This window comes from Phaeobacter sp. HS011, from assembly GCF_018101215.1.
In the GTDB taxonomy this organism is placed as follows: Bacteria; Pseudomonadota; Alphaproteobacteria; order Rhodobacterales; family Rhodobacteraceae; genus Phaeobacter; species Phaeobacter inhibens.
The window spans coordinates 287,365-342,441 of the sequence record NZ_JAGEUF010000006.1; the positions used below are offsets into that span (position 1 = coordinate 287,365).

58 protein-coding genes (2 of these 58 cut by a window edge) are annotated in these 55,077 nt (G+C 60.8%); 19 read left to right on the forward strand and 39 right to left on the reverse strand.

The annotated features are described in order from the left end of the window. A protein-coding gene (gene soxR / locus J4721_RS13880) for a redox-sensitive transcriptional activator SoxR (RefSeq protein WP_027248107.1) crosses the window boundary here: on the reverse strand, window positions 1-75 show its 5' portion. 420 nt of this gene lie to the left of the window's left edge; the window shows 75 of its 495 coding nt (coding positions 1-75); the start codon lies at window positions 73-75; its stop codon lies off the left edge, out of view. Between the two features lie 165 nt (window positions 76-240). Here soxR and J4721_RS13885 point away from each other — a divergent pair, with 165 nt between their 5' ends. The 3 genes from J4721_RS13885 to J4721_RS13895 all read left to right on the forward strand — a co-directional run bounded on the left by J4721_RS13885 (window position 241) and on the right by J4721_RS13895 (window position 2,751). Then, the gene (locus J4721_RS13885) at window positions 241-624 is read left to right on the forward strand and encodes a VOC family protein (protein WP_211002802.1); all 384 of its coding nucleotides are present in this window, start codon (window positions 241-243) and stop codon (window positions 622-624) included. Between the two features lie 531 nt (window positions 625-1,155). Then, window positions 1,156-1,626, forward strand: coding sequence for a transcription elongation factor GreA (gene greA / locus J4721_RS13890; protein ID WP_014873433.1), 471 nt, complete (start codon window positions 1,156-1,158; stop codon window positions 1,624-1,626). A gap of 108 nt (window positions 1,627-1,734) precedes the next feature. Next, window positions 1,735-2,751, forward strand: a complete 1,017-nt coding sequence (locus J4721_RS13895) for a hypothetical protein (protein WP_014873432.1) — start codon at window positions 1,735-1,737, stop codon at window positions 2,749-2,751. Window positions 2,752-2,762: 11 nt separating this feature from the next. On the opposite strand, the gene glp is transcribed toward J4721_RS13895, so the two are convergent. From glp to J4721_RS13915, 4 genes are all read right to left on the reverse strand, one after another. Continuing rightward, window positions 2,763-4,901: a gephyrin-like molybdotransferase Glp gene (gene glp, locus J4721_RS19760; protein ID WP_247656116.1), complete on the reverse strand. Its 2,139-nt coding sequence runs from the start codon at window positions 4,899-4,901 to the stop codon at window positions 2,763-2,765. Between the two features lie 2 nt (window positions 4,902-4,903). Next, the gene (gene mobB / locus J4721_RS13905) at window positions 4,904-5,395 is read right to left on the reverse strand and encodes a molybdopterin-guanine dinucleotide biosynthesis protein B (protein WP_076618799.1); all 492 of its coding nucleotides are present in this window, start codon (window positions 5,393-5,395) and stop codon (window positions 4,904-4,906) included. Further along, entirely contained in the window at window positions 5,392-6,033 is a 642-nt protein-coding gene (gene mobA / locus J4721_RS13910; RefSeq protein ID WP_211002801.1) for a molybdenum cofactor guanylyltransferase MobA, read from the reverse strand. The genes mobB and mobA overlap by 4 nt, the downstream gene beginning before the upstream one ends. A 62-nt stretch (window positions 6,034-6,095) precedes the next feature. After that, a complete protein-coding gene (locus tag J4721_RS13915) occupies window positions 6,096-6,998 on the reverse strand; it encodes a formate dehydrogenase accessory sulfurtransferase FdhD (RefSeq protein ID WP_014879020.1) in 903 nt (300 codons plus the stop codon). A gap of 59 nt (window positions 6,999-7,057) precedes the next feature. Here J4721_RS13915 and J4721_RS13920 point away from each other — a divergent pair, with 59 nt between their 5' ends. Together J4721_RS13920 and J4721_RS13925 are read left to right on the forward strand one after the other, a co-directional pair. Beyond that, complete coding sequence (locus J4721_RS13920; protein ID WP_014873426.1) at window positions 7,058-7,783, forward strand: AzlC family ABC transporter permease; 726 nt, start codon at window positions 7,058-7,060, stop codon at window positions 7,781-7,783. Beyond that, window positions 7,780-8,115, forward strand: coding sequence for an AzlD domain-containing protein (locus J4721_RS13925; RefSeq protein ID WP_014879019.1), 336 nt, complete (start codon window positions 7,780-7,782; stop codon window positions 8,113-8,115). Before J4721_RS13920 ends, J4721_RS13925 begins: the two co-directional genes overlap by 4 nt. Before the next feature lie 79 nt (window positions 8,116-8,194). Here the strand turns inward: J4721_RS13925 and J4721_RS13930 are convergent, their stop codons facing one another. The 6 genes from J4721_RS13930 to J4721_RS13955 form a co-directional block, all read right to left on the reverse strand. Then, entirely contained in the window at window positions 8,195-8,863 is a 669-nt protein-coding gene (locus J4721_RS13930; RefSeq protein ID WP_371816071.1) for a hypothetical protein, read from the reverse strand. A gap of 8 nt (window positions 8,864-8,871) precedes the next feature. Next, window positions 8,872-9,006: an aa3-type cytochrome c oxidase subunit IV gene (locus J4721_RS13935; protein WP_014873423.1), complete on the reverse strand. Its 135-nt coding sequence runs from the start codon at window positions 9,004-9,006 to the stop codon at window positions 8,872-8,874. Between the two features lie 88 nt (window positions 9,007-9,094). Beyond that, window positions 9,095-9,688, reverse strand: coding sequence for a hypothetical protein (locus J4721_RS13940; protein ID WP_247656117.1), 594 nt, complete (start codon window positions 9,686-9,688; stop codon window positions 9,095-9,097). Next, window positions 9,663-10,127 carry a DUF6173 family protein gene (locus J4721_RS13945; RefSeq protein ID WP_102887797.1) on the reverse strand — a complete coding sequence of 155 codons (465 nt, stop codon included), beginning with the start codon at window positions 10,125-10,127 and terminating at the stop codon, window positions 9,663-9,665. The genes J4721_RS13940 and J4721_RS13945 overlap by 26 nt, the downstream gene beginning before the upstream one ends. A gap of 24 nt (window positions 10,128-10,151) precedes the next feature. Beyond that, on the reverse strand, window positions 10,152-11,189 hold the full coding sequence (locus J4721_RS13950; protein ID WP_211002800.1) for an MBL fold metallo-hydrolase: 1,038 nt from the start codon (window positions 11,187-11,189) through the stop codon (window positions 10,152-10,154). Further along, window positions 11,186-12,892 carry an acyl-CoA dehydrogenase gene (locus J4721_RS13955; RefSeq protein ID WP_211002799.1) on the reverse strand — a complete coding sequence of 569 codons (1,707 nt, stop codon included), beginning with the start codon at window positions 12,890-12,892 and terminating at the stop codon, window positions 11,186-11,188. The genes J4721_RS13950 and J4721_RS13955 overlap by 4 nt, the downstream gene beginning before the upstream one ends. A 132-nt stretch (window positions 12,893-13,024) precedes the next feature. On the opposite strand from J4721_RS13955, the gene J4721_RS13960 reads away from it, so the two are divergent. Further along, window positions 13,025-13,972 carry an L-threonylcarbamoyladenylate synthase gene (locus tag J4721_RS13960; RefSeq protein ID WP_211002798.1) on the forward strand — a complete coding sequence of 316 codons (948 nt, stop codon included), beginning with the start codon at window positions 13,025-13,027 and terminating at the stop codon, window positions 13,970-13,972. 35 nt (window positions 13,973-14,007) lie between these two features. On the opposite strand, the gene J4721_RS13965 is transcribed toward J4721_RS13960, so the two are convergent. After that, window positions 14,008-14,565, reverse strand: a complete 558-nt coding sequence (locus J4721_RS13965) for a YqgE/AlgH family protein (protein WP_014879012.1) — start codon at window positions 14,563-14,565, stop codon at window positions 14,008-14,010. 178 nt (window positions 14,566-14,743) lie between these two features. On the opposite strand from J4721_RS13965, the gene J4721_RS13970 reads away from it, so the two are divergent. Together J4721_RS13970 and J4721_RS13975 are read left to right on the forward strand one after the other, a co-directional pair. Further along, a complete protein-coding gene (locus J4721_RS13970; RefSeq protein ID WP_102915607.1) occupies window positions 14,744-15,598 on the forward strand; it encodes a protein-disulfide reductase DsbD domain-containing protein in 855 nt (284 codons plus the stop codon). A 32-nt stretch (window positions 15,599-15,630) separates the two neighbouring features. Further along, window positions 15,631-16,140: an NUDIX hydrolase gene (locus J4721_RS13975; protein WP_211002797.1), complete on the forward strand. Its 510-nt coding sequence runs from the start codon at window positions 15,631-15,633 to the stop codon at window positions 16,138-16,140. Window positions 16,141-16,173: 33 nt separating this feature from the next. Here J4721_RS13975 and J4721_RS13980 read toward each other — a convergent pair whose 3' ends face one another. The 4 genes from J4721_RS13980 to J4721_RS13995 all read right to left on the reverse strand — a co-directional run bounded on the left by J4721_RS13980 (window position 16,174) and on the right by J4721_RS13995 (window position 22,584). Then, window positions 16,174-19,569: an efflux RND transporter permease subunit gene (locus J4721_RS13980; RefSeq protein WP_211002796.1), complete on the reverse strand. Its 3,396-nt coding sequence runs from the start codon at window positions 19,567-19,569 to the stop codon at window positions 16,174-16,176. A 5-nt stretch (window positions 19,570-19,574) separates the two neighbouring features. Then, window positions 19,575-21,065: an efflux RND transporter periplasmic adaptor subunit gene (locus J4721_RS13985; protein WP_102884282.1), complete on the reverse strand. Its 1,491-nt coding sequence runs from the start codon at window positions 21,063-21,065 to the stop codon at window positions 19,575-19,577. Between the two features lie 137 nt (window positions 21,066-21,202). After that, window positions 21,203-21,745, reverse strand: a complete 543-nt coding sequence (gene moaB / locus J4721_RS13990) for a molybdenum cofactor biosynthesis protein B (RefSeq protein WP_061049691.1) — start codon at window positions 21,743-21,745, stop codon at window positions 21,203-21,205. Window positions 21,746-21,822: 77 nt separating this feature from the next. Further along, a complete protein-coding gene (locus J4721_RS13995) occupies window positions 21,823-22,584 on the reverse strand; it encodes a uracil-DNA glycosylase family protein (RefSeq protein WP_102882939.1) in 762 nt (253 codons plus the stop codon). 106 nt (window positions 22,585-22,690) lie between these two features. Between J4721_RS13995 and J4721_RS14000 the strand changes: the two genes are divergently transcribed. The 6 genes from J4721_RS14000 to J4721_RS14025 all read left to right on the forward strand — a co-directional run bounded on the left by J4721_RS14000 (window position 22,691) and on the right by J4721_RS14025 (window position 27,319). After that, on the forward strand, window positions 22,691-23,686 hold the full coding sequence (locus J4721_RS14000) for an aspartate carbamoyltransferase catalytic subunit (protein WP_102874906.1): 996 nt from the start codon (window positions 22,691-22,693) through the stop codon (window positions 23,684-23,686). A gap of 3 nt (window positions 23,687-23,689) precedes the next feature. After that, complete coding sequence (locus J4721_RS14005; RefSeq protein WP_044040409.1) at window positions 23,690-24,247, forward strand: hypothetical protein; 558 nt, start codon at window positions 23,690-23,692, stop codon at window positions 24,245-24,247. A gap of 1 nt (window position 24,248) precedes the next feature. Continuing rightward, entirely contained in the window at window positions 24,249-24,656 is a 408-nt protein-coding gene (locus J4721_RS14010; RefSeq protein WP_102853941.1) for a hypothetical protein, read from the forward strand. Further along, window positions 24,653-25,963, forward strand: a complete 1,311-nt coding sequence (gene pyrC, locus J4721_RS14015; protein ID WP_102874907.1) for a dihydroorotase — start codon at window positions 24,653-24,655, stop codon at window positions 25,961-25,963. The genes J4721_RS14010 and pyrC overlap by 4 nt, the downstream gene beginning before the upstream one ends. Beyond that, entirely contained in the window at window positions 25,963-26,568 is a 606-nt protein-coding gene (gene plsY, locus J4721_RS14020) for a glycerol-3-phosphate 1-O-acyltransferase PlsY (RefSeq protein ID WP_014873406.1), read from the forward strand. Before pyrC ends, plsY begins: the two co-directional genes overlap by 1 nt. Before the next feature lie 277 nt (window positions 26,569-26,845). After that, window positions 26,846-27,319 (forward strand): YHS domain-containing (seleno)protein, encoded by a 474-nt coding sequence (locus J4721_RS14025; RefSeq protein WP_102876067.1) that lies wholly within the window; start codon window positions 26,846-26,848, stop codon window positions 27,317-27,319. Window positions 27,320-27,416: 97 nt separating this feature from the next. Here J4721_RS14025 and J4721_RS14030 read toward each other — a convergent pair whose 3' ends face one another. From J4721_RS14030 to J4721_RS14050, 5 genes are all read right to left on the reverse strand, one after another. Continuing rightward, window positions 27,417-27,671 (reverse strand): hypothetical protein, encoded by a 255-nt coding sequence (locus J4721_RS14030; protein ID WP_014873404.1) that lies wholly within the window; start codon window positions 27,669-27,671, stop codon window positions 27,417-27,419. A 217-nt stretch (window positions 27,672-27,888) separates the two neighbouring features. Then, complete coding sequence (locus tag J4721_RS14035; RefSeq protein ID WP_211002795.1) at window positions 27,889-29,259, reverse strand: glutamate--cysteine ligase; 1,371 nt, start codon at window positions 29,257-29,259, stop codon at window positions 27,889-27,891. Window positions 29,260-29,323: 64 nt separating this feature from the next. Beyond that, a complete protein-coding gene (locus tag J4721_RS14040) occupies window positions 29,324-29,851 on the reverse strand; it encodes a hypothetical protein (RefSeq protein ID WP_102853937.1) in 528 nt (175 codons plus the stop codon). Then, a complete protein-coding gene (locus tag J4721_RS14045; RefSeq protein ID WP_211002794.1) occupies window positions 29,848-30,756 on the reverse strand; it encodes a GNAT family N-acetyltransferase in 909 nt (302 codons plus the stop codon). The genes J4721_RS14040 and J4721_RS14045 overlap by 4 nt, the downstream gene beginning before the upstream one ends. After that, on the reverse strand, window positions 30,753-31,481 hold the full coding sequence (locus J4721_RS14050; protein ID WP_014879000.1) for a 16S rRNA (uracil(1498)-N(3))-methyltransferase: 729 nt from the start codon (window positions 31,479-31,481) through the stop codon (window positions 30,753-30,755). The genes J4721_RS14045 and J4721_RS14050 overlap by 4 nt, the downstream gene beginning before the upstream one ends. Before the next feature lie 11 nt (window positions 31,482-31,492). Between J4721_RS14050 and ubiA the strand changes: the two genes are divergently transcribed. The 3 genes from ubiA to J4721_RS14065 all read left to right on the forward strand — a co-directional run bounded on the left by ubiA (window position 31,493) and on the right by J4721_RS14065 (window position 34,754). Then, entirely contained in the window at window positions 31,493-32,455 is a 963-nt protein-coding gene (gene ubiA, locus J4721_RS14055) for a 4-hydroxybenzoate octaprenyltransferase (RefSeq protein WP_211002793.1), read from the forward strand. A 77-nt stretch (window positions 32,456-32,532) separates the two neighbouring features. Beyond that, window positions 32,533-34,443, forward strand: coding sequence for an OmpA family protein (locus J4721_RS14060; RefSeq protein WP_014873398.1), 1,911 nt, complete (start codon window positions 32,533-32,535; stop codon window positions 34,441-34,443). After that, window positions 34,440-34,754 (forward strand): hypothetical protein, encoded by a 315-nt coding sequence (locus J4721_RS14065; protein ID WP_014878998.1) that lies wholly within the window; start codon window positions 34,440-34,442, stop codon window positions 34,752-34,754. Before J4721_RS14060 ends, J4721_RS14065 begins: the two co-directional genes overlap by 4 nt. Window positions 34,755-34,771: 17 nt before the next feature. Here J4721_RS14065 and J4721_RS14070 read toward each other — a convergent pair whose 3' ends face one another. The 9 genes from J4721_RS14070 to J4721_RS14110 form a co-directional block, all read right to left on the reverse strand. Further along, window positions 34,772-35,233 carry a molybdenum cofactor biosynthesis protein MoaE gene (locus tag J4721_RS14070; RefSeq protein ID WP_102853933.1) on the reverse strand — a complete coding sequence of 154 codons (462 nt, stop codon included), beginning with the start codon at window positions 35,231-35,233 and terminating at the stop codon, window positions 34,772-34,774. Between the two features lie 3 nt (window positions 35,234-35,236). Continuing rightward, window positions 35,237-35,482 (reverse strand): molybdopterin converting factor subunit 1, encoded by a 246-nt coding sequence (gene moaD / locus J4721_RS14075; protein WP_211002792.1) that lies wholly within the window; start codon window positions 35,480-35,482, stop codon window positions 35,237-35,239. After that, complete coding sequence (gene pgsA, locus J4721_RS14080; RefSeq protein ID WP_014873394.1) at window positions 35,482-36,153, reverse strand: CDP-diacylglycerol--glycerol-3-phosphate 3-phosphatidyltransferase; 672 nt, start codon at window positions 36,151-36,153, stop codon at window positions 35,482-35,484. The genes moaD and pgsA overlap by 1 nt, the downstream gene beginning before the upstream one ends. A 196-nt stretch (window positions 36,154-36,349) precedes the next feature. Further along, window positions 36,350-38,239 (reverse strand): excinuclease ABC subunit UvrC, encoded by a 1,890-nt coding sequence (uvrC, locus tag J4721_RS14085; protein ID WP_014873393.1) that lies wholly within the window; start codon window positions 38,237-38,239, stop codon window positions 36,350-36,352. Between the two features lie 314 nt (window positions 38,240-38,553). Then, entirely contained in the window at window positions 38,554-39,330 is a 777-nt protein-coding gene (locus J4721_RS14090; RefSeq protein WP_211002791.1) for an SDR family oxidoreductase, read from the reverse strand. A 34-nt stretch (window positions 39,331-39,364) separates the two neighbouring features. After that, entirely contained in the window at window positions 39,365-40,309 is a 945-nt protein-coding gene (locus J4721_RS14095) for a calcium/sodium antiporter (protein WP_014873391.1), read from the reverse strand. A 174-nt stretch (window positions 40,310-40,483) separates the two neighbouring features. Next, a complete protein-coding gene (locus tag J4721_RS14100) occupies window positions 40,484-41,281 on the reverse strand; it encodes a S49 family peptidase (RefSeq protein ID WP_027248133.1) in 798 nt (265 codons plus the stop codon). A gap of 236 nt (window positions 41,282-41,517) precedes the next feature. Further along, complete coding sequence (locus tag J4721_RS14105; protein ID WP_014873389.1) at window positions 41,518-42,279, reverse strand: ABC transporter permease; 762 nt, start codon at window positions 42,277-42,279, stop codon at window positions 41,518-41,520. Then, on the reverse strand, window positions 42,276-43,205 hold the full coding sequence (locus J4721_RS14110) for an ABC transporter ATP-binding protein (RefSeq protein ID WP_211002790.1): 930 nt from the start codon (window positions 43,203-43,205) through the stop codon (window positions 42,276-42,278). Before J4721_RS14110 ends, J4721_RS14105 begins: the two co-directional genes overlap by 4 nt. Window positions 43,206-43,400: 195 nt before the next feature. On the opposite strand from J4721_RS14110, the gene J4721_RS14115 reads away from it, so the two are divergent. Continuing rightward, window positions 43,401-44,057, forward strand: a complete 657-nt coding sequence (locus J4721_RS14115; protein WP_102882929.1) for an NAD(P)-dependent oxidoreductase — start codon at window positions 43,401-43,403, stop codon at window positions 44,055-44,057. A 9-nt stretch (window positions 44,058-44,066) separates the two neighbouring features. On the opposite strand, the gene pobA is transcribed toward J4721_RS14115, so the two are convergent. After that, window positions 44,067-45,248, reverse strand: coding sequence for a 4-hydroxybenzoate 3-monooxygenase (pobA, locus tag J4721_RS14120; protein WP_247656118.1), 1,182 nt, complete (start codon window positions 45,246-45,248; stop codon window positions 44,067-44,069). A gap of 88 nt (window positions 45,249-45,336) precedes the next feature. On the opposite strand from pobA, the gene J4721_RS14125 reads away from it, so the two are divergent. Then, a complete protein-coding gene (locus tag J4721_RS14125; RefSeq protein ID WP_211002788.1) occupies window positions 45,337-46,209 on the forward strand; it encodes a helix-turn-helix domain-containing protein in 873 nt (290 codons plus the stop codon). A gap of 81 nt (window positions 46,210-46,290) precedes the next feature. Here J4721_RS14125 and J4721_RS14130 read toward each other — a convergent pair whose 3' ends face one another. The 8 genes from J4721_RS14130 to J4721_RS14165 all read right to left on the reverse strand — a co-directional run. Beyond that, window positions 46,291-47,634, reverse strand: a complete 1,344-nt coding sequence (locus J4721_RS14130) for a S41 family peptidase (RefSeq protein WP_014873384.1) — start codon at window positions 47,632-47,634, stop codon at window positions 46,291-46,293. Between the two features lie 3 nt (window positions 47,635-47,637). Further along, window positions 47,638-48,822, reverse strand: a complete 1,185-nt coding sequence (locus J4721_RS14135) for a murein hydrolase activator EnvC (RefSeq protein ID WP_102848518.1) — start codon at window positions 48,820-48,822, stop codon at window positions 47,638-47,640. Continuing rightward, window positions 48,819-50,339: a 2,3-bisphosphoglycerate-independent phosphoglycerate mutase gene (gene gpmI / locus J4721_RS14140; protein WP_211002787.1), complete on the reverse strand. Its 1,521-nt coding sequence runs from the start codon at window positions 50,337-50,339 to the stop codon at window positions 48,819-48,821. The genes J4721_RS14135 and gpmI overlap by 4 nt, the downstream gene beginning before the upstream one ends. Window positions 50,340-50,458: 119 nt before the next feature. Further along, window positions 50,459-51,529, reverse strand: coding sequence for a bifunctional transcriptional activator/DNA repair enzyme AdaA (locus J4721_RS14145; RefSeq protein WP_102874920.1), 1,071 nt, complete (start codon window positions 51,527-51,529; stop codon window positions 50,459-50,461). 102 nt (window positions 51,530-51,631) lie between these two features. Then, a complete protein-coding gene (locus J4721_RS14150) occupies window positions 51,632-52,633 on the reverse strand; it encodes an endonuclease/exonuclease/phosphatase family protein (RefSeq protein ID WP_014873380.1) in 1,002 nt (333 codons plus the stop codon). Continuing rightward, on the reverse strand, window positions 52,630-53,676 hold the full coding sequence (locus tag J4721_RS14155; RefSeq protein WP_014873379.1) for an ABC transporter ATP-binding protein: 1,047 nt from the start codon (window positions 53,674-53,676) through the stop codon (window positions 52,630-52,632). Before J4721_RS14155 ends, J4721_RS14150 begins: the two co-directional genes overlap by 4 nt. Window positions 53,677-53,688: 12 nt before the next feature. Beyond that, the gene (locus J4721_RS14160; RefSeq protein ID WP_014873378.1) at window positions 53,689-54,570 is read right to left on the reverse strand and encodes an ABC transporter permease subunit; all 882 of its coding nucleotides are present in this window, start codon (window positions 54,568-54,570) and stop codon (window positions 53,689-53,691) included. A gap of 10 nt (window positions 54,571-54,580) precedes the next feature. Beyond that, window positions 54,581-55,077, reverse strand: partial view of an ABC transporter permease subunit gene (locus J4721_RS14165; RefSeq protein WP_014878985.1) — the 3' portion only. 385 nt of this gene lie beyond the right edge of the window; the window shows 497 of its 882 coding nt (coding positions 386-882); the start codon falls outside the window, past its right edge; its stop codon occupies window positions 54,581-54,583.

A 55,077-nucleotide genomic window follows, 5' to 3' on the forward strand; every position in this document is an offset into this window, starting at 1 on the left:
GTAGCGAATGGCCGACACTGCGAGGCCCGTGCGCTCCGCCAGATAGCCGATGGTCAACCCGTGAGATGCAGCCATGGGATACTCCCTTACAGTCACTGAGCCCTTACAGTCCCTGAGATTTCGCAGCGCCAGAATCCGCAGACTGAGAAAAATCACAAAATATCAAAAAAATGCTTGAGCTAAAGTTAGGTTTAGAAATTACGACTCAATCAGGCAAGAGAAAACACAAAGGAGCCTGACATGACCGTACGTCTTGAACACGCAAACATCACCGTGTCCTCTCCAGAAACCACCGCAGCCTGGATGCAGGATGTATTTGGCTGGCACATTCGCTGGCAGGGGGAAGCCATCAGCGGCGGCTACAGCCTGCATGTGGGGGAGACCGACAGCTATCTGGCGCTTTACTGCCCTCCAGAACCACTGGCCGATGCCCCGACCAGCTACACCGTAAACGGAGGGCTCAATCATATCGCCGTTGTTGTCGATGATTTGGACACCGTCGAAACACGGGTCCGCGAGGCTGGCTTCACCCCAGGTGAGCATCACGACTATGAACCGGGTCGCAGGTTCTATTTCCGAGACCGGGACAATATCGAATTCGAGGTGGTACAATATGATGCTTGATCTTCTCTGGCACAGCAGCCACCCGCGCGCGGTTTTGCCCACCCGGCGGCGGCCCCCCGCCCCAAAGATGCTCTCACAGCAGCGCGCGACGATAGGCCAGCTGCAACAGATCCACCGATCTCCCCCGGTCGACCGCCTGATCAGCTTGCTACAGCGGCTGGATCCCCGGCCGCGGGTTCCCCGCCACAGCCTGACTGGCAAGACATCCGGCCTGCCGGAGGTTCCCTGACCCCATAAAGGCGCTGCCGCAATGATGACAAAACCGGACCTAAACTGGCCGACACGTTGCAAGTTTTTCGCCGACCCTCTGTCCGGGAACGTCTGAAAAAGCGGAGTTTTCCGCCTGTTGGCATGAAATCGCTGTGGACAGGCGACCCCGCCCTCTTGCATTCGGCGGCAGGATTGGGTCAGGTAAATGTGACACAACCGGTTTGTCCCGCTGTCAGTTCGGCAGTGGGACAAACCGGTTTTCCTATAGACGCGAACCGCCACGGCCGGTGGCCAAACCTGACACGATATCTGGACACAGACATGGAAAAGATCCCGATGACCCCAACGGGTCACGCCGCCCTCGAAACTGAGCTGAAGACCCTGAAATCGGTGGAACGCCCGGCGATCATCAAGGCCATCGCCGAAGCCCGCGAACTGGGCGATCTGTCGGAAAACGCCGAATATCATTCCGCGCGCGAAAAACAGTCCTTCATCGAAGGCCGCATCAAAGAGCTGGAGGGCATCCTGTCCCTGGCCGATGTGATCAACCCGGCAAAACTCTCCGGCGCGATCAAGTTCGGCGCCAAGGTCACCGTCGTCGACGAAGACACCGATGAGGAAAAGACCTGGCAGATTGTCGGCGAACATGAGGCCAATATCGAAGCCGGTCTTTTGAACATCAGATCACCCATCGCCCGTGCCCTGATCGGCAAAGAAGAAGGCGACAGCGTCGAAGTCCGCACCCCCGGTGGGGACCGCGCCTATGAGATCCTCAAGATCATCTACGCCTGACACACTGCATCGGCGTGGCGCGCCATATAGGCGCCCCGCCAATCTCACCCAGCCGCCGCGTCCCGCGGCATATGCCAACCCACCGCGCCCCTGTTTCCGAGCAACAGTATGACCCGTTCCAGTTCCCCAGCCGCAACGCCGCCCACCAGCGCCCTTGATACGCCACCGGAACGCCCGGTCTTTGGCCTCATTGAGGCCGCGGCACTCGGGCTCAGCGCCATGTGGTTTCTGGCAGTTGTCGCGATTTTTGTATTGGGCGGCACACCAGACGCGCCAGCAGCGGGATGGCCGGATATTCTGTTGCGCATCGTCGCGGTAATCCTGCCGGTGCTGCTCATCTGGGTGGGCGCCATCGCCCTGCGCTCAGCGCAGGTGATGCGGGATGAATCACAACGGCTCCACGCTGCCATCGACGGGATGCGCAACGCCTACATCGCCCATGCCCAACAGGCGGCCTCGGTTGCCGAACCTTCGGTGACCCGCAAGCTGGATGAAATCGCCGCCGCAACCCGCAAAACGGAAACGGCCCTCGCCACCTTCCACACCAGCCGTCGTGACCGGCCGATGCCTGGGATCGCCACCGCCGCCGCAGGGGGTGAGGTGACCGATCAGGGGCTTCTGGCACTTGGCACCCCTGCCGAGGATCTGGCCGCCCCCCTGCCCTCCGGCCAGTTGATCCGCGCACTGAACTTTCCAGAAACCGCAGAGGATGAGGAGGGCTTTGCCGCGCTCCGTCTGGCACTGCAGGATCGTAAGGCTGCACAGGTTATTCAAGCCGCGCAGGATGTGCTGACACTGCTCAGCCAGGACGGCATCTATATGGATGACCTGCGCCCCGATATGGCACGTCCTGAGATCTGGCGTCAGTTCGCCCAAGGTACCCGCGGGCGCGCCGTGGCCGCGCTTGGCGGCATCCGCGACCGCAGCTCCCTTGCGCTGACCTCCGCCCGGATGAAGCAGGATCCGATCTTTCGCGATGCGGCCCATCACTTCCTGCGCCGCTTTGATCAGATGCTGGCCGAGTTCGAAGAAGAGGCAAGCGATACAGATATTTCTTCGCTGGGCGAAACGCGCACCGCGCGCGCCTTCATGCTGTTGGGTCGTGTGGCTGGCACCTTCGACTAGGACCGCGCGGCTTACAGGCCGAAACTTGCGTAGGGAATGAAACGCACTGGGTCACCGGGTTGGATCGTCGCGGCGCCATCTGCCAGTTCAACCAAACCCTCCGCCCAGCTGAGCGAACTGACCCGCCCTGACCCTTCGGATTTGAACACCTCAACCTTGCCATCCCGCACACGGGCGCGCAGATACTCCCGCCGCCCCGGCTTTTTCCGCTTCTGAAAGGCCGCAGGCAGATCGAAGCCCTGCGGCAGGGCCCAACTTGCTCCCGCCATCAGCCCCATGGCCGGACGGGCAAAGATCAAGGTGCAGACCATCGCCGCCACCGGATTCCCCGGCAGACCAAACACCGGCACCCCCTGCCACAGCCCCAACGCCAGAGGTCGGCCGGGTTTCAAGGCAATCCGCCACTGCTGCATCGCGCCGCTTTCGCGCAACAATGCCGACATATGGTCCTCATCCCCCGCAGAGGCACCGCCGCTGGTCAAGATCACATCGACCCGTGTCGCCGCATGATCAAGACAGGCCCGCAAGGCCGCACGATCATCCGGCGCTTTGCCCAGATCCACAGCGACAAATCCCATCTGGGTCAGCACCCCCAACAACATCGGACGATTAGCATCATAGATCTGCCCTGCCACCGCAGGCTCGCCCGGCTCCACCAGCTCATCGCCCGTGGAGAGAACCCCAACCCGCAGCAACTGCCGCACTGGCAGTTCAGACACCCCCGTCGCCGAGGCCAGCGCCAGATCCGCAGGCGTAATCACCCGTCCCTTGGACAGGATCAGATCACCGGCCACAGCATCCTCGCCTGCCTTGCGGGTGTTGGCGCCCTTCTTCAACGGCCCGTGAAAGGCGATCTCGGCACCTTCCCGGCTGACGTCCTCCTCAAGGATCACGGTATCCACCCCCGGAGGCAGCGCCGCACCGGTCAGAATACGAATGGCCCGTCCGGCGGCGACTTCCCCCTCATAGGCCAACCCGGCAGCCGCCCGCCCCTCAGTGAGCGGCATGACCTGCGGGCCATCCTCTGCCGGGCCTGCAAACCCGTAACCATCCACGGCGGTATTCGCCTGCGGCGGGTTGCTGCGGGCCGCAAACACATCCTCGGCCAGAACCCTGCCAAGGCTTTCGGCCAGCGATACAAGCTCAACCGCAGTCACCGCGGTCAGGTTCTGTCGCAAATGCTCCAATGCAACATCCACCGGCGTCCAGTCCACCCCGGCAGGCAAAGCAAAGCAGTCATTGCGCAATGGCGGTGGGGCAAGGGTCTTTTTTACTTCTGTAATTGCCAGGCGGGCCCGTAGATCCAGCAACTGACCACAGCCAGCTCCGAGAATCCACGCCTCCTCCTTCGCATCCGAAGTTGGCGCGGTAAACAGAGAGGAAAGCGCCGTCTCATCCAATGCCGACAATGCCTGAGACAGTAGACGCACTTGCGTCTTGTCACGGATGTCATTCGCTTCATCATTAGCGGCGGCTTGCTTGACAGCTCCCTCAATCAGACCCGGCCAGACCTCGGCGAACACCAGACGGGCGCGGCCAATTTCCTGAAACGGCCAGACCTTAGCATGGTGCCGTTCGCGCAACCGCTCTAGTGTTGGCAACCCCATCAAGATCTGACTTCCAACCGTAGGATTGAAAAACAACTGGAAACACGACGATGCAGCTTTAGCGACCAGATCTGTTTTGCGCCTCTCAGGCACCAGATTATAAGCGATACCGGCTTTACGGTAAGGAATATCAGGCCATGCCTCTTCATTTGGCTTCCCCCAAAAAGGGCCATTGCCCGGAAAGGCCCGGTTCATTTCAGACGCAACCGCAAAGCGATTGTTCCGCCCCCTTTCATCATCAGTAATGCGTTCTGAGAGCCACCGCCAAACTGCAAAGGGGTCATCCTTGCCTGTTAACTGAGCCGCAAACCCCTTGGGGTAACCAAAAGGAAAATCGAACCCCGCTAAAACCCGTCGTCCTGCGGCTCGTTCAGCATCGAAAAAAGTGTTCAGCCAATGCTCGGCCTCAAGACGAGAACGACAATAAACTTGTTCCACCGATAACCCTGCGCGTGCAACGCCAAGCCAGATCGCATCCTTGCTCTCATTCACAGGCTTGCGGGTGGCCGCAGACCAGTCAGCAATAAGAACCGTATCAAACATCTTCAAAGCCCCAACTCCCCCGCGATAAAATCGGCAATCGCGGCCGTATCGTCCAGATCAAACACCGGTCGGTCCAGATGAAGTGGAACATCGCTGGCAACGGCGCGGATCGTCGCGTCCTCGGGCGCAATAAGCGTCTGCCCGGCCGCCGTACGATAAGCTTCGATCTTCGGGTGGGTCTCACGTTTGAACCCTTCGACCAACACCAGATCGACGGGGCGCAACCGGGACAGCAGCTCAACAAAGCTCGGTTCATCCGCTCCACGCAATTCCTGCATGATGGCCACCCGGTTTGGCGAAGCAAGGATAACCTCAGCCGCCCCCGCCGTCCTGTGACGATAGCTGTCGGTGCCCGGCTGATCCACATCCGTGCTGTGATGAGCGTGTTTTAACGTCGAGACGCTGTGGCCGCGCCGACAGAACTCAGCGACCAGTCGCTCCATCAAGCCGGTCTTGCCGCAGTTCTTCCAGCCCGTGACACCGTAGACCTTCATCGCAGCAATGCCTCCGCCCGCGCCAGATCATCCGGTGTATTGACGTTAAAAAAAGGATCAAACGGGTCAGCCTCAAACAGGGCTTCGCGCCCCTGGTGCTGATCCGTCCAGAGCACAACCTTACGCAGGCCACCCTGCAAGGCCGCACGCAGGTCATCGCGCAGGGCCACCGGCCAGAGGCCAAAGGTTGGATGTCGATTTACCCGGCTGCGCCCACCTGATTTCAGCTCTTCTCCGGTCCGCGGCGTTGTTGCCAGCACCAGTGGATGCATCTGCCCGGTGGCGCTTTCGCTGAGACGCGCGACGAGGTACTGCGGAAAAAAGGGCGTATCCGCTGCAACGGTCACGATGCTGTCAGCCCCCTGTTCCGCAGCCCAGTCCAATCCCGCCAGCACACCGGCCAGCGGCCCGGCAAACCCGTCAATACTGTCCGCAATCACCGGCAGCCCCAGGTCATCGAAACGCGCAGGCTCTCCGTTGGCGTTCAATGCCATCAGCTCCACCTGCGGCGACAGGCGGTCAATCACATGACGGATCAGGCTGCACCCGCCAACCTGCAGGCGCCCCTTGTCGCCGCCCCCCATGCGGGTGGCGAGACCTCCTGCGAGAATGATGCCCAATGGTCCGTTTTGTTTCATGACATCTCCTCTCAGCGCCCGAAATGAGGTGGTTTCAGAAGCATAGCCCGCATGGAAAGCGCCTATCGCTCCGCGCTTTTGCGCCGATGCGCCTTTGCCTCTACAGGCACTTTGGCCGGATCGGTATCCCGGATCAGCCGCGCCTCGCCCGACAGACAGATGAACCGCTGCCCTCGCATCCGGCCGATGAGTGTCAGGCCCAGCTCCTGTGCGATCTCGACACCCCAGGCGGTGAAGCCGGACCGCGACACCAGCACCGGGATCCCCATCATCGCGGTTTTGATCACCATCTCCGAGGTGAGCCGTCCGGTCGTATAAAGGATCTTGTCGGAGACCTCCGCGCCAGTGCTCTGGATCCAACCCGCAATCTTGTCCACGGCGTTATGCCGCCCCACGTCCTCCATATAGACCAGCGGGCGATCCTCCTGACACAGCACCGTGCCGTGAATGGCGCCTGCCTCAAGATAGAGCGAGGGGGTGCGGTTGATTTTATGCGCAAGTGCATAAAGCCAGGAGCTGCGTACGGGTGTCTGTGGCAGCACGACCCCCTCGAGCCCCTCCATCATATCGCCAAACACAGTGCCCACGGCACAGCCGGATGTTCGGGTCTTTTTCTGCAGCTTATCCTCATAAGAGGTCTCAACGGCGGTTCGCACCACCACCGTCTCCAGCTCTTCGTCATAATCGATGGCCGTAATCTCATCACCGGGGTGCAACATACCCTGATTGCGCAGAAAGCCGAGCGCCAGATACTCAGGATAGTCCCCGATGGTCATCGCCGTCACGATTTCCTGACGGTTGAGGTAGATCGTCAGCGGCCGTTCCTCCACCACCGAGATTTCCGTTACCGTGCCGGCGTGATCGATTCCCTGAACCGCCCGCGTCAGCCGGACATCTGCGGGCGCAGGGGCGATCACGTATTCAGCCAATACCGACGCCAGATCAGAGCCTTCTTCAGCCATCATCAATTGCAAACCTCCGCCACCAGGCTTATGCCATCTGAGTAGTAACCTAGGACCAGATCATGGCAATCACCACCACGAAATCGGCGTTTTGGAAGGGCTTTCGTGATGGCGCACCTTTCCTTCTGGTGTCCGGACCATTTGGGCTACTGTTTGGCGTTCTCGCCGCCGAAGCGGGACTGATTGTCCCCGAAGCAATGATCTTCTCGCTCTCTGTCTTCGCCGGGTCGGCACAGTTTACTGCTTTGCAGCTGATGGAGGAAAACACGCCACTGGTGATCATCCTGATTTCAGCTCTGGCCGTGAATCTGCGGGTCGCGATGTATTCGGCATCGCTCACACCGTACCTCGGCGGCGCCCCGTTGTGGCAGCGCGCCTGTGCGGCGTATCTGACGGTTGATCAGTCTTATGCGCTCTCGATTGTGCAGTTCGAAACCCATCCGCAGATGACCCTATCACAGCGCATGGCTTATTTCTTTGGCACCAATGGCTGCGTGGCGCCGGGCTGGATGGTCGCAACCTATATCGGTGCATTGGTCGGCACCCAGATCCCGGCGAGCTGGGGGCTCGATTTTGTCTTGCCGCTCGCGTTTCTGGCCATGATCGGACCAATGCTGCGGACGCCGGCCCACGTTGTCGCCTGTTTCGCCGCCGTCGTCACTGCCCTGCCTGCAACTGCGCTGCCCTATAACCTTGGCCTGATTGTTGCAGGCCTCGTCGGCATGATGGCCGGTGCCCAGGCCGAGGTCTGGCTGGAGCGCCGCCAAATTGCAAAGGACCCGTCATGACCCAGTCCCCCGATCCGACGCTGCTCTGGACTATTATTATTGGCCTTGCCATTGGCAGTTTTGCCCTGCGTTTCGCCTTTATCGGGCTGATGGGTGGGCGCAGTATGCCACCATGGCTGATGCGCCATCTGCGGTACACTGCGGTGGCGATCATTCCGGCGCTGGTGACACCTCTCGTGGTCTGGCCGACGCCAACAGGCGGCACGCCCAGTCTCCCGCATCTGGCGGTCGCCGCCGCTGTCTTTGCGCTTGGCTACTGGACGCGAAATGTGCTGATCGCCATGGGCAGCGGCGCGATCGGTTTCCTGCTGCTGTTTCTGTTCTCAGGCTGATCTATTCCGGCAAAAAGCAAAAGCCGCAGGCGATGCTGCGGCTTTTCAATATCTTCGGTCCTGGCAAGCGCCGAGGTGATCAGCCGCCCGCGTTCAGCGCCGCGTTATTCTTCGCCAGCCCCTCTTGCAGGTCTGCGCTGTCATTTTCCCGGTAGCGCTCCGTTGTGACACCCGGCAGGGCGCCGAACTGCTCAGACAGATTGCCTGGATAGAAGGTCACGTTCAGGCTTTCCAAACCTGGAACCTGTTTCAGGATCGATGCCGTCGCATTGGCACAAAACGCACCCGGCACGCGCCCGTTCGCCCGAACCAGTTGATAGGCCCGTTGCGCCTGCTCCGGTGTCACCTCAAGTCGCTGCACCACCACATGATGCGTGCTGCGCGCATGAGACCCGCGATAGGCCTTCTCTACGCCCGGCGTGATACCGAACAGCACATCGTCGCGCTCTGGCACCACATCCGCATAGAACGAGCCCGCCGGATCAAAGATCACCCGCTCCGAGGCGTTGACCATCAGCGATGTATGCGCGCCCTTGCCGGTGCGGTTGTTGATCATGGTGTAGAGCGTCAGTGCAGGCGGACCATTGTGACGATAGGCCACCCGCTCCAGCGTGGCGTCATCGGCATTTGGCTGCTGCTGGGCTGCACAGGCCGTCAGCGCGGCAACTGCCAGACCGAGAGCTGCAAATCGCAACCCAGTCGGCAGCCACCGGACACCGGAACGCACGTTGAGATCAGAACCACTCACGAGGGTGATCAGGTAGCGAAGATTGCAAGGAAGACCGCAAAGAGCAGCGCCGCAATGCAGAACCGAGTGGTGAATTTGAGGAAGCCGTTGTAGGTCTTTTCCTGAACGGTGATATCCATCGAACCGTGCTTATGGTCAGCCATGTGTCCATTCCTATTCGCGTCTGTTTTCCGCTGAATACTGGATTTCGCAGACCCTGTCACCACGTCAATCGGGCGCAGCCGGATCAAATCAGCGGGTGGAATTGCCACGACAGGGCCGATAGCCATATCCCCAACGCCAACTCAACCCACTGCAAGGCGCGCCGCCGAATCGCACGGCCGCGTAGATCGCTGCCGCCACTGGTGACGCAAGATTGGCGATTGTGGGGTCTTTGGCGCTCAGATTTGTCTCTACGCAGCGGCGCAGAGCCTGATCCGCGGCCAGCCGCGCACGTTGGCTGGTCGCCGCCAGTTCCACCTCGTCCGACACGGTTGGATCTGCACCGCCAATCCCAGCCGCGTTGTGATATTTCCGGTCATGGGCAATGCAGCACACCTCAAATGGCGGTCCGCCATCAGCCCCAGACTTTCCGCTCAGCTGCCGCCAGATCGCTGACAGACCACCGCTGCAGCCGTCCGTGGTGAACGGTGCAGTCTTCCCCCCAGCCGCTGCGACCTCCTGCATCAGCGCGCGATGCGCGGCGCGCTCCAGTCGCTCCCAATATCCGGTCGGCACATCCGTATCCGCGTCAGCAACGCCCGCGACGATGCAGCAAAGCAGCGCAAGGCCGCCCCACAGGGATAGCACCAGCCGACGATCAGGTGTCAGACCCGTCGCCCTCAAGATCAGAGACCAGACGAAAGCCGATCCGATTGGCGGGTGCCGCCTCATTGCGCTTGGGCAACGCCCGTAACATCACGTTCAGCTGGCTGACATGCTGCACCAGTTGCGTGCGCGCGCCGCTGGAATCGCTCCCGTAATATGTGATCATATCGGGATCAAAATAGCCCATGCCTTCAATCCGCATCACGCCCGCATCGCCACCGGCAAAGCCCATGGCAACCTCATGCTCGCCATCCAGCTGTTCCTCGAAATTCTTGATATAGAGGATCAGCCGTTCATAGGCCCAGCGTGCAGCGCTCTTATCTGCAACCGGCTTTTGCAGCGGCTCAGGCAGCTTTTTGATGCCTGAGCAGGCATCAGGATCTGAATGGACCTCATGTACACAAGGTAGAATAGCCGCCTCGACGGCCTCGGCGCTTGTTGCGATCTCATCTGTCATGATCTCTCCCTTTCCAGGGGTCGATCACCCCTTGCGCTGGTAGAGCCAGGCCCCGTCAGCCCGGCGGCTGCGGTCCACCTGACCCAGATGGTACAGATGATTTACATGGGCCACCGCCTCGACCAAAGCAAGCCCGTATTCCCCGCCCCCGATCTTGCGCTTGAACAGCGGCGCAAAGCACTCAGCCGCAGTCCGCGGCTCATCCAGATGGTCAAGCAACCGCGCCAGCGCACCGTGATGGTTGTCAATGAGCTGCGCCATGCGATGCGGCAGGCCGAGGAATGGCAACTTATGCCCGCCCAAGGCCAGTTGATCAGCCCGTGTCAGTGGTGCCAGAAGCTCGCAGGCCTCCAGCCACTCCGCCACCGGATCGGCCATCGGTTCCGTCGCATAAACGCCGATATTGGGGCTGATAGAGGACAGGATCTGATCGCCGGTGATCACCAGATTGTCATCGCGGCTCCAGAAGGTTGCATGCTCAGGCGCGTGACCATTGCCCATGTGGATGTCCCAGTCACGCCCACCCATGCGCAGCACATCACCCTGTTTGATGCGGGTAAACCCAAGCGGCATGGGATAAACCGTATCGGAGAAATTGAATGGCCGCTCCGCCACCCGCGCGTCATAGATTGCCGGATCCATTCCGGCACTGCGATAAAACGCCAGTGTCTCCTCCGGCCAGCTCTCCTGCACGTCCAGTGTCAGCATACGTGCAAACAGCCAGGCTGTGCGCGTGGTCACCAGCTCCGCACCATGCTCCGACTGGAACCACCCCGCATTGCCGATATGATCCGGGTGATGATGCGTCACGACCACCCGGCGAACCGGTTTGCCGCCCAAGGGTCCCGCCATCAGCTGCTCCCAGATCCGACGGGTCTTGTTCGACGACATACCCGTGTCCACGACGGTCCAGCCATCGCCGTCATCCAGAGCATAGACGTTCACATGGTCCAGCTTCATCGGCAGTGGCAAGCGCATCCAGAGGACGCCCTCCGCCACCTCGATCGCCTCGCCCTGCGCGGGTGGCTCAGCCCATGGGCCGTCTGGGCGCGGACTGGTCATCCGTCGGCCAGCTCATCCAAAGTCAGCGCCCGAGCGCCCGCGCTCCCTGCCTGCGCATGGGCCAGCAGTGCAGCATGTTCCGGCAACATCCGGTTGATGTAGAAACGCGCCAGCTTCTCACGCGGGCCACCGATATCAGCCATCGCCGCCGCCAGGTGGTAATGCCCGCCCAGAACCCGCGCAAATGCATGCAGGAACGGCACCGCCCCGGCGAAACGCTCGTCCATATCATCCTGTGCCGTCAGCCATTCGGTCGCCTCGCGCAGGGATTCGCAGGCCTGCCAGACCGCTTCGGCCATATTCGGATGGGTGGTGCGCGCGCGCTCGGCCTGTTCCTCGATCTCGTCGATCAAACGGTGCGCCATATCGCCACCGTCCATCATCTTGCGCCCCACCAGATCCATCGCCTGAATGCCGTTGGTGCCCTCGTAGATCGCCGTCACACGTACATCACGATAGAACTGCGCCGCGCCGGTTTCTTCAATGAATCCCATACCGCCGTGCACCTGCACACCGGTCTCAGAAACCCGCATCCCGGTTTCAGTGCCAAAGGCCTTGGCAATCGGCGTCAGGAAGGCAGCCCGCGCTGCCCACTCCTGCGTCGCGGTGGCCGTCTGCATATCAATCGCCTGCGAACAGGCCAGAAGGATCGCACGGGCAGCAAACAGATCTGCCTTCATCTCCATCAGCATCCGGCGTACATCCGCATGATCAACGATGGTGCCAGAGGCAGATTTTCCCTGCTTGCGCTCCAGCGCATAGGCCAGCGCCTTTTGATAAGCTGCTCCAGCAATGCCAACGCCCTGACCACCAACACCCAGACGGGCATTGTTCATCATGGTAAACATCGCCGCCAGACCACCGCCCGGCTGGCCAATCATCCAGCCGATCGCACCATCATATTGCATCACGCAGGTTGGTGAACCATGCAGACCCATCTTGTGTTCCAGGCTTACCACCTTCAGGTCGTTGGCTTTGCCGGGATTCCCCTCAGCATCGGGCAGGTACTTGGGCACCAGAAACAGGGAAATTCCCTTGGTGCCGGGTGCCGCATCAGGCAGGCGCGCCAGCACCAGATGGCAGATATTGCCCGCAAAATCATTGTCACCCCAGGAGATGTAAATCTTCTGCCCGCTGATCGCATAGGTACCGTCGTCCAACGGATCCGCCTTCGAGCTGAGCGCCCCCACATCGGAGCCGGCCTGCGGCTCGGTCAGGTTCATGGTGCCGGACCATTCGCCGGAGATCAGCTTCGGCAGATAAAGCGACTTGATCTCATCGCTGGCGTGATGTTCCAGCGCCTCGATCTGACCCTGGCTCATCAGCGGTGCCAGCTGCAGCGACAGACAGGCGCCCGACATCATTTCATTTACGGCGGTGGTCAGGGTCATCGGCAGCCCCATGCCGCCAAACTCCTCAGAGGCGCTCATACCGATCCAGCCCCCCTCGGAGATCGCCTGCCACCCTTCGGCATAGCCCGGCGATGTGCGCAACACCCCGTTTTCCAGATGTGCCGGCTGGAGGTCCCCGCCCCGGTTCAAGGGCGCCATCACCTCATCACAGAATTTTCCGGCTTCGGTCAGAATCGCAGTCACGACATCGTCGCTCGCCTCGCTAAACCGGTCGGTTGCGGAAATATCGCTATAGCCAACGATGTGGTTCAGAAGAAACTGATACTCGGGAACGGGGGCACGGAAGGTCATGTCTGGCCTCTTTCAGAGAGAGCTGGTCGGGGCAGCCTTGGCATCATTGCCCCAAACCTTTATGTTGAACGTCTTGTCCGATTACCTAACCGGGCCCCTTATTCAAGCAACCAAAACGCCGCGTCACCAGCCATGTCCAGCCCTACATCCCGCCTCCTGACCGCTCAGCCGCAGGAAATCAGCACCGCTGCGGACCTGTTGAAGGAGGGCCAGCTTGTCGCCTTTCCGACAGAAACCGTCTACGGACTGGGCGCCGACGCGCGCCAGACCAACGCGGTTGAGGCGCTTTATGCCGCCAAGGGACGCCCCAGCTTCAATCCGCTGATCGCGCATGTCCATTCGGTCGAAACAGCCCGGCGCCATGTGATCTGGTCTGATATCACCGACACGCTGGCGGAGGCCTTCTGGCCTGGCCCGCTGACGCTGGTCCTGCCGCTGCGTGAGGACCACGGTATCTCGCCTCTGGTCACCGCCGGGCTGAACACCCTCGGTATCCGTATTCCTGCCCATCCCGCCGCCCGCGCGCTGCTATCGGTGCTGGATGGCCCGGTTGCCGCGCCTTCGGCCAATCCATCGGGCAGGATCAGTCCGACAACCGCAGCCCATGTCATCGCCGGTCTCGGTGGACGCATTGCTGCAATTGTTGATGATGGCCCCTGCGGCGTTGGCGTGGAGTCAACAATCATCGGGCTGGCTACCGGCACCCCCCTGTTGCTGCGTCCCGGTGGACTCGCCACAGAAGAGATTGAAGCGGTTCTGGGCCACACCCTGCATTTGCGCGATGCCAGCGATCCGCTGACCGCGCCGGGGCAGCTGCTGTCGCACTATGCCCCCCGCGCCAGCGTCCGCCTGAACGTGACAACCCCGCAAGACGGCGAACTCTACCTTGGTTTTGGCGCCATGGAGTGTGATTTGAACCTCTCCGCCAGCGGCGACCTGCGCGAGGCGGCAGCGCAATTGTTTGGTCACCTGCACCGCCTCGATGCCAGAGCGCAGCCCATCGCAGTCGCCCCCATACCGGAGGCCGGACTGGGCGTCGCCATCAACGACCGCCTGCGCCGCGCCGCGGCGCCGCGCTGATCGGCAGCCCCCAAACGTCAGCTTATCTTGATCGGTCAAGCGTGACCGGCACTGGTCGACAGGGTCAGCGGATCAACACCCAGCGACCGCAAGGCCGCCTCCCATTTGGTGATATCATCCAGATCAAACACCAGCTCCGGTGTTGCCGGAGCGTTCAGCCAGCCATTGTTGGCGATTTCCGTTTCCAACTGTCCCGGGCCCCAACCTGCATAGCCCAGCATCACCATGACCTGTTCAGGCCCGCGCCCCATTGCGATGTCTTCCAATACATCCACGGTCGCAGTCATTGAAAACGCCTCTGCCACCCGCAGAGAACTGACGTTGGATTTATACTCAGGCGAATGCAGCACAAAGCCACGCTGCGTCTCGACCGGTCCACCGAAACGGACCGGCAGCGCCGCCTCCTCTGCACTGCGCGGTGTGATATCCAGTTGTTCCAGAAGGTTGGACAAATCGACACCCGCAGCGGGCTTGTTCACGATCAACCCCATTGCGCCATCGTCTTCATGTGAGCACAGCAAGATCAGCGAATGTTCAAACCTCGGGTCACCGATGCCGGGCATCGCAATCAGCAGTTCGCCGGTAAGATCCATATGAAGCTGTCGTCCTTTTTGTAATTGCCGTCATCCGTAGAGCGGCGACGGGCCTGCCCTTTCACAATGGCCACCCACAGCAAGAGGTTCAAGGCCAAGCCGTACCAAAGCGCCGACTCACCGGCGCTGACCGGAACGTGACTTGGCATTTCAGGCGGAATTGCGCATGTAATCTGGCATGAAGACACATCGGTTTCTCTCTGCTCTCGCAACAGCTGCCAGATCACTGGCGAAGGGTCTTGGCACACCTCTTGTGCTGGGACTGCTAGCCTTGCCCGCCAGCACATCGGCCGAGCAAATGTCCGACATCGTGCAGATTGAGGTGCTGGATGGGGGCGCGACCCGGCGCGGCACCCATATGGGTGCATTGCGACTGACGCTCTCGGAGGGCTGGAAAACCTACTGGCGCGCACCCGGTGACGCCGGCATCCCACCCCGGTTCAGCTGGCGGGGCTCGCGCAACGTCGGTGCCGTCGAAATCCGCTGGCCCACGCCCGAGGTTTTTCTGACCTCCGGATTTCGCACCATCGGCTACCATGACCAACTGGTGCTTCCGATTGAAATCACCCCCGCCAAACCGGGCCAGCCACTGCGACTGAAAGGCCGGATGGAGCTGGGCATCTGTAAAGATGTCTGCATCCCCTCCGAACTGCGCTTTGATCGCCCGCTAAAACCCGACAGCCGCCGCAATCCGGCGATTATTGCAGCGCTGGCCGATCGTCCGTGGTCGGCCAAAGAAGCCGGCGTGCAGGCCGCAACCTGTGCGATCACACCCAGCCGCTACGGCATGGAACTCGTCGCCCGGATCACCATGCCCAGCGCAGGCGGAGATGAGATCGTGGTGGTTGAGCCCGGCCCTCCCACCTTGGTGACTACCGAGACGACAACCACCCGGCAGGGCCGCCACCTGACTGCTAAGACCGAGATCATCTCCGCTGAGGGTGGCCCCTTCGCCGTTGATCGCTCACAGATGCGGTTTACCGTGCTGGGGCGCAACCACGCGGTGGACATTCAAGGCTGCACCCGACACTAATAAGGGGATGATCAGCCGGATCGGATCCAGCCATGTCCAACGAAGCAGCCGCCCCTGATAACTCCGGTGGTCCCAATCAGCCCCTGCGCCCGATCCTTGGCGCTCTCGCCGTGGTCTGCCAATCCAGCCAAAGCGGCGATCAGGTGGTCCTCGTCCAGCGCAGATCGCCCCCGAATGCAGGCTGGTGGGGTTTCCCCGGCGGCCATGTTGAACTGGGCGAAACCGCGATGCAGGCTGCCGCCCGTGAACTGCTTGAAGAAACCGGGGTCATCGCAACCCCGCGCGAAGTCCTGACTCATGTCGATGTCATGCTGCGCGATGAAGCCGGCGAGGTTCAACGACAGTATCTCTTGGTCGCTGTGCTCTGTGACTACGTCTCCGGCCAGCCGGCCCCGGATGATGATGCCCTGCAGGCGCAATGGGTGCCGGTCGCCGATCTGACCAGCCGTTTTGGCGCCACCCCTGACCGTATGCTGATCGATCAGGTGGCGGAGGTTGCCGCCCTTGCCCAGAAACGGCAGCATCGCACAACGGGCGCCTGACCTTCATTCGCCATTCGAACAGGTGGCAGCCGCTCATCGGATACCTGCGCGACGTCCCCCCAGCATCCGCGCTGTGACATAGCTCATCAGGCTCAGCAGCACCGCACCGGCCACGAACAGCAACAGGGCAGCGCGCAGTGGATCCATCTCCACCAGCTCCGGCGCGGCGGCTCTCAGCACCGGATGCAGCGCCCCAACCGCCATCGCATAGCCAACAGTCAGCGCCAGCCACAGGATCTGCGCCGCACCAAGCCCCAGCGTCAGCCAACGCAGGTCGCCAGCCCGCGACGACATCCCCCGCCGCAGCGCTGCAAAGGGACGCGCCACATCTGCCTGCACCGCCACCAACGCGGGCACAACCAGCAGCACCAGGAACATGCCGAAGCCAAGGCCATAGACCAGCGTGATCACTGTGGGTTTAAGAAACTGCGCTTGCTGCGAGCCTTCATACATCAACGGAGCCAGCCCCAGAACGGTCGTCAGAGTCGTCAGCATCACCGGTCGCAACCGATCTGCAGCTCCATCAATGATCGACGGGATCAGCCCGCGCTCTTCTGCGTATTCGTCAATGGTTGTCACCAATACGATCGAGTCGTTGATGATGATGCCTGTCATCCCCAAAAGGCCAACCACAGTGAACATCGACAGCGGCACCTCCCAGAGGTAGTGCCCCCAGATCGTCCCGACGAGGCCAAAAGGAATGATCGCCATAACCACCACGGGCCGCGTCCAGCTGGCAAAGATCCATGCCAACACCAGATAAATCCCCGTCAGGCACAGGATCAATCCAGTTCTGGCGTCATTCAGAAATTCGTTTTCCTGCTCACTCAGCCCAGCCAATTGCCAATCCACCTGTCGCTCGCTGGCGATCTTCGGCAGGATCTCTTCTTGCAGCGCTGTGACAATTGCCTGTGCCCGTGCCGGATCATCCTCTGAGATGTCCCCGGTGACACTGATCACACGGACACCATTTTCACGTCGCACGGTGGAAAACCCGGTACGCTGGGTCACCGACACGATATCGGCCAAGGGCAGATAGACCCCTGCCGGGCTGCGCATCAGCGTGCGCTCCAGGAAATCGGCGGTCAACTCACCCTCCGGCAGTTCGACCCGGATTGCGGCACTGCGCGGGCCATCCGGATAGGTTGCCGCCTCTATGCCGTTCAACCGTGCCCGCAAGGCCCGCCCCAGCGTCTCCACCGTGAATTCCAGCGCGCGCCCCTGCGGTGTCAGTTCAAGCACCAGCTCTTCCTTGTCATAGGCAAGATTGTCCTCAACCGCCGATACCTCCGGGTAGCGCAGGACAGAGGTTTTCAGATCCTCGGACGCTGCTTTCAGCACCTCGACAGCAGCGCCGCTGAACTGCACATCCAATGCATCGCCACCAGGACCCGACCGCCAGCCTCTGAACGATACCGTCTCCGCGAGCGGGTGACGGCGCACACTCTCCTGCAGCTCCGCCACAAAGGCAAAGCTGGAGTATGGGCGCAGATCGGCATCAATCAGCTCAATCGAAATCCCACCCAGAAGATCGCTGTCCTTGGCATCCACCCCGGCCAGACCACGCCCCGCATTGCCGCCAATCTCGGCCATGACAAAATCAACCGGGTTGCGGCCATGCCGTGCCTCGTAGTCCTGTCCCAGCGCCTCTACCGCGCGCTGCATTTCCTGCATCATTGCAAGCGTATCCGCCCGCGTTGCCCCCTCAGCCATGGCAAAATTTCCGGTGACCGATCCGCGCTCCGGCGCGTTGAAAAACCGCCATTTGACGTCGCCGCCGATGAACAGCGCCAGCTGGCTCGCCAGGATCACCGCAGCAGCGGCCAGCACCACGTAGCGGGCGCGAACCACCAGCGCCATCAAAGGCCGGAACAGAGTGTCGCGCAGGCGGCGGAACCCCCGGTTTACCACACGACTGGGCAGGTCATACCAATGCTCCTTGGCACTATGTGCCAGCGCATGAGCCAGATGATTTGGCAGGATCAGGAAGCATTCGATCAGCGATCCCAGAAGCACCGCAATCACCGTCAGAGGGATATCTCGGATCAACTCGCCAAACCGCCCACCAATCGACACCAATCCGAAAAACGCGATAACCGTGGTCAATGTGGCTGCGAAAACCGGCATCGCCATGCGGCGCGCGGCGTTCTCTGCCGCGGCAACCGGGTGTTCGCCCAGACGCCGCGCACGGAAATCGGCATGTTCCCCCACCACGATTGCGTCATCCACCACAATGCCAAGGGTGATGATCAGGCCAAACAGGCTGATCATATTGATGGTCAGCCCCGCCATATACATCAGCGCAATGGCGGCAAACATTGCTGCCGGAATGCCTGCGGCCACCCAGAAGGCAATGCGCGCATTAAGAAACAAGAACAGCAGCGCCAGCACCAGACCCAGCCCCATCAGCCCATTATCGACCAGGATATCCAGACGCCCGGTGATCGCTTCGGCGCGGGTGCGGATCAGATCCGCACTGACACCATCCGGCAGGCTGGCTTGCAAGGCTTCCACCACATCTTCGACCTGATGCTGAATATCGATGGCGTCGCCCTGATCCGACCGGTCCACCCGGATCGACATCGCAGGGTTGTCCCCGACAAAATAGGAGCGATTGCGATCCACGCCCTCGACCCGGATCGTAGCAACGTCACCAACCGTCAGGGCCGACCCATCCGGATTGGTTCGCAACACGATGCCCCCCAGCTCATCCGGCGTGCGTTTCTCACTGCCAGTGCGGATGCGCGCATTGGCGCCACTCACGTCACCAGCCGGATTGGCGTCAACCTCCGCCGCAATCGCCGCCGCGATATCGGCCATTGCGATATCGTGGGCGATCAAACTGGCAGAAGGCACTTCGACCATGGTTTGCGGAGCAGCAATGCCCCGGATCGTGGTGCGGGTGACACCCACCTCAAACAGACGTACCACCAGCTCATCCGCAAACAGTCCCAACTGGCGCGGTGCGATTGGCCCAGTGATCACCACATCCGTGACCCGATCGCGCCACGCCCCGCGACGCACACTCGGGTCTTCGGCTTCCTCCGGCAGTGTGGTGATCCCGTCTACGGCACTCTGCACATCATCCGCCGCGCGCGCCATGTCCCAGCCCGGCTCAAAGTCCAGCGAGATGCTGGCGCGCCCCTCGCGCGATGTGGCACTGGAACTTTCGACCCCGTCAACCGCCAGCAGTGCAGGTTCCAGCGCCTGCACAATGGCGCTGTCGATGTCCTCAGGCCCGGCCCCTTCCCATTCGACAGAGACTGACACCCGGTCCACAATCACATCCGGAAAGAACTGCGCCCGCATATTGGGAATCGCCGCTGCGCCCAGCACCAGCAGCAGTACCAAAAGCAGGTTCGACAAGGTCCGGTGACGGGCAAAATAGCTCAGAACGCCGCCAGCCGAGCGGGGGAGGTTCCGCAGCATGACCCCTAGCCCCCCATCCGGGTTTCAATACGGTTGATCAGCCGCGCGGGGACCTTTGCGGCGGCCAGCTGTTCCAGCATCCGCGCCCGCACCGCCTCCGGCATCCGACTATTGCCTTCGACCATGGCGACCAGCCTGGCCCGGCGATCCTCCGACAGTTCAATCAGTTCAGCCTCCGCCGCAGCGGTGTCGCGCGGGGCGTCAGGATTGGCACCGGTAACCTCTGCACCCTGCCGCAGGGGTCGCACTTTGATGCCCGCGCCCAGCAGAGGCGTGCGCCCGGTGACAACTTCGCGCCCCTCCAGCCCTGTGCCACGCAACAGCACATCGTCCCCCTGTCGGCGCACCAATGTCACGTCCAACGCCTGCAGCCGGTCATCCTCTCCCAGCAGCAGCACGGTCCCGTCGGACCCCAGCGCCGATGCGGGCAGCCGGGCCACGTCGCTCACCACCGGTTCCTCAACCTCCACCGTGACAAAATCACCGGGTTTGAAACCAAGCGCCGGGTTCAGCCGGGCGTAGATCAATCTGCCAGCCAGCCCCTCACCTGCATCGCCACTGTCTCGCACCACCACGCCAGACGCCTTCAGCGCTGCACCGGTTGCGTCCAGCGTAACCTCTACCGGCGCCGAGAGCAGCTGCCCCGCAGCGTCCAAAAGCCGGGCATATTGCACGGTCGAGACCCGGAACGCCACATCCAGCTGCGCCGGATCCACCAGATCCGCAAGCTTTTCATTGGCCGATACCAGCCGCCCCTCAACCAGATTGACCGACTGCAAAGTTCCGTCAAAGGCGGCGGTGATGGTCGTGTCGTCAAGATTGCGACGGGCCTCACCCAGCGCAATCTGCGCCCGCGCCAGCCGCGTTACCGCCTGATCAATACGCGCCTCCGCCAAGGACAGCGCCTGCCTGCGTGAGATCACCGCCTGCCGGGCCTGTGCAGCAGCCAGTTCCGCCACTTCCACTGTTGCAGCAGACCCAACACCGCGGGTTTCCAGATTTTGTTGCCGGTCCAGCGCCCGGGCCCGCAAAGTCGCCTGATCTTCGGCTGCGGACAGCTCATCCTGCGCCAGCGACAATCCGCGCCGGGCCTCACGGGATTCGGCCTCCGCATCCATCATGTCCGCTTCGGCGCGCTGCAGGGCCGCCTGCGCATCCGCCGGGTCGATCTGCACAAGTAAGCTGCCCGCCGTGACGTCGCCGCCATCCTCAAACCCAGGCGCCAGCTGCACCACCCGACCCGCCGCTGCAGTGCGCAATTCCAGCCTGCGACGGCTCTCGATCCGACCAAAGGCCGTCAGCACAGGCTGCACCGCCCCAAGCTCGGCCCGCACAACGTTCACGGCAAACACCCGCTCGCGGGCCGGTGGCGCGCGGCGCTCCTCACCCATACGGGTCTGGATCGCGGACAGCACCATCTGTACCGCCAAGAGCAGCAGCGCCGCCGTCAGCGCCGCAAGGAAAACCCCAATCACCGTTTGCCGCAAAAAACGCATACTCAATTCCTCAATCGGCCAAACGAACCGGTCCACCACCGCCGCGACACACACATGCATGCACGCCGTCAGAGCCGGAGAATACCAGTTTGCACAAAGCTATACGAGGTTACACGCAGTCGCGGATCAATTCCGTCTCACTTGCGGCGCAAATGTTCGTCAAGTCGTGGCATGATTTCCACGAAATTGCAGGGCCGATGCCGGTAGTCGAGCTGCTTCACGAGGATTTCATCCCAGGCATCCTTACAGGCCCCCGGGCTTCCCGGCAGCGCAAAGAGGTAGGTGCCCCCCGCAACCCCGCCCGTGGCCCGTGACTGCACGGCCGAAGTGCCGATTTTCTGCATCGACACGATGGTAAAAACAGTTCCAAACGCATCGATTTCCTTCTCGTAGACATCGCGGTGCGCTTCGACTGTGACATCGCGCCCGGTCAGACCAGTGCCTCCGGTTGAGATCACAACATCAATCTCCGAGTTGGCGATCCAGTCCCGCAGCTGGTCGGCAATCTCCTCCCGTTCATCCGGCAGGATTTTGCGATCCGCCAGCACATGTCCCGCCGTTTCCAGCCGGTCAACCAGCACCTGACCGGAGCGATCTTCAGCCAGTGACCGGCTGTCCGATACGGTCAGCACCGCAATCCGAACCGGAATGAAATCCTTGCTATTGTCGCGTTGCGCCATGGTCGTGGCCCTTATTTCTGATGTTTTCACAGTCTTGAAGAATGATGCCCAAAGACCCCCCGAGACCTGGGCTAGATTCAATCCGCTGTCAGCCGGGCCTTGATCTCCAGCAGATCAGCCCAGGCTGCCCGTTTCTGCGCGGGCTGGCGTAACAGATAAGCCGGGTGGAACATCGGCATGACGGGCCTGCCCTGCGCCTCCTGCCAGGTGCCGCGCATCCGGGTGATTCCGCGTTTGCCAAGCAAGGCATCACAGCTGATGTTGCCCATAGCGATTAGGATATCCGGCTTTGCCAGCGCGATATGTCGCTCCAGAAAGGGCGTCATCATGGCGATTTCTGCCGGTAGGGGATCGCGGTTCTGCGGTGGCCGCCAGGGCAGCACATTAGCGATATAGACGCTGTCCTTACGAGACAGCCCGATGGCCGCCAGCATCCGATCCAACAGCTGCCCGGCCCGCCCCACAAACGGTTTGCCTGCAATATCCTCGTCGCGGCCGGGCGCCTCGCCCACCACCATGACGCGGGCACCGGGCTGACCATCTGCAAACACCAGATTGCGCGCGCCTTTTTTCAGTTCGCAGTGTTCAAACTGCCCCAGCGCCTCATAAAGGCCCTCCAGCGACCCTGCTGCACCCGCCATCTGTCGGGCCACCTCAACCGGATCAATGTCCCGAGGCTTCGCCGGTGCCACCTCAGCCGCCGCTGCGCCGGGTTTGGGCAGCCGCGCCTGCAGTTCATAACGATTGACGGGCGCGTCACCGATCGCATCGGTCGCCCCCAATTCAATCTGCCAGGCCAAGAGCGCATGGGCGCTGTGATAATCCAATGCCGATTCCATACCCCAAGCTACCCCGCCTTGCGACGGATCAAAATACCCGCTGTGCGCACCGCTTGCCGCAGGTCACAGCCCTGCTATAAGAGCGCAAACATCGCGGAGCCTGCCCATGCCCACAGCCACCTCGTCACCTGATCCGATGGCCTTTTCTCAACGGCATCTTCTGGGCATCGAACCGCTGAAACCGCATGAAATCACCGCGATCCTTGATCTCGCGGACAGCTATGCAGAGCTGAACCGGCGTCCCGACAAACACGCCAATGCGCTGTCGGGCCTGACCCAGGTCAATATGTTCTTTGAGAACTCCACCCGCACGCAAGCCAGCTTTGAAATCGCGGGCAAGCGGTTGGGCGCGGATGTGATGAACATGGCCATGCAGGCCTCCTCGATCAAAAAGGGGGAGACCCTGATCGACACCGCGATGACGCTGAACGCGATGCACCCAGATCTTCTGGTGGTGCGCCATCCGCATTCCGGCGCCGTGGATCTCTTGGCGCAAAAGGTGAACTGCGCCGTGCTAAATGCAGGCGACGGGCGGCATGAGCACCCTACACAGGCGCTGCTGGATGCGCTGACCATCCGCCGTGCGAAAGGGCGTCTGCACCGGCTGAACATTGCGATCTGTGGCGATGTCGCGCATTCCCGTGTGGCGCGATCGAACCTGATCCTGTTGGGCAAGATGGAAAACCGCATCCGCCTGATTGGCCCGCCGACACTGGTGCCCGGCCACTTTGCCGACTTCGGCGCCGAGATTTACGACGACATGCGCGAAGGCCTGAAAGACGTGGATGTGGTCATGATGCTGCGCCTCCAGAAGGAGCGTATGGATGGCGGCTTCATCCCGTCGGAGCGCGAATACTACCATCGCTACGGGCTTGATGCGGAGAAACTGGCGCTGGCCAAACCCGACGCCATCGTCATGCACCCCGGCCCAATGAACCGGGGCGTTGAAATCGACGGCACGCTTGCCGATGACATCAACCGCTCGGTCATTCAGGAACAGGTCGAAATGGGCGTCGCCGTCCGCATGGCCGCCATGGACCTTCTGGCCCGCAACCTGCGCACCAACCGCGAGCGGGCAGCGGCGCAACCGGGCGTGGCCTGATCCATGGCTGAGCTGGTTGCACAACCCCTCAGCATCGCCGCAGGTGAGCAGAGGATGATCCATGTCTTCGACCTCGACATGCGGCCCGAACAGGCGCGTTTCCTGCGAGAACCCGGCGCGCTGGCGCAGGTTCTGGGAATTGAAGATATAGATCTGGATCACGTGGAGATCTTCCCGGTGAGCGATCTGGAGGATCTGGGGCTTGTCGGCTATCTGCGTGACGGCTGCGGTATCCCGAATGAGCAGCTGGCCTCAGACACACAAAAGCTCACCGCGATTGAAGGCTATGTGCTGCTCCTGCGTTCCCGAGCGCTGCGGGGCGAGGAAACGCGCCTCACTCCGGCCCGTCAAATTCGACATATTGGCGGCTATAGTGAGGTGGGGGCGGATTGGGCCAGTCTACCCAGCCACCCCGACGACACCCCCGATAGCGCCAAACTCTACTCGGCGCCACGCCCCTCCCCGCGGGAGGCCCGCTCCCGCGCGCGGCGCATCGGGGCCACGATCTTTGCGATTGTGATGGCGCTGATCCTATTCGCCGTCCTGATGCTGGCAACCTGAGATGTCCGAAACCGTCTTCCCTCCTGATCGCATGGCCTACTGGCGCAGCCACGCCTGGCTCGCTGTGATTGCCATGGTTGGTGCAATGGGCATTCTCTGGGTGATGGGAAACCCGCATGTCTGGACCGGCGCCATCGGCGGGCTGGCCGCCATTGGCCTGCGCGGCGGCTATCTCATGTCCGATGAGATGACCCGTGTTTGGAAGCTCGGCGACACCACCATCAACGGCCCCGACCAACAGATCATTCCGCTGGCCGGTGTGGCCGAGCTGAACCGCCTTGGCAGCACGGTCCAGATCGTCACCCATGATGGCAACAAGTACCTGATCAAATACCAGCCCGACGCCGCCGCAACGATTGCAACGCTGCAAAACGCCCTGTCCACCCTGTCCGAGAGATCCCGCGTATGACCCTTCTGTTTACCAACGCCCGCCTGATCGACCCTGAGGCCGGAACCGACAGTATCGGCGCGGTTCTGGTGCAGAACGGGCGCATCGCGGCCGTGGATAAGAATGGCACCGGCTCTGACCAATTGTTTCGCACGCGAAACATTGGGGCAGAGGATGTGACCCTTATCGATTGCCGCGGCAAATGTCTGGCCCCCGGCATTGTCGATATCGGCGTGAAGGTCTGCGAGCCGGGTGAGCGCCACAAGGAAAGCTATAAATCTGCAGGTCTCGCGGCGGCGGCGGGTGGGGTCACCACCATGGTGACACGCCCTGACACCACCCCGTCCATCGACAGTCCGGAAACGCTGGAGTTCGTGACCCGTCGCGCGCAGGCCGATGCGCCGGTGAATGTTCTGCCAATGGCCGCCCTAACCAAGGGCCGTGCAGGCCGGGAAATGACCGAGATCGGTTTTCTCATGGATGCGGGCGCGGTTGCCTTCTCCGATTGCGATCACGTGGTCGCCGACACCAAGGTCTTTTCCCGCGCGCTGTCTTATGCGCGCAGCTGCGGCGCGCTGGTCATTGCGCATCCGCAGGAGCCGGGATTGAGCAAAGGGGCTGCGGCAACCTCGGGTAAATTCGCCACTCTGCGCGGACTGCCCGCCGTCACGCCGATGGCGGAGCGGATGGGGCTGGATCGCGATATCGCCCTATTGGAGATGACCGGCGCCAGATACCACGCCGACCAGATCACCACCGCCCGTGCCCTGCCCGCCCTGCAACGGGCAAAGGCAAACGGGCTGGACATCACCGCAGGCACGTCGATTCACCATTTGACGCTGAACGAACTGGACGTGGCGGACTACCGCACCTTCTTCAAGGTGAAACCGCCGTTGCGCTCCGAAGAGGACCGTCTGGCGCTGATCGAGGCACTGCGCGAAGGCCTGATTGATACGATCTCCTCCATGCACACGCCGCAGGACGAGGAAAGCAAGCGCTTGCCCTTTGAGGAGGCCGCTGCCGGTGCCGTGGCGTTGGAGACACTGCTGCCTGCCGCCCTGCGGCTTTATCATGCGGAACAGCTGGACCTGCCGACGCTGTTTCGCGCGATGGCGCTGAACCCGGCCAAACGTCTGGGACTGGACTGCGGCCGTCTGTCCGAAGGGGCTCCTGCCGATCTGGTGCTGTTTGATGCCGACCAGCCCTTTGTGATGGACCGTTTTGCGCTGCACTCGAAATCACAGAACACCCCCTTTGACGGGCAGCGGATGCAAGGTAGGGTGCTGGCAACCTATGTGGCCGGTGAACCGGTCTACCGGAGAGAATGATGCCGCCTATTGAAACTGCCGCCCCTGTCCTGCTGCTATGGGCCGTGATCGGCTATGCACTGGGGTCTATTCCCTTTGGACTGCTGCTGACCCGCATCATGGGGCTGGGGAACCTGCGCAGCATCGGATCCGGCAATATCGGCACCACCAATGTGCTGCGCACCGGATCGAAAAAAGCCGCCGCGCTGACCCTGCTGCTGGACGGTGGCAAGGGGGCGGTCGCGGTGCTGCTGGCGCGCACGCTGGCGGGCGAAGATGCCGCACAGCTGGCGGGTCTGGCGGCTTTTCTTGGCCATTGCTACCCGATCTGGCTGAAATTTCAGGGCGGGAAAGGCGTTGCCACCTTCCTTGGCCTGATGCTGGCGCTGGCCTGGCCCGTAGGGATCGCCTGCTGCCTGACCTGGCTGGCCGCCGCCTATCTGAGCAAGATCTCCTCAATGGGGGCTTTGGTGTCTGCAGTGGCGGCGCCGCTGTGGTGCCTGCTTCTGGGCGCACCCATAACGACGGGGCTGGCCGCGCTACTGGCCGCGATCATCCTGTGGCGGCACAAGGAAAACATCGCGCGATTGCGCATCGGCACCGAGCCGAAGATCGGACAGAAGTAGCCCGATATCAGCTAAACCTCTGTTTTATAAAAAGCCCTCCTCCACCATGGACGAGGGCTTTTTCATGCTCACAGGAATGTGCCACCGCGCCTGTGCAGAGAATTTGTGCATCAACGCACATACAAAAGGAGTTGTTTTGAACGTGATCGAGGGAGTCCTCATATCGGTATCGTGACCAAAACGGTCCAATTTGAAGACCTGAATTTTGATGACGTAACGCTTTGATCATTCCAACTCAGGGTGCTGAGGTACCCGCTACATCGAAAGGTTCATACCGATGAATACCGTAAAATCCCTTCTGGGCGGGATCGCCCTCTCCGTTACTCTGGCAACCTCCGCGCTGGCCGCTGGCGTTGATGTCAACGCCTCCTCTACCGGTCTGGCCATGCAGGGATATGACCCTGTCGCCTATTTCAACGCCGGTGAAGCCACCAAAGGTTCCTACAAGGTGACCGCCACCCACGACGATGCCACATATTGGTTCACTACCGAGGAGAACAAAGCCCTGTTTGAAGCCACACCGGACGCCTACATCCCGGCCTACGGCGGTTACTGCGCCTTTGGTGCGGCGATGGGCTTCAAGTTCGACGGCGATCCGCATCAGTGGAAAATCGTCGATGATGTCCTCTACCTGAACCTGTCGAAGGACATTCAGGAACGTTGGAGCACAGACATTCCCGGCTTCATCGAAAAAGCCGATGTGAACTGGGATGAGATCGCTGACGCCGAGCCGGCGGAGCTGCTGCAGTAAGCCTGTAACGGCAGATCCAAATCGCAGATGGGCGGCAGGATATCCTGCCGCCCATTCTGTTCTCGCCTCAGATAGAACACTCCCTCTGCGCAGGATATTACTTCGAGGCCAGCCGTTCGACTGCCTCGGCCGTGCGCTTGGTGTTGTTGTAAATTCCCAGCGCCAGATAGAGCGAGCCGGCGATCAGGATCACGTAGAGGGTGCCAACCACAAGCACACCGAGTGCCGCGAGGATACCGCCGCCGCCCGGCTGCATGGTTGCCAGAACTGCCCCGCCGACAACTGCGAGCAGCAGCAGCACAACGACGACACCAACCAGTTTTTCAAATGCTGAAATAAAGAAATTGCCCATATCAATACCTTTCCGAGCTATAGATTGCGCGTTTTCTAGGGGGGAGGAATAGAGAGAACAAGCTCTCAATTAGGGGGAAAATCAAGCGGGTAGCGCCAGAGGGAGCCCACACCAACACCCGCAAAATCAGTCTAGAACCCGCCGCGCGGCCCGCGCAGAAAAAAGGGCGCCTGCACAGCGCCCTCTTCGATGGTCTCAATCTGGTCCCCTGTGGGTCTCAGTAGCTGTATTCAGAGTAGATGCGGCTCAGATCGCCATTCCAGTCGCCATGGTAGCGATCCAGCAGCTCATCCGCCGGGACTTTGCCGGTCTCGATACTGTCCTTCAGCGCATTGAGGAAGTGGGTTTCATCCGGCACCAACCCCCCGGCCCCGGCGCGCGCGCGGGATTTGAGGCCCGCCTCAGAGATCGCCACCACTTCGCGGGCCAGATCATGCATCTTGATATTGCCGACCTGTGCCTGCAGCCCTTGTTCAGATGCGGCCACACGCAGGGCCTCGCGGGTTTCTGCATCCCAGCCCTTTGCCAAATCCCAGGCGGCATCAAGGCTGGATTGATCGTACATCATCCCCACCCAGAAGGCCGGCAGGGCACAGAGGCGGCGCCAGGGGCCGCCATCGGCACCGCGCATTTCCATATATTTCTTGATCCGCGCTTCGGGGAAGGCGGTGGTCAGATGATCAGCCCAGTCGCTCAGGGTGGGCGTTTGCCCCGGCAACGCAGGCAGTTCTCCCTTGAGGAAGGCGCGGAAGGACATGCCAAGCGCGTCGATATACTGGCCGTCGCGGTAGACGAAATACATCGGCACATCGAGCGCGTATTCGACCCAACGTTCGAACCCGAATCCCTCGTCAAAGACAAAGGGCACCATGCCGGTCCGGTCCGCATCCAGATCGCGCCAAACGCGCGAGCGCCAGGATTTGTGGTTGTTCGGCTTGCCCTCAAGGAAGGGCGAATTGGCAAAGAGAGCGGTTGCGACGGGCTGCAGCGCGATGGCCACGCGCATTTTCTGCACCATGTCCGCCTCGGATCCGAAGTCGAGATTGACCTGAACGGTACAAGTCCGGCGCATCATGGTGCGGCCCATAGTGCCGACTTTACCCATATAGGCATCCATCAGCTTGTAGCGGCCCTTGGGCATCAGCGGCATTTCCTCGTGCGACCAGATCGGAGCCGCCCCCAGACCGATAAAACCGACGCCGATTTCATCGGCGATATCCTTTACCTCGCGCAGGTGGGTGTTCACCTCGTCACAAGTTTCATGGATTGTCTCCAATGGGGCACCAGAAAGTTCCAGCGCACCACCGGGTTCCAGCGAAACATTGGCGCCATCTTTTTCAAGACCGATCAGGTGGCCACCTTCGCGCACCTCGGACCAGCCGTGACGGTCGCGCAACCCCTCAAGAACGGCCACTATTGACCGCGTGCCTTCAAACGGCAGCGGCTTCAGCGAGTCCTTGCAATAGCCGAATTTCTCATGCTCGGTGCCGATACGCCATTGGTCACGGGGCTTGCAGCCAGAGGCAAGATATTCCGCCAATTGTTCGTGCCGTTCGATCGGCCCACCGCCGGATTGAGGGATAGACATCTGGGGCTCTCCGTAAGGTTGATCCGTCCTGCGCTGCAAGTCGTGGTCGGTATTTCCGGCAGTGTCAATGCAGCCTGTGCACGGTTGGCCGTGTTGGCGCGCGCTCCCAGATCACGACCTGGTGACCACCGGATTTGCGCAATTCTGCCAGCATCCGCTCCATACGCAACCCCGGCAGGGTCGCAAAGGCGTCAAAGAGCGCATCGGTGTTGGTCGCATTGACCGGGATTGCCAAGGCGGACTGCCCCGGTTGATCCAATAGCCAATGAGGTGGTTTCGCAGCGTGATCCAGTGTCAGGCGCTCCAATTCAGAGAGCGCGACAGCGCCGCCAGTGAGGGGGCCGAAATAGGCGATCTGCCCTTCGTCCACTTGAACCACGCCGGGGCCGCCGCCGCCCAGACGGAACCGCATCCGCTGCATGCCGATAACTGCGATGACAACACTCAGCCCTAGCAGCGCCCAGCCCAGCAGCGCCTGAGCCCCGTAGCTGCCAAGCGCCCAGAACAGGCCAAGCGCACCGAGAGCAGCCGCCGCGATCATCTCACGCCAGCGCCAGAGGGCCGCGCGGGCTTCTGGTCGAATAAAGGTCATGAAGCAGGCTCCCCCTCAGCCATCGAAGGCTGCGGCCCGTGATCAAAAAGGACGAGAGAATAGCCGCCAATGGATTGAAATCCGATGGCCCGATAAGCGCGCACGGCGGCCTCTCCCGCAGCAAAGAGAACCGCCTGTTCCACACCCGCCGCGCGGGCTTCCTTAAGGTGCAGTGCCAGAGCGCAGCGGGCGTAGCCGTGGCCGCGTTGTTCCGGCGGTGTATAGACCCCGCCGATCTGCACCACCTCGGGCAGTTGCGCGTTGAACCCTGTCATTGCGACCCAACGGTCTGCGATATTCAGCACGCGGTGACTGTCGCGCAGCAGGTAGCTGTCGATATCTTGTGATGCGACAGCTACCGCCTCAGACGCGGGGGTGCCGAGAATTTCCTGGTGATAGGCCGCGCGCCATTGCACGAGCATTGGTCGGGGCGCAGCCGACAGGAGATGCAGAACGGCGCCAGACAACTGCGGGCGATCCAGACTGCCCAGATCCAGTTCCGTCAGCGATAACGCCAGTCCCGGTTCATCGCGATCAAGTCGCTTGGGGTGCTGGTCAAGCCCGGTGGCCGCAAGATAGCGCCGCACCTGCGCCGTTTCGCCCAGGACGCCGACCTGCGGTTGTGGCGTCCCCGTCGACAGCTGCAAATCGACCAGTTGTTGTAGTTCATGCCAATCCGTGGCGCTAGCCTCCGCCGCCTGCAACAATAAGGTGCCATCGTTGGTCAGACCGGCGACGCCACCGTCACCACTGCCGCGCACCCATACACGCATCGCCTTGGCTGCGGCACTGTGCAAGCCGTGGTCCCGCAAATTGATCAGCAGAAACATGGAGCTGGCGACATTGCGACGCAGCAGATCATGGATCGCGGCGAGATCGCGATCCTGTGCCGGGCGCCAGCTCATCCCCAATCTCCATAGCGTTGCTGCCACACAGTCAATGCGGCCACCGCTGCGGTATCAGCGCGCAGGATGCGGGGGCCAAGACTCACCACATGGGACTGCGGCAACGCGTGCAGTCGCTTGCGCTCGGCCTCGGAAAACCCGCCCTCGGGTCCGATCACAATGGCCCAGGGTGCCTGTGCCGCTGTCTCGCTGGCCAGTGCCAATGCACTGCCGACCTCTGCTTCGTCACAAAACATCAGCTGGCGTTCTTCAGGCCAGTGGTCCAGCAGCCGCGAGAGTTTTTGCAGATCTGCCACCTCCGGCACATAGGTGCCACCACATTGCTCGGCGGCCTCAACCGCGTGGGCCTGAAGCCGGTCCTGGCGAATGCGGTCAGAATTTGTGAACTCGGTCTGCACCGGCAGGATCCGCGCCGCGCCCATTTCAGCAGCCTTCTCCACGATGAAATCAGTTCGCGCCTTCTTGATCGGGGCGAACAGCAGCCACAAATCCGGCGGCAGCACCAATGGCCGCGTCTGCTCCTGGCAGATAAGGACACCACTGCGCTTGCTCGCCTCGGCCACCTCGGCGCGCCATTCGCCATCCTCTCCGTTGAACAGCAACAGCTGCGCCCCAACCGTCTGCCGCATGACCCCAAACAGGTAATGCGCCTGATCGCGGTCCAGAGGAACCGATTGCCCTGCCCCCAGCGGGTGCTCTACATACAGTCTGATCTTTGCACTCATGAGGCATACATATGCAAGGCGGGACGCCAACACCAGATGGACAGGTCGCAGATGCGGTCAAAGGCAATTGGGTCGATCGCTACGCCCCTGAATGGAGTCGCCCCTATCTGCGCCTCAGCCGCGCCGACCGACCGATCGGCACCTGGCTGCTGCTAATCCCCTGTTGGTGGGGCCTGATGCTGGCGATTCTGTGGGATCAAAGCCCACGCTGGGGGGATCTGTGGATCTTTGCAGCCTGCGCTGCTGGGGCATGGCTGATGCGCGGCGCAGGCTGCACATGGAACGATATCACCGACCGCAATTTTGACGGACAGGTGGAACGCACCCGGTCCCGCCCTATTCCATCGGGTCAGGTCACGGTCACCGGGGCATTTATCTGGATGGGGCTGCAGGCACTGATCTCGCTCGGCATTCTTCTGAGTTTCAATCAGGCTGCTATCGCGATGGGCATTCTGGCATTGTTTCCAGTGGCGATCTATCCCTTTGCCAAGCGGTTCACCTGGTGGCCGCAGGTGTTTCTGGGATTGGCCTTCAACTGGGGCGCGATGCTGGCCTGGGTGGCCCATACCGGCACTCTCAACTGGCCGGCGGTGATATTGTATCTGGCCGGGATTGCCTGGACACTGTTTTACGACACTATCTATGCCCATCAGGATACTGAGGATGACGCGCTGATCGGGGTTAAATCCACAGCACGCCTGTTTGGCACACACACGCCGATGTGGCTGCGCCGGTTCATTGTGGCCACCGTCAGCCTGATGGCGATCGCCATCATTCTGGCCGTGCAACCGCAGGGATCGGTTCTCGCGCTGATGCTGGCACTGGCCGCGCCCTGGGCGATGGGCTGGCATATGACCTGGCAGCTACGGGTGTTTGACGCCGAGAACAATGATCGTTTGCTGCAACTGTTTCGCCTCAACCGGGATACGGGCTTGATTCCGCTGATCTTCTTTGCCGCAGCTCTGTTCGCATGATTGAACCCGTCGCGCAGCCCCTGTAAGACAGGCAAAAGCCGTCTCAGACGGACGCCCTAACGGAGACCAGCCTGCCCATGCGCCTGTCCTCGCTTTTGATCTCTGGCCTGACGTTTGTCGCCGCTGCCGCGCTGAGCCTGGTGGTGGCCGGTTTTGCGGTGACGGGTATCGAAGCAGGCAGCGAAACCGCCGTACGCCGTGCGCTGGACAAAGTCGGCTATACCTGGGCCGAGGTTACCGCGGATGGGCTGCGCGTGATCCTGAATGGCACCGCACCGGATGAGGCCACACGATTTGGCGTGATATCGCTGGTCGGCGGTGTGGTCGATGCGGCGCGGGTGATCGATGAAATGCAGATCACCCCGTCCGAAGGCATCGCCCCTCCCCGGTTCTCGGCGGAAATTCTGCGCAATGACAGCGGCATTTCGATCATCGGGCTCATCCCGAGGGTTACCGACCGTGAAACCGTGATCACCCGGCTGAATACGATCGCAGGTGCGGATCAGGTCGCGGATCTGCTGGAAACCGCAAATTACACCGCCCCCAGGGGCTGGATGGCCGCAATGGACTACGCACTGGATGCCTTGAGCCTGCTGCCCCGGTCGAAGATCTCGGTCGAGGCGGAAGAAGTCTCTATCACGGCGATCTCCGACAGTGTTGATGCCAAGGAACAAATCGAAAAACGCCTGACCCGCATGGCCCCAGCCGGGCTGCGCCTGTCACTGGATATCGCTGCGCCGCGCCCCGTCATCACGCCGTTCACGCTGCGCTACAGCCTTGATGACGCGGGCGGCCGCTTTGATGCCTGCTCTGCCGAAAGCGAGTTGAGCCGTGATCGAATTCTGCGGGCGGCGACCAAGGCAGGGTTTGACGGCAAAGCCGATTGCGTGATCGGCATGGGGGTGCCCTCGCCCAATTGGGCCCGCGCCGCGGAGCTGGGCATTGCGTCCTTGTCAGAGCTGGGCGGGGGCTCCGTGACACTGGCCAATGCCGATATGACTCTGGTTGCGGCAGAGGGAACGGCACCGGCCCTGTTTGACCATGTGGTGGGTGAGTTGGAAAGCGCGCTGCCCCAGGTGTTCGCCTTGCATGCGGTGTTGCCCGAGCCGGAAACCGAAGACGGCAACGGTCCGCCTGAGTTTACCGCAACCCTAAGCCCGGAAGGTCAGGTGCAGCTGCGGGGCCGGATTTCGGATGAAGCCCTACGCCAGATCAGCAGCAGCTATGCCCAGGCGCGCTTCGGTTCGCAGAATGTCTACAGTGCCACGCGGGTGGTCGAGGATCTGCCTGCCGACTGGCCGGTGCGGGTGCTGGCCGGGCTAGAGGCGCTGTCCCATCTTCAGCGCGGCGCGGTTTCGGTGACCCCTGACAGCCTGAGCCTGAGCGGGATGAGCCACCGCGAGGACGCGCCCTCCGAAATCGCCAAACTCTTGTCTGCCAAACTGGGCGATGCAGAGAGCTATGAGCTGAATGTCACCTATGAAGCGCCGCCCGAACCTGCGGACAAGCCGATGTCGCCGGAGCTGTGTGAGGCGGAGCTGGCTGCGGTGCAGACGGTCTCCAAAATCACCTTTGAGCCGGGGTCGGCGACTGTGGCAGCGGGCAGCCGGGACACATTGGATCAGATTGCAGACATCCTGGCACGCTGTGACGGCGTGCGGCTGGAAATCCAGGGCCATACCGACAGTCAGGGGCGCGAAGAAATGAATCAGACTCTCAGCCAGTCCCGGGCACAGTCGGTTCTGAATGAGCTGCGTGGCCGTCGTCTGGTCACCAGCAGTTTCACCGCCAAAGGCTATGGCGAAAGCACCCCGATTGCGAGCAACGACACCGAGGACGGCCGTGAAGCCAACCGTCGGATCGAGTTCCGCCTTATCCGCCCGGCTAATGATGCCGCCAGCGAAACCACACTTGATGAGGCCGCCACCGCCCCTGAAGGCACCTCAGAGACCCCTTCCGACAGTGAACAGGAGACATCCGGACAATGAACAGGACAGAGTTCATCATCACCACTGCCATTATCCTGTTTGTCGCCTTTGCGATGGGGTGGTTTGCCAATTGGCTTGTGCATCGCTTCACCCGCGTGAAGCAGAGCGACGTGGCCGATCTGGACCGGATGAGCCAGGAACTGCACGAAGCAGAGGAAACCCGCGATCAGGCGATCACCTATCTGCAGCAGCGTGAGGCCGAACTGTCCAACCAACTGGCCCAGACAGAGGCAGAGTTACGGGCGGCTATGGATGGTCTGCGGGATGCGCGCCGCGAGGCAGAAGAGCTGCGCGGACAGCTGCACGGCTGAAGCGGCCGGCACGGGGATCAGTCCCAGCGGGTCAGTGCCTCTTCGTCGCTGTGCTTTGCCTCAACCCAATTGCCGGTGCCGTCCTGCGTCAGCTCTTTCTTCCAGAAGGGGGCGCGGGATTTGAGGTAATCCATCAGATATTCCGCTGCCTCAAACGCATCGGAGCGATGGCGCGCAGCGGTGGCGACCATCATGATCTGCTCGCCCGGAACTAACCGCCCATGACGATGAATGACCAGCGCATCCGCAAGTGACCAGCGCTGCTGCGCCTCCTGCGTAATCGTCTCTATCGCGCGCTCAGTCATGCCGGGGTAATGCTCGATCTCCATCGCCACCATGTCACCCTTCTCGGATCCCCGCACAACACCGGTAAAGGTTACGAGAGCGCCGGCATTGACCCCAGAGGTGGCGACATCCGACGCAAAGCGCTGGCTTTCCTCCCCCAGATCAAATGCGTCCTTCTGAACCGCGATCCGCATCGCTCAGCCTCCGGTCATTGGTGGGAAGAACGCCACCTCTCGCACGCCTTCAAGCGGGGCATCAAAATCCGACAGGTCCTGATCCAGCGCCACACGTAGCGCCGACAGATCGGCAAAAGCCGCGGCATAGCGCGGATCGCGGGCGCTGAGTTCAGCCACGAGATCGCGCACGTTTGCGGCTGTGGTCTCAACCTTTTCCTTGGGCAGTCCGATGCGCTCGCGCACCCAGGCAAAATAGAGAATATCCATCAGCGCGTCTCCTTCAGATGTGGCAGCGCCTTGCGCATGTAGTCAGCGCCAGTGATCAGCGTCAGTGCCGCCGCGATCCACAGCAGCCACAGGCCCAGCCGGCTGGTCCAGATCATGCCTTCGTATTTCCAGCGCAGACCAAACTCATCGCTGACCTCCCCCAGCATAATCTGATCCACCAGCGCCTGATCCATGCCAAAGGAGGACATCACCAGATAGTGTTCGAAGATGCCTTGGGAAAACAGCGTGGCGATCGCGATCATCTGCGCGGTGGTCTTCCACTTCGCCAGCGCCGTCACCTTGAGCGTGCCGGCCGTATCGCCGAGGAACTCACGCAAACCCGAGACGAACACCTCACGAAACAGGATCACCGTGGCGGGCAGCACCAGCCAGGGCGTCCAGTGTTCGGCGGCATATCCGACAAGGATCATCAATGCGATCACCACCATCGCCTTGTCAGCGATGGGATCAAGCATTGCCCCCATCTTCGTCTCCTGGCCCCAAGACCGGGCGAGGTAGCCGTCAAACCAGTCAGTAATCGCCGCGCTGACAAAGAGGATCAGCGCAAACCAATCCGCATAGGGGCGCGAAAAATAGAGGAACATAATCGCGAGCCCCGGTGCTGCCACCAGGCGCAATAGGGTGAGGATATTAGGCACGGTCCATTTCATGGCTGCACACTAGCCCGCAGTGTCACGGGTGGAAAGCGGTACAGATGAATTTTCGGACGCGAATGGTCACATCTGTGCGGCTGTTTTTTGACCATCAAGTCAGGACCTTGTCGCCGCCACACCTTCGGCCTCCCACCGAGCGCACCGCACCCGACACCAGATGGCTGTCGTGCGGGCTGACACCCGCGCGGGGCCCCTACCCCTGCGCGTGAAAGAAATCATAGATCCGCTGTGCCAGCGCCGCCGAAACCCCCTCTACCGCCTTCAGGTCCGACAGATTGGCCCGGCTGACCGCCTTGGCGCTGCCAAAATGCGCGAGAAGCGCACGCTTGCGGGCCGCGCCGACACCTGGCACCTCGTCCAGCGGTGTGGCGCCCATGGCTTTCGCCCGTTTGGCGCGATGGGTGCCAATCGCAAAACGGTGCGCCTCATCCCGCATCCGCTGCACGAAATAAAGCACCGGATCATTGCGCTGGAGAGCAAAGGCGGGCGCACCCAGGCGGTGGAATTCTTCCTTGCCGTGGTCACGGTCGACGCCTTTTGCCACACCAATCATCGGTATGTCCTGCACACCATGCTCTGCCATGATCTCCGCCACCGCGCTGACTTGCCCTGCGCCCCCATCAATCAGCAAAAGATCCGGCCAGAGACCCTTCTCGCGGTCAGGGTCCTCTTTCAGCAGACGAGAGAAGCGGCGGTTGAGCACTTCCTTCATCATGCCGAAATCATCACCGGGAGTGAGATCATCTCCCCTGATGTTGAACTTGCGATAGGCGTTTTTCATGAAACCCTCGGGGCCGGCAACGATCATGCCCCCCACCGCATGGCTGCCCTGAATATGAGAGTTGTCGTAGACCTCGATCCGCTGCGGCGGACCCTCCAGACCAAAGGCTTCAGCCACACCGCGCAGCAGTTTCGCCTGTGTCGCGCTTTCGGCCATGCGGCGGGCGAGAGATTCGCGGGCGTTGCGGACGGCACCTGCCACCAGCTCTGTCTTCTCCCCCCGTTGCGGCACCAGAATTTCGACCCGGCGTCCGGCCTTGTCGCTAAGAGCCTGTTCCATCAGGTCCCCATTCTCAATCTCATCAGACAGGATCAACTGCCGGGGCGGTTCCTTGTTGTCGTAGAACTGGCCGATGAAGGCCTCCATTACCTCCGCGGGGGAGACGTCCCCGTTGATACGGGGGTAGAAATCCTGGTTGCCCCAGTTCTGATTAGCCCGAATGAAAAACACCTGCACGCAGGCCTGTCCGCTGTCGAGATGCAGACCGATCACATCTGCCTCCGCCACACCACGTGGGTTGATACCCTGCGAGGTCTGCACCTGTGTCAGCGCCTTGATCCGGTCGCGCAGGGCGGCGGCGCGTTCAAACTCCATCGCTTCGGAGGCTGCGGCCATCTGCTCGGCCAGTTCTTCCTGAATCTTGGTTGAGCGCCCGGACAGGAAACGTTCGGCATCCCGCACAGAAGACGCATAGTCCTCGGCCGATATCTCGCCGGTACAGGGCGCGGTGCAGCGCTTGATCTGATATTGCAGGCAGGGACGCGTGCGGCTTTCGAACATCGCATTGGTGCAATTGCGCAGCAGGAAGGCCTTCTGCAACTGATTGAGAGTTCGGTTCACCGCGCCTGCACTCGCGAAGGGACCAAAATAGCTGCCCTTCTCGCGCCGGGTGCCGCGGTGTTTCTTGATTTGCGGAAACGCGTGATCCTTCGCGACCAGAATATTGGGGAAACTTTTGTCGTCACGCAGCAGCACGTTGTACTTCGGCTTGAGCTGCTTGATCAGGTTCTGCTCCAGCAGCAGTGCCTCAGTCTCCGTGCGGGTGGTCAGGAACATCATCGATGCGGTTGCCGCGATCATCCGCTCAATCCGGGGCGAATGGCCCGGTCGGGAATAGTTCGACACCCGCGCCCGCAGATTGCGCGCCTTACCGACGTAGAGCACACGGCTCTCGCTATCCAGCATCCTGTAGACACCAGGCGAGCTGTCCAGGGTCTTCAGATAATCCTGTATTACGGCGTACCCCGTCCGGTGGGTCGGGCGCGCCGTTTCAGGCGAGGTGTCGGGCTGATGGTCTGTCATGTTTCGAGATCTATGATTCCCGCAGGTGGTCTGCAATGTTAGCGCACCAGGATCAACATGGAACAAATCCACTGATGCTGTGGATAAGTCTGGTAATATCTTATGGCTATCCGCGATTTTTCCTTATTTTTGGCTGATTTCCAGCGTTTGCTTAAAAAATAGGCACTTATTTAAGCCATTGATAAAACACGAAAACTTTTCACATTGCGGACAAGTTAATGATTTCAAAAGGATTTTTGTAACGAATTTACGACGGGTTGACGCTACGTGCACAACTTCGGCGCTACCACTTTTGAACCGCCCCGCAAACCCGGTTATTCCAGCCCCACAACGTCCGGTGTTTCCCAGCTGAGATGTTGACCGCTATCGATGCAAATCAGCTGTCCGGTGACCGACGGCGCGCGCAAAAGATAGCTCAGCGCGGCTCTGATGTCAGCCGGATCAGCACCGCGCTGCAACGGTGTGTTGGCACATTGGCGGGCGAATTGGCTTTCGCTCTGCCGTGGACCTCTCAGCGTGGGTCCCGGGCCGATTCCATTGACACGGATGCGCGGCGCGAGCGCCTGTGCACTGGTGCGGGTCAGCGTCCAAAGCGCCGATTTCGCCAGCGTATAGGTCATGAATTCCGGTGTCAGTTTACACACGCGCTGATCAATGAGATTTATGACGGATGCAGACGCCAGCGCCCGCCCCTGCTCATCGACCTGTTGCGGCAGATCCTGCGCGGCCAATTGTTGTGTCAGGATGAAAGGCGCGCGCAGATTGCTGTCCATGTGGCGATCCCAGCTGCTGCGGGTCGCGGTCTCCAGGCTGTCATGTTCAAAGATAGAGGCATTGTTCACCAGACAGGTGATCGGCCCTCCCAGAGCGTCCGCCGCAGCAGGCAGCAGGGCCTCTGTCGCCTCTTCCTCCAGCAGGTCAGCCTGCAGGGTAACGGCAACGCGGCCCATAGCGCGAATATCCACCGCTGTGGTTTCTGCCGCATCGGCAGAGCTCGCATAGTGGACGGCGACGTCATATCCGTTTGCCGCCAGTTCCAGCGCCATCGCGCGGCCAATTCGCTTGCCCGCGCCGGTTACCAATGCCCGCATATTGCTCTCTCCTCATCTGCCTGTTGGCAATGAGTTAGAACAGCTGCACCAGGTAGACCACATAAACAGCAGATAAAATAATTCCCCAGGTGCGGGTGATATCCATTTTGAAGAACACAAATGGCACCAGCAGCAGTGAAGAGGCCAGCATCACCCAGAGGTCGACCCGCAGGAAAGAGGGATCAACGCTGATCGGGCCGATGAAGGTGGCAATGCCAACGATGGCCAGCAAGTTGAACATGTTGGAGCCGATGACGTTGCCAAGAGCAACATCCGCCTGACGGCGCAGCGCCGCCATTACGGTTGTCGCGAGTTCCGGTAAGGAGGTGCCAATGGCAACCAGCGTCAGGCCGATCACGGTTTCCGTGACCCCATAGGTACGGGCGATGATCGACGCGTTATCGACCAGCAGATCAGCCCCCAGCGGCAGACCGATCAACCCCAGGAAAAGGTAAATGCCGATGCGCCAGTAAGGCATATCGGGATCCGCCTCTTCGATATCATCCAGTTCACTGTCCTTGCCATTGCGGCGATGAGCGCGGGCCTCACGGAAGGCGACCCCAAGAACCACCGACAGGGCCGCAAGCAGGATCAGGCCGGACCAGATCGTGAAGGTCCCGCAGAAGGCCAGCGCAATGAAGAGGACCGAGGCGATCAGCATAAAGACATAGTTTTTGCGCGTGTCGCACTCGCTGGTGTGCAAGGATCGCATCAGGGCGGGAATGCCCAGGACCATCAGGATATTGGCGGTGTTTGACCCGACCACATTGCCAAGGGCAATCCCGTCAGCGTTTTCCCCGACGGCACGGATCGCGATCAGCAGCTCAGGCGCCGAGGTGCCAAAAGCCACGATCGTCAGACTGACGATCAGCGCCGGCACGCCCAGTCGCAGGCTGAGGTTCACAGCCCCGCGCACCAGAGCGTCCCCGGCGAGCAACAGGATCACAAGCCCAAGTCCAGACAACAGCCATGGCATCATTGCCGAGGCCCTCCATTCTTTTTACAGGCACAGGGGCCTTTTCCGATCTTGAAGCGGCCGCAGCTGCCACAGCGCCGCGAGGCCAGGTGTTTTTGGCCGGGCATCCGCAGCTTGCCGAACATCGCCAGCACAGCCATCACCACAAGAAACAGGGAAACGATCTTAAATATCACGTCAGAGGCCAAACCGCGCATATTCGGCGCGTTCCTCGATGCCGCTCAGCGCATCTTGCGCGATCTGTACACCGATCCGACCCAGAAGCGGCTTCTTGATGCCATAGCGGCGGAACCGCACCTTGGGCCCGAAGCGGGCCTGCATCTTGGGGCGCAGATGGCCGATGCCATCAATCAGACCAAGGGACACGGCGCGTCGTCCAAGCCAGATCTCACCGGTATAGAGATCCTCGCTTGTGTCCAGTTTGTCGCCACGGCGATCTTTGACATGGGCGATGAAATTGTCGTGGATATCGCCCAGCAGCTGCTTCAGACGCTTCACGTCCTCGGCATTTTCCGGGCGGAAAGGATCCAGCATCGATTTGCTGCGACCGGCGGTATAGACACGCCGTTCAACACCTTGACGCGCCAGGAAGACATGGGCGCCGAAGCCTGCGGAAATAACACCAATGGAGCCGAGGATCGAGCTTTCGTCGGCCCAGATCTCATCCGCTGAGGCCGCCAGCCAGTAGCCACCAGAGGCGGCCACATCTTCGACAAAGGCGATGGTGGGAACCTTCAGCTCCTCAGAGAGGCGGCGAATACGCGCGCCGATCAAGGCGCTTTGCACGGGGGAGCCACCTGGCGAGTTAATCTCGAACGCGACCGCAGCAGGCTTGCCCTTGCGGAAGGCACGTTCGAGCACCGGGCCCAGTGCGGCATCATTCAGCGCACCGCGGCCGGCCATGCCAATGGCGCCATTGAGGCGCACAACAGCAACCAGCGGTGGCTTGTTCAAGAAAGGCAATTTCAGGTTCATGTCGCCGATGTAGAATGCCGACTGACCTGAAACAAGGGATGGCGCCGGAACGAAGCAAGCGCAGCGGCAAAAAAGCCGCGCAGCGTGGGTAAAATTGCAACGTTCCCCTAATACGTGCGAGGTTCGCACAGATTGCCTGCCGTTGGGGCAGCCCGGCAAGGACCACCCCGATATCATGTTTTGGAGGGTCAAACCTCACCGCAGAGGCGCGATGGTCTGACCATATTGACGGGTCATCAGGACCGAATGCGCCAACCGGTTTTGAAAATCCACCAGATCACCGCAAGGCAGAGCGCCGTAAAGCCGCCGATAGCCAACAGGCTAAGCCCGACGGGCACGTCCGAGGCCCCGAAGAACGACCAGCGGAAACCGGAAATCAAATAGACCACCGGGTTGAAGAGGGTGATCTTCTGCCAGATCGGCGGCAGCATCGAGATCGAATAGAAAGACCCGCCAAGGAACACCAACGGTGTCACGATCAGCAAGGGCACCAGTTGCAGCTGTTCAAAATTCTTGGCCCAGACCCCAATGATGAACCCCAGCAAAGCGAAGCTGACGCATGTCAGCACCATGAACAACACCATAGCCAGCGGGTGCGCAATGGTCAGATCGACAAAGAGCGACGCCGTCACCAGAATTACCACGCCGATAAACAGCGCCTTGGTTGCCGCCGCCCCCACATAACCGATCACGATCTCCAGGAAATTCACCGGCGCGGAGAGCAACTCATAAATGGTGCCGATAAATTTTGGAAAATAGATCCCGAAGGACGCGTTGGACGTGGCCTGTGTCATCACGCTGAGCATGATGAGACCAGGCACGATGAAGGCACCGTATGGCACGCCTTCGACCTCATCGATACGGCTGCCGATGGCGGCCCCGAACACAACGAAGTAGAGCGAGGTAGACAGGACAGGGGATAGGAAACTCTGCATCAATGTGCGAAAGAACCTTGCCATTTCAAAGCGGTAGATTGAAGCGATTGCGGTCCAGTTCATGTCGGTTCTCCTGAAACCAGCCCGACGAATATGTCTTCAAGACTGGATTGCCGGGTTTGCACATCCGCCAGCGTCAGGCCGGATTTCGCCACATCATTCAGCAGCGTCGTGATGCCGGTGCGCTCGGCGTTGGTGTCATAGGAATAAATCAACCCGCGGCCATCCTCGGTCAGGGTCAGCCCATAGGCACCAAGGCTGTCGGGTACGGCTGTCAGCGCGTCGGTCAGCTGGACTTCAAGCTGCTTCTTACCAAGCTGCGCCATCAGCCGGGCCTTCTCCTCCACCAGCAGGATTTCCCCATCGGTGATGACGCCCACCCGGTCGGCAATAGCCTCGGCTTCCTCAATATAGTGGGTTGTCAGAATGATGGTGACGCCATCGCGTTTCAGCTCCGCCACCACGTCCCACATATCTTTTCGCAGTTCCACGTCGACGCCTGCCGTCGGTTCATCCAGAAACAGGATGCGGGGATCGTGGCTGAGCGCCTTGGCAATCAACACCCGCCGTTTCATCCCACCTGAGAGCTCCATGATCCGGCTCTTACGTTTATCCCAGAGCGACAGCTTGCGCAGGATTTCCTCAAGCAGCGCATCGTTGCGCGGTTTACCAAACAGCCCGCGGGAAAATCGGACAGAGTTCCAGACTGTTTCAAACGGCTCCAGGTTGATTTCCTGCGGCACCAGCCCGATCAGGCTACGCGCAGCCCGGAAGTCTTCGATAATATCGTGCCCGCCGACCGATACGTGACCCGAAGTGGGTGTTGTGATACCGCAGACGGTTGAAATCAATGTGGTCTTGCCGGCGCCGTTTGGACCAAGCAGCGCGAGAATTTCGCCCTCCTCAATGTCGAGCGAGACACCCTTGAGGGCCTGAAACCCGCCCTCATATGTCTTTTCCAAATCACGAATGGATAGGATGGCTGACATTGCTGCCTCCCTTCAAAAGTAAACTCATCAGTTCAGCGCACGGTAGCGCCAACACTGCGCAATCGCCAGCGGGGATTGCAGCGCGGGTGTTTACACGTGCGCATTGCCTTGTGCGTTAGTGCAGGGCGGATTTTATCTTGACGTCAAATTAAAATCGGAACATTAGTTATCTCGATGTCAAGATATGAGGTTTAAATGGATATTCTTCTTTTTGGGGCGACCGGAGATGTTGGCCGTGCCACGGTGCAGCAAGCCATTGAACGCGGGCACCGTGTGACCGCAATCGCGCGCAAGCCTGACCTGCGCGGACCACTTGGCGACAGGTTGGTGACACCCCTTGCACTGGATGTGTTGACCAGCGCAGACCAGCTGGCCGATCTTGCCCGCCACCATCAGATCATTATCAGCGCATTGCGCCCCGTTGCCGGGCAGGACGCGCTGCTGGTGGAGCTGACGCAAGCGGTGCTACGGGCCGCAGAGGCAGGCAATATCCCCGCACTGATCACCGGGGGCGCTGCCCTTCTGAAGCTAGCCGATGGCAGCGGCGAAACGGTGCTGAGCGCACTGGGCTTTCTCCCAGATACAGTACGTCCGATCGCCACGGCCTGCGCTGCGCAAGACCATCTACTGGAGAGCACCCCATATGTCGATTGGACCTGCCTGCGCCCACCTGCGATGCTGCAGGAGGGAGAGCGGCGAGATCGCTACGAATGGGGCACCGATACGCTGGTCACCGATACCAATGGGCTGTCGCAGATTTCCTTTGCCGATTTTGGCGGCGCCCTGATGGATCTGGCAGAGCAGCAAAATCGCCCCGAAAAGCGGCTGACGGTCGCCTGGGGGAACGCCTGAACCTAGACCCTAATAGGGTAATCCCACATAATTTTCCGCCAAAGATGCCTGGGCCGCGTCGGAGGAAAACAGATAGTCCAGATCCGCCTGCTGCAGCCGCAGATCCGCTGGCGACATGTCAGGGAAGCGATGCAGCAGGTTGGTCATCCACCAGCTAAACCGTTCAGCTTTCCAGATCCGCGCCAGCGCGCGTTCGGAATAGCTGTCCAGCGCAGTATCATCATTGCGTTGAAAGTGATCAGACAAACCTTCGTACAGATAGTGGATATCCGAGGCCGCGAGGTTCAGCCCTTTGGCCCCGGTGGGGGGCACAATATGGGCGGCGTCGCCCGCCAGAAACAGCGCTCCATAGCGCATCGGCTCTGCCACGAAGCTGCGCAGCGGCGCGATGGATTTCTCAATCGAAACGCCGGTCTGCAGACCATTCGCCACATCCTCGGGCAAGCGTCGCTTCAGCTCCTCCCAGAAGGCAGCGTCGCTCCAGTCTTCAACACGATCCGTCAACGGCACCTGAATGTAATAGCGGCTCAGCTGGGCATTGCGCATCGAACATAGCGCAAAGCCACGATCGTGTCGGGCATAGATCAACTCATCCGCAGCGGGCGATGTCTGCGAGAGCACGCCGAGCCAGCCGAACGGGTAGACCTTTTCATATTCGCGCAGCACATCCAATGGGATCGACTTACGACTGACCCCATGAAACCCATCCGCGCCCACGATGAATTTGGTATCAATCCGGCGGGTTTCGCCCTGTTGTTCATAGGTAACATAAGGCCGCGCCGTCGTCAGATCATGCAGGGCGACATTCGCGGCTTCGTGGATGATCTGACCGCCCATAGCGTCGCGGGCGTCATAAAGATCGCGGGTCACCTCGGTCTGGCCATAAACCATCACCGTCTGCCCTTTGGCGCTGCCTGCAAGATCGATGCGGTCCAGCCGCCCCTGATGGGCGATGTGAAATCCATGATGCACCATACCATAGCGGTCCATGCGCGCGCTGGTACCAGCCCGGCGCAGCAGGTCCACAAACCCGTGCTCCAGAACGCCTGCGCGAATACGTCCCAGCACGTAGTCCCGAGTCTGGCGCTCCAGCACGATTGTGTCGATCCCGGCCCTGTGCAGCAGCTGCGACAGCAACAGTCCGGAGGGACCACCTCCAACAATCACCACCTGTGTTGTCTGGCTCTGCATCAGCTTTCTCCTGTTCGCCCACCCATCATGCCGAAACTTCGCCATCTTGCGAATAGACCCAACCGCCCGGTTCTTGTATATTTCGCACATGATCGAGGCAAAGGCGATAACCACCTACTCCCTGTTCGGAGAGAATACGGAGTTGGCGGATCTACTGCATATTGAGAGCATTGAGGCACGGTCCTCGCTCCATGATTGGTCGCTGACGCCCCATCGTCATGCCCGGTTGCATCAGCTGTTGACGCTGACGCAAGGCGGTGGACTGGCCACGCTTGACGGAAACGAGCAGGATCTTCATCCCCCGTGCATGGTCAATGTTCCCCGTGGCGCCGTGCATGGGTTCCAGTTTAGCAGCGATACCAGAGGATGGGTGCTGACACTGACATCCGATCTTATGGATCAGGTGCTTGGGGATAGTCTCGATATTCTGACAACCCTGGATCGCGCGGCGGTCACACCGCTACGGGATGACCTGCTACAGCTTCTCACCGCGATCCGCGACGCCTATGACGCCGACGGTTTTGCGCGCACACCGATCCTGCGTGGACTTGTCGGCGCGATCACCGGCACCGTCGCGCAGTGCATCGGCGCGCAGCAGTCGCGCGATGCCAACCCGAAGGCGCATCAACTGTTCGCCCGGTTCGAAACGCTGGTGAACAGGGATTTCCGTGCCCGGCGTCAGGTCAGCGACTACGCGCGCGAACTTGCCGTTTCGACAACGCACCTCAATCGGATAAGTCATCAGGCCACCGGGCAGTCCGCCTCGCAGCTGATCAACGAGCGGATGCTCCGCGAGGCGCGACGCCTGCTGATCTATACGTCCATGAGTGCGGCACAGATCGCCTATGAGCTCGGCTATGCAGACCCGGCTCACTTCAGCCGGGTCTTTGCCCGCGGCACCGGGCTGCCACCACGTCGCTTTCGCCGACAAATCATTACGAGCGGGCTGCCCCCTGAGTGAGGAACTACGCTATCCGACAAAAAAACCGCCCCGAGGTATTCCGAGGCGGTTTTTATAATGTGCACAGGGTTGCGCCAGCGCTTACTGCTCTGGCCCCAGCTTTGACAGACCCTTCAGAATATCGATGGCATAGGCCAGCTGATAATCTTCCTCGCGGCGCTCCGCTGCGGCCTCGGCCTTGGCGCGGTCTTCCTCGATCTGGCGGATCTCATCCTCGGAAAGGCTGTCGTTGTTCAGACGCCCCCGCAGATCTGCCTCAGACCGGGTCCGGCGGGCGGCGGAGGTGTTTTCCTCTTCCTCTTCCGCATTTGGATCGCGGCGCGGCTGTTCCACGACGATATCGGGCGAAACCCCAAGCGCCTGGATTGAACGACCAGACGGCGTGTAATAGCGCGCCGTGGTCAGGCGCATCGCACCATCTCCCTTGAGCGGCATTACCGTCTGAACCGACCCTTTGCCAAAGGACTTGGTACCGACCACAATGGCACGGCGGTGATCTTGCAGCGCACCCGCCACGATCTCAGATGCAGACGCAGAGCCGCCGTTGATCAACACCACAATGGGTTTACCGTCGACCAGATCGCCGGGAGTGGCATTGAACCGTTCGCCGTCCTCAGGGTTGCGCCCACGGGTAGAAACAATTTCGCCGCTGTCGAGGAAACTGTCAGCCACCTTGATCGCCTGCGTCAGCAGACCACCGGGATTGTTGCGCAGATCAAGGATGATACCGTTGACATTGTCCATGCCACCGGCTTCCTCCAGCTGCTTTTTCAGGCCAGCCTCAAGATTGGGCGTGGTCTGATCGTTGAAGGTGGTCAGACGCAAGACAACCGTTTCATCTTCAGTGCGGGCGCGTACAGCCGTTAGTTTGATTGTATCGCGAATGATCGACACATCAAAAGGCTCCGCCTCGCCTTCCCGGACGACGGTGATCACGATCTCTGATCCCACCGGACCTCTCATCAGATCCACCGCCTCGTCCAGAGCCAGCCCCAGAACACTTTCGCCATCCACATGGGTGATGAAGTCGCCCGATTCCATCCCGGCCTCATCCGCCGGGGTGCCATCAATGGGCGAAACCACTTTGACGAAGCCTTCTTCCTGTGTGACCTCAATACCGAGACCACCGAACTCGCCACGGGTTTGCACCCGCATATTGGCAGCATCATCCGGGGAGAGATAGCTGGAATGCGGGTCCAGCGAGGCAAGCATGCCACCGATGGCGGCCTCAATCAGCTCAGTCTCATCGACGTCTTCGACATATTGCACGCGGATGCGTTCAAAAATGTCTCCGAAGAGGTCCAGCTGCTCATAAACGCTGGCCTCCCGGCTGCCTTCCTGCGCCAAAAGCGGCTCAGCTACATAGGTGGTGGCAAGTATCCCTGCCAGCGTGCCGCCCACTGCGGCCATCGCGAATTTTCTCATGAACTAATTTCCATCCTTGTCGGTGCGGAACCAGGTTTCGGGGTCCACCGGACTGTTGTCCATTCTCACTTCTATATAGAGCGTTTCTGTGCGGTCAGTTCCAGCCCCTTCACCGCTTAGTGACAAAATGGCGCCGATTTCCGGGTTTTTGCCCCCCATCAGGCCAATTGGGGTTCCTGCGGGGATGACCTCGCCCATGGTTCCATACACTTCGGCCAGTCCCGACAGCACAAAAAGTGTCTCAGGCTGCGGTTCGAGGATGACCACATTGCCAAGATCCAGCAGCGGCCCCTGATACCGGATCGTGGCGGCGGTGGGCGAAACCACCAGCGCGCGCGGGCGCGCTGCGATCAGCCAGCCGGGGCGGGCGATGCCAGCGGCGTCTTTCTCACCATAGCCGCGCAGGACCAATCCTTCGACAGGGATCGGCAGCGTACCGCGCAGGGCGCTGACGTCGGCATCAGTTGTTGCGATCTCCCCCTCCGCGATTTCAGCCAACCCGCTGGCAAACCCGCTGAGCGTCTCCGTCGAGGATATCAGGATAGCAGTACGCACCGGATCCTGGGTAAAGCGGCGTGGAAGGTCGGTGCGGTCGGCGATCGCGGCAGACAGCTGTACACGGGCCTCTTGCACACCGTTCAGACCCTCCTGCAGGGTGTTGGCGGCGCTTTGTTGCAACAGGCGCAGGGTCTGGACCTCTTCCAGGTCGCGGCGCAGCGCGGTTGCCCGTGCCTGCAAGGCCGGTGTCACCTCAGCCAATGTCATGGCAGAGCGCGCGGCCCCAAGCGGCCCGGACGGGTGCAGCATCAGCACAGGTGGTGGCGCGGTCTCGATGGTCTGCAAGACCCCGAGCAAATCCGCCACGTCATCTTCGCGCGCTTTCAACTGGGCGGCCAACTGCCCTTCACGCTGCGCGACACGGCGCAGGCCATCGCGCATGGCCGCCAGCCCAGCCTCATAGGCGCGGACGGTTTCGGTCAATGCCGCGACGCGGTCCCGCGCAGTTTCAGCCTGCTGAAGCGCAAGCGTGGCTGCCTCCAGCTGGCTGGCAGCACGCTGCGCAGCGGTCGCGGGATCCTCTGCCGCCTTTGCGCCCCATGCCAATACTGACAAGGCCAGCGCAACGGCAGAGACCTGCAAACAACGCCGGACAAAATCAGGCCAAAAGATGCCGCAAGCTGAGTTCATGCCAGCAGGCTCTCTCCGGTCATTTCATCCGGTTTAGGCAGGTCCATCAGCTGCAACAGTGTTGGCGCCAGATCCGCGAGCCGACCGTCGCGCAACTGCGCCCCAGCCGGTCCACCGACCAGTGCGACAGGCACCAGATTGGTGGTATGGGCGGTGTGCGGTCCGCCCGTGTCAGGATCGACCATCACCTCGCAATTGCCGTGATCAGCGGTGACCAGCATCACGCCACCTGCTGCCTTCAGCGCGGCGACAACCTTGGCCAGCCCCTCATCCACCGCTTCGCAGGCCTTGATCGCGGCACCGAGATCACCGGTATGACCAACCATATCCGGGTTCGCATAATTGGTGACGATCAGATCATAACCCGCCTCAATCGCTTCGACGAACCGCTCGGTTACTTCAGGGGCTGACATTTCCGGTTGCAGATCATAAGTCGCAACCTTGGGCGATTGTGGCATGGCACGGTCTTCGCCCTCCTCCGGATCTTCTTTCCCTCCGTTGAGAAAGAAGGTCACGTGCGGATATTTCTCTGTCTCGGCAAGGCGGAACTGGCGCTTGCCCTGTTTGGCCACCCAAGCGCCCAAAGTGTTGACGATTGCGCGTTTGGGAAAAACGGTCTGCATGTACCCGTTGTGACCTTCAGAATATTCCACCATGCCCAACATTGCTGCCAGCTTCGGGCGCGTGCCGGTGTCGAACGCATCAAAGCCCGGCTCCCCCATCGCACGCAGGATCTCGCGGGCGCGGTCGGCGCGAAAATTAAGGCAGAACAGGCCGTCGCCATCTTTCACGCCATCATAGCCATCAATCACCGTGGCCTTGATGAACTCATCCAGTTCATCGCGGGCATAGCTGGCTTTGATCGCGTCCGCGGCGGTTTCCGCCTGATATTGGCCGCGACCATGGATTATAGCGTCATAGGCCTGACTGACGCGTTCCCAGCGATTGTCGCGATCCATTGCATAATAGCGCCCTGTCACGGTGGCGATACGCGCCCCCTCGGCCAGCTTGCTTTGCAGGGCGGTAACAAATTCCAGAGCAGATTTCGGGGCCACGTCTCGTCCATCCGTCATCGCATGCAGCCAGACGGGGATACCTGCATCACGAATGGCCTTCACCGCAGCGATGATATGAGAAACGTGACCATGGACGCCGCCATCCGAAACCAGCCCCATGAGATGCGCCGCACCGCCGGTTTCTTTCAGCCGGGCAATGAACCCCTGCAGTGCGTCATTGTGGAAAAACGAGCCATCCTCAATTGCGAGATCAATCTGGCCCAGATCCATCGCCACCACCCGGCCGGCGCCGATATTGGTGTGGCCCACCTCGGAGTTCCCCATCTGACCGCTTGGCAGGCCGACATCCGGACCGTGGGTGATAAGCCGCGCCGTCGGGCAGGTTCTGGCGATCTCGTCGAGCGTTGGTGTCTCAGCCAGATAGGGCGCATTGGTGGTTCCCGGCTCGGCATTGCCCCAGCCATCAAGGATACACAAAACAACTGGTTTGGGCGTCGACATGGTTTCAGGCTCCGGCTCTGAGTGGCGTTACTGCCTTCTACAGATTTGCCGGGGATTGGGAAACCGCCGATCGGTCTGGAGAGGCTATCCGCGTGCCCCTCCGTTCTTGGGCGAGGTCCTCATACCGGCTGCGCCGCCGATGTGCGATACTGGCGTTCAATGTCCAAGAGCCGCTGTTTACGCCACAGCCCGCCGCCATATCCGGTCAGCGACCCATCCGCACCGATCACCCGGTGACAGGGCACCACCAGAGCGATCTGATTGGCACCATTGGCGCGGGCAACAGCACGGGTGGCATCGGGTCGGCCTATGGTGCGGGCAATCTCCGAATAGCTGCGGGTGATGCCCGGTGGGATTTGTCGCAGCGCATCCCAGACCTGCTGCATGAAGGCTGTACCATGATAAGCCAAAAGAGTCTCAAACCGCGCCGAACGCCCTCCAAAAAACGCGTCAAGTTCCGCCCGGATCTGCTCGCTCGGCGGTGTGGGACCTATGCCGAGGTCGCCTTTCACCGCGCGTTGTAGCTTGTCCAGCTCCCCCTTCAGCGCCTTGCGCTCCACAAATTCCAGCAGGTGTAGCTCGGTCTGGCTGCTGACAGCAATCATGTCACCAAGCGGCGTCGGAATCCAATCCGCCAGCAACAGGCCTTCGCGGGTCAGGCTGCCGGGTGCCCTGCCCAGCAATCGGGCGAAGGCCGCACGAAACGCACTAGGAGAGTCGAATTGCGCATCCAGCTGCGCCTCAATCACCTTGCCTCCATCGGACAGAACGGTGAAACCTTCGCGCAATCTGCGCTGGCGCGCCATCTCCAGAAACGTCATGCCGAACTGCCGTTTGAAACTGCGACGCACCGTGGAGAGATCAAGGCCCATGCGGGTGATGTCCCCCTCCCCCCACCGGTAATCCGGGCGTTCATCAAGGGCCGCCAAGAGGGTGGCCACTGCGGGATCCGCCTCTGCCATCGGGCGCAGCGGGTGGCACCGCTTACAGGCGCGAAACCCGGCTTCGATACATTCGCCTACACTGCCGAAAAACTGGCAGTTTTCGCGTTTAGGTTTGCGTGCCGGACAAGTCAGTCGACAGAAGATGCCGGTCGTAGCGACGCAGACATAAGCCTGCCCGTCATAGCGGTCATCGCGAGTGAGTAGCGCCTGATACAGCGCCTCGTGGTCAGGAAGATCAAATAACATATGCCTTGTTTAGCATAGGGCAGCGCGCCTGCCGCCGATAATCAGGCGTGGATTATGCAGCGACAGGCATCTTGGTTCAGCAGCGCCTGACGGGCACCCGTATCAGTCCAGCGCGACACGGCACCAGACAGCATCGTGATCGGACAGCGGACGGCCATTTTCATCGACTGAAGACACCAGACGGTTCTCAGTAGAGCGCATGCCACGGGTGCAGAACCAATCCAGTTTCATCTGCCGGTCCGGATGCGGCGTGATGAGGCTTGGCCGCGTGGTGACACCATCCGGGGTCGCCGACCAATCATAGCCTCGCGCGCGCGCCAGCTCGAACAGCGTCTCACGTTGCCAGTCGAAATCCGGCGGCAAATGGTTGCCGGTGTTGAGATCACCGCCGATCAGCACAGGCATATCCGGTGCAAACGCATCGATCGCACGCAGCAGACGATCAAATTGCGCATGGCGGTGGTCAGCGTCAGCGTTGCTTTCCAAATGGGTGGAGACAACACAAATCGGTCCGGCCTCGGTCGGCAGGACCGCCGCAATAGCCATCCGCCCACCAAGACGCGGCTGGTCCGGATCGGCGGGCACCTCATCGGAAGAAAACCAGTGGCCGTGGTCATCCAACCGGATCAGGGTTACGCGCTCTGGCGGAACGGCCGAGAGAATGGCATTGCCATGCCAGCCAAACAGATTGAAATCATCCGTACAGAACGCCTGCTCTGTTGGGCCACCCAGATCCAGTTCATGGAACTCAACGCCAAAGACGTAGGCCATCTCCAGCGCCTTTGCCATAGCCTCGGTGGTGTGGCGTTGACCGGTGCGGGCCATGCCGTGATCGACCTCGGACAGCAGGACAACCTGCGGGGCGAGAGGTTGGATATGGCTGGCTGTGTCCTCCGGGAACAGGCAGCGCTCGACGTTCCAGGCCACAACAGAAACCGAGGCGGTCAACGCGTCCAGAGCTGCCTGACCGCCGGATTGCAAGGCCGACATTGCCGGCACCTCAGCCATCAGCGCCCGGTGCGCCACCGCATTGCGCGGTGCCGCCTTGATCCGCGCCTGCAAATCGGACGAAACCGACGGCAGACTGTCCAGAACCCGTGTCATCGTCGCTGGCCGCTTTCCGCATCAAACAGGCAAATCGCCGCAGGATCGACCGAAATCTGATGGGTGCCGGGATCGACCGGAATGTCTTTCAGCACATGAATGGTGAAGGGTTGCCCCCCCAGTTTGCCATGCAACAGACGATGGGCGCCCAGTTCTTCGATCAGTTCCACATCGATGGCGAGGCCACCTTCAGCGACCAGTTGGACGTCCTCCGGGCGGATACCCAGCTTGACTGCGCCCTGCGCCGAGGTGTCCAGCGCGCCCATCGAGACACCATCCGGCAATGCCACCTGGCCGTTGGCTATGGTGGCGTCGAGCAGATTCATCGGCGGTGCGCCCATAAACGAGGCCACAAAGACGGACGCCGGATTGTGGTAGATCTCCGACGGCGTGCCGATCTGTTCGATACGGCCACCGTTCAGCACAATGATGCGATCCGCCATAGTCATCGCTTCGACCTGATCGTGAGTCACATAGATCGAGGTGACGCCCAGACGGCGTTGCAGAGCCTTGATCTCAATCCGCATCTGGTTTCGCAGCTTGGCATCAAGGTTCGACAGCGGTTCGTCGAATAGAAACAACGCCGGATCGCGCACGATAGCGCGCCCCATGGCAACCCGCTGGCGTTGTCCACCGGACAACTGCGAAGGCTTTCGGTCCAGATATTCCTCGAGGTTCAGCATCTTGGCGGCCTCGGCCACCTTGCGCTCGATCTCATCTGCTGGGGTTTTGCGGTTCTTCAGGCCATAGGCGATGTTCTTGCGCACAGTCATATGCGGATAGAGCGCGTAGTTCTGGAACACCATCGCGATATCGCGATCTGCCGGATCGACATTGTTGACCACCCGGTCGCCGATTTCCAGCGTACCTTCGGTGATATCCTCCAGACCGGCAATCATGCGCAGCAGGGTGGATTTGCCGCAGCCCGACGGGCCGACCAGAACGACGAATTCGCCGTCCTCAATCTTGAAGCTGGAGGAAGTGACGGCCTCAACCCCGTTAGGGTAGACCTTGCGTACAGAATTCAGGGTAACCTGAGCCATTGTGTGAAGTCCTTACTTATCGGATTCCGTCAGGCCCTTGACGAACCAGCTTTGGAAGAAAATGACGACTGCCACCGGGGGCAGGATGGCAATCACTGCCAGAAGATTTGCGCGACCAAATTCCGGCACATTGGTGCCTTCAAGGGTCTGGGTGATCTGCTTGATCCCCCGCACAAGCGTATACATGTCTTCTTCGGTCGTGATCATCGTGGGCCAGAGATACTGGTTCCAGCCGAAGACAAACATGATGATGAACATCGCAGCGATCATGGTTTTGGACAGCGGCACGAGAATATCGATGAAGAATTTCACCGGCCCTGCCCCATCGATGCGGGCGGCTTCGACCAGTTCCTCAGGGATCGACCGGAAATACTGCCGGAAGAAGAATGTCGCCGTGGCCGATGCGATAAGCGGGATAATCAACCCCTGATAGGTGTTCAGCATACCCAACTGCTGCACAACCTCATAGGACGGCAGAATACGCACCTCCAGCGGCAGAAGCAGCGTGGTGAAGATCACCCAAAATGCTAGCGAAGCGAAACGCAGACGGAAATAGACGATGGCATAGGCCGCCATCATCGCGATCACGATCTTACCAAGTGCAAAGCCGATGCCCAGCACGAAAGAGTTGAACAGCATACGGGTCCCGGTATTCGCCCCGGAGAACCCCGACGCCTCGAACATCGCCTTCTCGAAGTTCTCATCAAACTGATCGCCGATCTTCAGCTGCGGGCCGTATTTGATGATATCCACATCCGGCACGGTCGTGGTCATCACCACCATGATCAGCGGCACCAACATGAATAGCGAGCCGAGGATCAGAACGGTGTGGTCGCCAACAGCCCCCCAATTGATGGAGCGGCGCGGCGTTTGGACGGGTGTTTGGTCAGCCATGTCAGCCCCCTCAGGTGTAGTGGATGCGGCGGTCGATCAGCCGGAACTGAAAGATCGTGAGCGCTAGGACAAGGACCATCAGAATGACCGACTGTGCCGACGAACCACCCAGATCGTTGCCACGGAAACCATCCACGTAGACCTTGTAAACCAGGGTCATCGGGTTGTTCCCCGGCTCACCTTTCACAAGGGTGTCGACGATGCCGAAGGTGTCGAACAGCGCATAGGTGATGTTGATGATCAGCAGGAAGAAACCAGTCGGCGCCAGCAGCGGAAACGTGACATCCCAGAACCGGCCTGTGGCGGAGCGATTGTCGATTAGCGCTGCTTCGCGCACAGAACGCGGGATCGACTGAAGCCCGGACAGGAAGAAGATGAAGTTGACCGGGATCTGTTTCCAGACCGAAACCAGGACCATAGCGGCGGCAGTGTCATTGAAATTCACACCCAGCACAAAATCCCAGCCAAAGAAGCCTGCGAGGCGTGTCAAAGGCCCCCAGCTTTGGT

What these genes read in the sequence shown, in the direction of transcription:
- pgsA (WP_014873394.1), bottom strand. Translation starts at nt 36,153, where the DNA reads ATGAAATGGACCGTGCCTAATATCCTCACCCTATTGCGCCTGGTGGCA.
- J4721_RS13945 (WP_102887797.1), bottom strand. Translation starts at nt 10,127, where the DNA reads ATGACAGATGAGATCGCAACAAGCGCCGAGGCCGTCGAGGCGGCTATT.
- J4721_RS13935 (WP_014873423.1), bottom strand. Translation starts at nt 9,006, where the DNA reads ATGGCTGACCATAAGCACGGTTCGATGGATATCACCGTTCAGGAAAAG.
- J4721_RS13980 (WP_211002796.1), bottom strand. Translation starts at nt 19,569, where the DNA reads ATGCTGCGGAACCTCCCCCGCTCGGCTGGCGGCGTTCTGAGCTATTTT.
- J4721_RS13895 (WP_014873432.1), top strand. Translation starts at nt 1,735, where the DNA reads ATGACCCGTTCCAGTTCCCCAGCCGCAACGCCGCCCACCAGCGCCCTT.
- J4721_RS13995 (WP_102882939.1), bottom strand. Translation starts at nt 22,584, where the DNA reads ATGGAATCGGCATTGGATTATCACAGCGCCCATGCGCTCTTGGCCTGG.
- J4721_RS14150 (WP_014873380.1), bottom strand. Translation starts at nt 52,633, where the DNA reads ATGACACGGGTTCTGGACAGTCTGCCGTCGGTTTCGTCCGATTTGCAG.
- J4721_RS14125 (WP_211002788.1), top strand. Translation starts at nt 45,337, where the DNA reads ATGATCGAGGCAAAGGCGATAACCACCTACTCCCTGTTCGGAGAGAAT.
- J4721_RS14000 (WP_102874906.1), top strand. Translation starts at nt 22,691, where the DNA reads ATGCCCACAGCCACCTCGTCACCTGATCCGATGGCCTTTTCTCAACGG.
- J4721_RS14030 (WP_014873404.1), bottom strand. Translation starts at nt 27,671, where the DNA reads ATGGGCAATTTCTTTATTTCAGCATTTGAAAAACTGGTTGGTGTCGTC.
- J4721_RS14160 (WP_014873378.1), bottom strand. Translation starts at nt 54,570, where the DNA reads ATGGCTGACCAAACACCCGTCCAAACGCCGCGCCGCTCCATCAATTGG.
- J4721_RS14100 (WP_027248133.1), bottom strand. Translation starts at nt 41,281, where the DNA reads ATGAACCTGAAATTGCCTTTCTTGAACAAGCCACCGCTGGTTGCTGTT.
- ubiA (WP_211002793.1), top strand. Translation starts at nt 31,493, where the DNA reads ATGCAAGGCGGGACGCCAACACCAGATGGACAGGTCGCAGATGCGGTC.
- J4721_RS14070 (WP_102853933.1), bottom strand. Translation starts at nt 35,233, where the DNA reads ATGCGGATCGCGGTTCAGAAGGACGCATTTGATCTGGGGGAGGAAAGC.
- J4721_RS14130 (WP_014873384.1), bottom strand. Translation starts at nt 47,634, where the DNA reads ATGAGAAAATTCGCGATGGCCGCAGTGGGCGGCACGCTGGCAGGGATA.
- J4721_RS13950 (WP_211002800.1), bottom strand. Translation starts at nt 11,189, where the DNA reads ATGACCAGTCCGCGCCCAGACGGCCCATGGGCTGAGCCACCCGCGCAG.
- mobB (WP_076618799.1), bottom strand. Translation starts at nt 5,395, where the DNA reads ATGAAGGTCTACGGTGTCACGGGCTGGAAGAACTGCGGCAAGACCGGC.
- greA (WP_014873433.1), top strand. Translation starts at nt 1,156, where the DNA reads ATGGAAAAGATCCCGATGACCCCAACGGGTCACGCCGCCCTCGAAACT.
- J4721_RS13985 (WP_102884282.1), bottom strand. Translation starts at nt 21,065, where the DNA reads ATGCGTTTTTTGCGGCAAACGGTGATTGGGGTTTTCCTTGCGGCGCTG.
- J4721_RS14050 (WP_014879000.1), bottom strand. Translation starts at nt 31,481, where the DNA reads ATGAGTGCAAAGATCAGACTGTATGTAGAGCACCCGCTGGGGGCAGGG.
- moaD (WP_211002792.1), bottom strand. Translation starts at nt 35,482, where the DNA reads ATGGATATTCTCTATTTTGCCTGGGTGCGCGAGCGCATCGGACTGCCC.
- glp (WP_247656116.1), bottom strand. Translation starts at nt 4,901, where the DNA reads ATGTTTGATACGGTTCTTATTGCTGACTGGTCTGCGGCCACCCGCAAG.
- mobA (WP_211002801.1), bottom strand. Translation starts at nt 6,033, where the DNA reads ATGAAACAAAACGGACCATTGGGCATCATTCTCGCAGGAGGTCTCGCC.
- J4721_RS14045 (WP_211002794.1), bottom strand. Translation starts at nt 30,756, where the DNA reads ATGAGCTGGCGCCCGGCACAGGATCGCGATCTCGCCGCGATCCATGAT.
- J4721_RS14155 (WP_014873379.1), bottom strand. Translation starts at nt 53,676, where the DNA reads ATGGCTCAGGTTACCCTGAATTCTGTACGCAAGGTCTACCCTAACGGG.
- J4721_RS14010 (WP_102853941.1), top strand. Translation starts at nt 24,249, where the DNA reads ATGTCCGAAACCGTCTTCCCTCCTGATCGCATGGCCTACTGGCGCAGC.
- J4721_RS14135 (WP_102848518.1), bottom strand. Translation starts at nt 48,822, where the DNA reads ATGAACTCAGCTTGCGGCATCTTTTGGCCTGATTTTGTCCGGCGTTGT.
- J4721_RS13960 (WP_211002798.1), top strand. Translation starts at nt 13,025, where the DNA reads ATGTCCAGCCCTACATCCCGCCTCCTGACCGCTCAGCCGCAGGAAATC.
- J4721_RS14025 (WP_102876067.1), top strand. Translation starts at nt 26,846, where the DNA reads ATGAATACCGTAAAATCCCTTCTGGGCGGGATCGCCCTCTCCGTTACT.
- J4721_RS14090 (WP_211002791.1), bottom strand. Translation starts at nt 39,330, where the DNA reads ATGCGGGCATTGGTAACCGGCGCGGGCAAGCGAATTGGCCGCGCGATG.
- J4721_RS14060 (WP_014873398.1), top strand. Translation starts at nt 32,533, where the DNA reads ATGCGCCTGTCCTCGCTTTTGATCTCTGGCCTGACGTTTGTCGCCGCT.
- moaB (WP_061049691.1), bottom strand. Translation starts at nt 21,745, where the DNA reads ATGGCGCAACGCGACAATAGCAAGGATTTCATTCCGGTTCGGATTGCG.
- J4721_RS13925 (WP_014879019.1), top strand. Translation starts at nt 7,780, where the DNA reads ATGACCCAGTCCCCCGATCCGACGCTGCTCTGGACTATTATTATTGGC.
- J4721_RS14035 (WP_211002795.1), bottom strand. Translation starts at nt 29,259, where the DNA reads ATGTCTATCCCTCAATCCGGCGGTGGGCCGATCGAACGGCACGAACAA.
- J4721_RS14145 (WP_102874920.1), bottom strand. Translation starts at nt 51,529, where the DNA reads ATGTTATTTGATCTTCCTGACCACGAGGCGCTGTATCAGGCGCTACTC.
- pyrC (WP_102874907.1), top strand. Translation starts at nt 24,653, where the DNA reads ATGACCCTTCTGTTTACCAACGCCCGCCTGATCGACCCTGAGGCCGGA.
- J4721_RS14005 (WP_044040409.1), top strand. Translation starts at nt 23,690, where the DNA reads ATGGCTGAGCTGGTTGCACAACCCCTCAGCATCGCCGCAGGTGAGCAG.
- J4721_RS13965 (WP_014879012.1), bottom strand. Translation starts at nt 14,565, where the DNA reads ATGGATCTTACCGGCGAACTGCTGATTGCGATGCCCGGCATCGGTGAC.
- J4721_RS13915 (WP_014879020.1), bottom strand. Translation starts at nt 6,998, where the DNA reads ATGATGGCTGAAGAAGGCTCTGATCTGGCGTCGGTATTGGCTGAATAC.
- J4721_RS13920 (WP_014873426.1), top strand. Translation starts at nt 7,058, where the DNA reads ATGGCAATCACCACCACGAAATCGGCGTTTTGGAAGGGCTTTCGTGAT.
- uvrC (WP_014873393.1), bottom strand. Translation starts at nt 38,239, where the DNA reads ATGACAGACCATCAGCCCGACACCTCGCCTGAAACGGCGCGCCCGACC.
- pobA (WP_247656118.1), bottom strand. Translation starts at nt 45,248, where the DNA reads ATGCAGAGCCAGACAACACAGGTGGTGATTGTTGGAGGTGGTCCCTCC.
- J4721_RS13955 (WP_211002799.1), bottom strand. Translation starts at nt 12,892, where the DNA reads ATGACCTTCCGTGCCCCCGTTCCCGAGTATCAGTTTCTTCTGAACCAC.
- gpmI (WP_211002787.1), bottom strand. Translation starts at nt 50,339, where the DNA reads ATGTCGACGCCCAAACCAGTTGTTTTGTGTATCCTTGATGGCTGGGGC.
- J4721_RS14095 (WP_014873391.1), bottom strand. Translation starts at nt 40,309, where the DNA reads ATGATGCCATGGCTGTTGTCTGGACTTGGGCTTGTGATCCTGTTGCTC.
- J4721_RS13970 (WP_102915607.1), top strand. Translation starts at nt 14,744, where the DNA reads ATGAAGACACATCGGTTTCTCTCTGCTCTCGCAACAGCTGCCAGATCA.
- J4721_RS13975 (WP_211002797.1), top strand. Translation starts at nt 15,631, where the DNA reads ATGTCCAACGAAGCAGCCGCCCCTGATAACTCCGGTGGTCCCAATCAG.
- J4721_RS14065 (WP_014878998.1), top strand. Translation starts at nt 34,440, where the DNA reads ATGAACAGGACAGAGTTCATCATCACCACTGCCATTATCCTGTTTGTC.
- plsY (WP_014873406.1), top strand. Translation starts at nt 25,963, where the DNA reads ATGCCGCCTATTGAAACTGCCGCCCCTGTCCTGCTGCTATGGGCCGTG.
- J4721_RS13885 (WP_211002802.1), top strand. Translation starts at nt 241, where the DNA reads ATGACCGTACGTCTTGAACACGCAAACATCACCGTGTCCTCTCCAGAA.
- J4721_RS14115 (WP_102882929.1), top strand. Translation starts at nt 43,401, where the DNA reads ATGGATATTCTTCTTTTTGGGGCGACCGGAGATGTTGGCCGTGCCACG.
- J4721_RS14110 (WP_211002790.1), bottom strand. Translation starts at nt 43,205, where the DNA reads ATGTCAGCCATCCTATCCATTCGTGATTTGGAAAAGACATATGAGGGC.
- J4721_RS14105 (WP_014873389.1), bottom strand. Translation starts at nt 42,279, where the DNA reads ATGAACTGGACCGCAATCGCTTCAATCTACCGCTTTGAAATGGCAAGG.
- J4721_RS14040 (WP_102853937.1), bottom strand. Translation starts at nt 29,851, where the DNA reads ATGACCTTTATTCGACCAGAAGCCCGCGCGGCCCTCTGGCGCTGGCGT.